Raw genomic sequence first — 50,102 nt, 5'->3', positions numbered from 1 at the left:
CGCGGCGTCGGGTCCTTGGCGACGCGGCGTCTGCTCCGCTGCTCCGCAGACGAGCAGGAGGCTCCCTCTTCTGACGTCATCTCCCTTCTACAGGACCCATCAGATTGCTTATTCCGCGCAACCCTCCTGTCGGACAGGTTTTGAGGCAACCGGGCCCGGGCGGGCGCCTCTGTCCGTGCCCTACCTTGGTGTTCGCTCACGCATATCGTCGCGCCCCTGTCGGTTCGGCGTGGCCTCAAGCCCATGCGGCGAGATCCGTCCGACTGTCGGACAAGCAAACCGTCCTCGTCACCTGCCGGGTCGGCTCGACCTGGGGACTCGTGCGGCGGAAACCGGTCCGACAGTCGGACAGGTTTTGAGGGAACCGGCCCCGGGCAGAGGCTTCAGTCGGTGCGTCAACCTTGGCGTCCGCGAACTCATGACATCGCGGCCCATCGCGGCGCTCCGTTGGGATCGAGAGCTCACGGAAAACTTCGGGTCGCGGGACTCTTTGACGAACTCATGGCGGCCTGGCTGGTGCCTCGATGCAGGACGCGCCTCCCCTCCCTCTGCGAGGATGGGAGACCATGCGACGACCTCCGGCTGGACTCCGGGTGCTGCTGACCGCGCTCTTGCTGGGCGGTGTTTCCCAGGGGGCTCCCCCTCCGAAAGCAGCGTCTCCCACGCAGCCCCTGGTGACGTGGCTCTATCAGGACCGATTGGCCCCGCCCTGGGAGGACCTGACGTGGGCCGGGGCGCACGCGATGAGCGCCACCGTGGCAGGGGCCTCGGGCAGCCACGCCATCACCGTGACGATGGGGCCATGGGAGGCGCTGTACTTCGGCCATCCGGGCTTCGATGTGTCACCGGATGACACGCTGGTGCTGAAGGTGAACGGCGGGAAGGATGGCGCGAACGCGGCGGTGCGCGCGCGCGTCGTCATCGGCTCCGAGCAACCCGTGGGCGTGCCGCTGGGCCCCACTTGCGAGGGCGGCGCCATCCCGGCCCGGAAGTGGACGACCTGCCGCGTGCCCCTGGCGAAGCTGCTGCCTGAAGGCCGCACGCGCATCACGGGCCTGTGGCTCCAGGAGGACAGCGGCAAGACGCTGCCGCCCCTCTCCTTCGACGACATCCGCATCGAGCAGGGCCTCCGGCCAGTGACCCTCACGCTCGAGACGCCTGCGGTCTTCCTGGCTCCGGGCGCCACGCACGCCTTCCGTGCCACCGTGACAAACAGCCCGGACACGGAGGTGGCATGGAGCGTGGAGCCTGGAAACGAACGGGGCTCCATCAGCGCCGCTGGCGTCTACACCGCGCCTCGCAAGCCGGGCACGTACCGGGTGATGGTCCGGAGCAAGGCGGACCCGAGCCAGGTCGCCCAGGCCAGCGTGGTGGTGAGTGCATCCCCAGCCGTGAAGGGTCCGCCGGGCCAGGGTGGCAAGTGGGTGTCGGGCTACTACACGGGCTGGAACGCGGACGACTATCCGCCGGAGAAGGTGGACTTCAGCGCGCTCACGCACATCCTCGTGGGCCGCGTCACTCCGAAGGCGGACGGAACACTGAGCACGAAGTTCGACAACGACCGGGGGCCGGAGATCGCCCGCACGCTGTCGAAGCGCGCGCATGCGGCGGGCCGCAAGGCGCTCATCATGGTGGGCGGATCCGGTGAGCACGACGGCTGGGTGGGCGCCGCGTCCGACGCGAACCGCGCAAAGTTCGTCCGCTCGCTGCTGAAGGCGATGGACGACTTCGGCTACGACGGGCTGGACCTGGACTGGGAGCCCGTGGAGAAGGAGGACCGGCCGAAGCTGCTGGCCCTGGTGAAGGCCCTGCGCGAGGCGCGGCCGAAGATGCTTCTCACCTTCCCCCTCCACTGGATCAACACCAACTTCCCCACTGACGCAGACCCCTGGTTCGCGGAGCTGGCGACGTACTTCGACCAGATGAACCTGATGTCCTACGAGATGATTGGCGCGTGGGACGGCTGGATGTCCTGGCACACGTCCGCGCTGAAGGGCGAACAGGGCCTGCACCCAACGTCCATCGCGTCCAGTCTGGACCTGTGGGTGAAGGCCGGCATCCCCAAGGCGAAGCTGGGCATCGGCATCCCCTTCTATGGCCTCGCGTGGCGCCACATCACCGGGCCCTACCAGCCCTTCACGAACTGGTCCGACTACGTGGGCGGGGACAACTCGTTCACCTACAAGAAGATCCTCCGCTTTTCGAAGCAGGGGAAGTACCAGTGGGACGAGAAGGCCCAGGCCAGTTACGTGACGTTCGCCCCGGACAAGCTCGTGGAGGACGGCACGGTGACGTGGATCTCCTACGACAGCCCGCAAGCCATCGCAGCCAAGGGCGCCTTCGTGAGGCAGGAGGGCTACGGCGGCACCATCATCTGGACGCTCAACCAGGGCTGCACGGACGCGGAGACCGGCGCCAACCCGCTGCTGGACGCGGTGAAGGCGGCCTTCCTCCCGTAGCGGCGAGGAAGGCCCCGTCCCGCGGACGCGTCAGCCCAGGGTGACGCGGGCGTTGCGGAACATGCGCATCCAGGGGCCGTCCTCGCCCCACTCCGCCGGGTGCCAGGAGTGCTGCACGGTGCGGTGCACCCGCTCCGGGTGCGGCATGGTGATGGTGAAGCGCCCGTCCTTCGTGGTGACGCCCGCGATGCCGTGCGGCGAGCCGTTGGGGTTGGCCGGGTACTTCGCCGCCACCTGGCCCCGGTTGTCCACCCAGCGCGTCGTCACCAGGTTGGAGGCGTTGAAGCGCGCGGCGGCCTCCGCGTTGGCGAACTCCGCCCGCCCCTCACCGTGCGACACGACGATGAGCATCCGGCTGCCCTCCATGCCCTTGTAGAAGAGCGACGGCGACGGCGCGATTTCAACAGTGCCCAGGCGGGCCTCGAACTGCTCGGACGCGTTGCGCACGAAGCGTGGCCAGCCTTCCGCGCCGGGGATGAGTTCTCTCAGCTGCGCGAACATCTGGCAGCCGTTGCACGCGCCCAGACCGAAGCTGTCCGGCCGCGCGAAGAACTCCGAGAAGGCGTCGCGCGTGCGCGGGTTGAAGAGGATGGATTTGGCCCACCCGCCGCCCGCGCCCAGCACGTCGCCGTAGCTGAAGCCGCCGCACGCCATCACGCCGTGGAAGTCCTTCAGCGACACGCGGCCCGACAGCAGGTCGCTCATGTGCACGTCCACCGCGGCGAAGCCCGCCCGGGTGAACGCCGCCGCCATCTCCTGCTGGCTGTTGACGCCCTGCTCTCGCAGCACCGCCACGCGCGGCCGGGCCCCCTTGGCGATGTACGCCGCCGCCACGTCCACGACCGGGTCGAACGTGAGCACCGGCGACAGGCCCGGATCCTGCGCGTCGCACTTCGCGGCGTATTCCTCCTCCGCGCAGGTGGGGTTGTCGCGCAGCTTCTGGATTTCGTAGCTCACGCGGGACCAGGTGCGCTTGAGAGCCACCGTCTCCTCCGCGAGCAACTCCCCGCCGCCGTGCCGCACGCGCACCACCTGCTGGGACGTGGGGCGCCCCAGCTCATGGACGTGCGCGCCCAGGCCGTGGCGGGTGAAGGCATCACGCACGCGCGCCACGTCGGACGCGCGCACCTGCACCACCGCGCCCAGTTCCTCGTTGAAGAGGGCCGCCACCGCGTCGCCACCCAGCGGGGCCAGGTCCACGTCCAGGCCGCAGTGGCCCGCGAAGGCCATCTCCGCGAGCGTGGCCCAGAGACCGCCGTCGGAACGGTCGTGGTACGCGAGCAGCACGCCCGCCGCATGGAGCTCCTGCACCGCGGAGAAGAAGCCCTTCAGGGCCGCCGCGTCATCCACGTCCGGGCACTCCGGGCCCACCTGCTGGTGCACCTGCGCCAGCACGGACGCGCCCAGCCGCTGCCGGCCCTTCGCCACGTCCAGCAGCAACAGGCGAGTGTCCCCTGCCACGTCCACCGGCTGCGGCGTCAGCGTGACGCGCGCGTCCAGCACCGGAGCGAACGCGGTGATGATGAGCGACAAGGGCGCCGTCACCGCCTTCTTCTGGCCGTCCTCCTGCCACTGCGTGCGCATGGACATGGAGTCCTTGCCCACCGGGATGGCGATGCCCAGCGCGGGGCACAGCTCCATGCCCACCGCGTGCACGGCGGCGTAGAGGTTCGCGTCCTCGCCGGGGCTGCCCGCCGCCGCCATCCAGTTCGCGGAGAGCTTCACGTCCGACAGCTTCCCGATGCGCGCCGCCGCCAGGTTGGTGAGCGCCTCGCCCACCGCCATGCGCGCGGAGGCCGCCGCGTCCACCAGCGCCACCGGCGTGCGCTCGCCGAGCGCCATCGCCTCGCCCGTGTTGGACATCAGCGACGACAGCGTCACCGCGCAGTCCGCCACCGGCACCTGCCACGGCCCCACCATCTGGTCACGCGCGGTGTGTCCGCCCACGGAGCGGTCGCCAATGGTGATGAGGAACGACTTGTCCGCCACCGTCGGGTGCGACAGCACCGCGTGCGCCGCGGCTTTCAAATCGGACGGGGTGCTCAGCGGAGCGTGCCTCAGGGGGCGCGACGCGAACTCGCGGTGCATGCGCGGCGCCTTGCCGAAGAGGACGTCCATGGGCAGCGCGATGGGCGTGTCCCCCAGCTCGCGGTCCGTGAGCGTGAGCACCTGCTCCGCCGTGGCTTCGCCCAGCACGGCGAAGGGGGCGCGCTCGCGCTCGCACAGCGCGGCGAAGCGCGCCAGGTCCTCTGGCGCAACGCCCAGCACGTAGCGCTCCTGCGCCTCGTTGCACCAGATTTCCACCGGGGACATGCCCGGCTCGTCGTTGGGCACTTCCCGCAGCTCCAGCCGGCCGCCCAGGTCGTTGTCGTGCGCCAGCTCCGGCAGCGCGTTGGACAGGCCGCCCGCGCCCACGTCGTGGATGGAGCGCAGGGGGTTCTGGTCGCCCAGCATCCAGCACTGGTCGATGACCTCCTGGCAGCGGCGCTCCATCTCCGCGTTGTCCCGCTGCACGGAGGCGAAATCGAGGTCCGCCGCGCTCGCGCCCTGCGCCATGGAGGACGCCGCACCGCCGCCCAGACCGATGAGCATCGCCGGGCCGCCCAGCACGATGAGCTTGTCGCCCGCGCGCAGCAGGGCCTTCTTCACGTGGCCCGCGCGGATGTTGCCCAGGCCGCCCGCCAGCATGATGGGCTTGTGGTAGCCGCGCACCTCCACTCCCTCCGGCGTGGGCACGTGCTGCTCGAAGCTGCGGAAGTAGCCGGTGAGGTTGGGCCGGCCGAACTCGTTGTTGAACGCGGCGCCGCCCAGCGGGCCGTCCACCATGATGTCCAGCGCGGACACGATGCGGTCCGGCTTGCCGTAGGCCAGCTCCCACGGCCGCGCGTAGTCCGGCAGGCGCAGGTGGCTGACGGAGAAGCCGGTGAGCCCCGCCTTGGGCTTCGCGCCGCGCCCGGTGGCGCCCTCGTCGCGGATTTCACCGCCCGCGCCCGTGGCCGCGCCCGGGTACGGCGAGATGGCGGTGGGATGGTTGTGCGTCTCCACCTTCATCATGATGTGGGCCGGCTCGCGCACGGTGCCCCACTCGCGCGCTTCGCCCTGGGGGAAGAAGCGCTCCACCTCGAAGCCCTCGATGACGGCGGCGTTGTCCTTGTACGCGGACAGCACGCCGCCCGGGCTCTGGGCGTAGGTGTTCTTGATGGCCTGGAACAGCGAACGCTCGCGCGGCTCGCCATCCACCGTCCACGACGCGTTGAAGATTTTGTGGCGGCAGTGCTCGCTGTTCGCCTGCGCGAACATCATCAACTCCACGTCGGTGGGGTTGCGCTGGAGCTCCGTGAAGCGCGCCACCAGGTAGTCGATTTCGTCCTCCGCCAGCGCCAGGCCCAGCTCGCCGTTGGCCTTCGCCAGCGCCGCGCGGCCTCCGCCCAGCACGTCCACGCGCGTGAGCGGCCGGGGCGAGTCCGTGCGGAACAGCACCTCCGCGTCCTCCAGCCGGGGCAGCACCGCCTGCGTCATCCGGTCGTGCAGCACCGCCTGCACGCCCTCCGCCTCATTCGCGTCCAGCTCCCGGCCACCGGGGCCGGTGAGGAAGAACGCGATGCCGCGCTCCATGCGGCGCACCTGCGTGAGGCCACAGTGGTGTGCGATGTCCGTCGCCTTGGAGGCCCAGGGAGACACCGTGCCCGGACGCGGCACCACCAGGAGCAGCGTGCCCATGCGCTCGCGCTTCGCCGTGTGGGGGCCGTACTCCAGCAGGCGCCCCAGCCGCTCCGCCTCGTCCTGCGTCAGCGCCGCCGACGTGTCCGCGAAGTGCACGAACTCCGAGTAGAGGGTGGCCACCGACGGCACCCGCTCCCGGCAACGGACGAGCAGCTTGGCGAGCCTGAATTCGGAGAGGGCCGGAGCCCCGCGCAGCGTGAGCATGAAGGTCCTTGCGAACGGGTGACGGGAGGTAACAGCGGGGCCGTCCTTATCACCGCGCCTCGCGTCACAACGTCCGGAGTTCGTGCCAGGACGCCCGCACAGCACCCAGGTGGGTGAACCACCGCCGACGTGGGCGCCCCTCCGTCTTGGGACTCCTTTCCAACACTCCCAGTCTTCATGGAATTCACCTGACAGTCGGTGCTCCATGCTTTGTTCGCGAGGCTTCACAGACTCGTTTCGTCACACTGGGGGCATGTCATGACGCGAAAGAACCGCTGGCTCCTCGCCGGCCTGACGTTCACGCTGTCCGCATGTAGTTCGGGAGGTCCTGACGCCGAGGCGCCTGCCGCTCCTTCTGAAACCCGCCTGGGAGACCTGAAGTCGGCGCTGGGAGCGCTGCCCAGCGCGGAGGTGCGGGGGGTGCATGCGGACGGCGTGCCCCAGTTCATCCAGGGCGCGCTGGGCACGACGGGACGGCCCCTCTCCGGCGCCAGCGCCTGGCAGGCACACGCGCTCCTGGAGCCCACCCTGCTGCGCGTGCTGCCCGCCTTCCGGCTGACGGCGAAGGACGTGGTGCCCAAGCGCATCCACACGGACGAACTTGGCAATACGCACCTGCGCTACGCGCAGACCAAGGGCGGGCTCCCGGTGGAGAATGAAGAGCTCATCGTCCACGTGGATGCACGGGGCCAGGTGTACGCGGTGAACGGCACCGCGCGTGACGGCGAGCCCCTGCCAGCCCCTGCTCGCATCGCGCCGGAGACCGCGAGCGCGGCGGCGCTGGCGGCGTCCCCAGCGGGCAGCAGCGCGGGAGCGCCTCGCGAGGTCTTCATCCGGCCGACCCCGGAGGCGTCCCTGGTCCGCGCCTTCGAGGTGGTGGTGTCCGGACAGGACGCGGACGGCATGTCCCTGCGCGACCGCGTCTACGTGAGCGCGGCGGACGGCCAGGAGGTGCTGCGCGCGCCGGAGATCCACGCCGCGCGCAACCGCACGGTGTGCTCGGTGGGCGGCACCAACAACGGCACGTGCAGGATTGAAGGACAGGTGGCCACCGGCGACACGGCCATCGACACGACGTACGAAAACCTGGGCCTCTTCTACGACTGCTTCCAGGCGAACTTCGGCCGTGACTCGTACAATGGCATGGGCGCCCCGCTGCTGGCGCAGGTGCACTACGGCACCAGCTACGTGAACGCGTACTTCGACGGCACGAAGCTGGTCTGCGGTGATGGCAGCCTGCCCCAGTTCGGGCAGCCGTGCGAGGACCCGGACATCGTCGTGCACGAGTTCATGCACGGCGTCACCGAGACCACGTCCGACCTCATCTACAGCGGCGAGTCCGGCGCGCTCAGCGAGTCGCTGTCGGACATCTACGCCGCCACCTGCGGCAGCTGGGCCTCGGGCACCTGGAGCACCGCGACGTCCGTGTGGCACATCGCGGAGACGGCCTGGACTCCCGGCACGTCCGGGGATGCCCTGCGCTACATGAACGACCCCGCGGCCGATGGCTCCTCCGTGGACTACGCCCCGGACCTGAACGGTGGCACGGACGTGCACTACGGCTCCGGCGTGGCCAACCTGGCGTTCAAGCTGATGGCCACCGGCGGCATGCACCCGCGAGGCAAGACGCTGGTGAACGTGCCAGCCATTGGCGTGGAGGCCGCGGCCCACATCTTCTGGTACGCCAACATGAACCTTTTCACCCGCACCACCAACCTCTACTCGGCCAGGTTGGCGACGCGGGTGGCGGCGCAGAGCCTGGGCTACAACACCGCCGTCCAGGACGCGGTGGATGCCGCGTGGAGCGCGGTGGGCGTGGGCGTCACGACGACGCCCTCCTGCATTCCGCTGCCCAACAACACCACGGTGTCCCTCATCTCCGGCAACGCCTCGTCGCAGAAGTACTACTGCTTCGACGTGCCGGCGAACACGCCCTCCACGGTGAGCATCTCCGGCGGCACCGGGGACGTGGACCTCTACACGCGCTTCGACTTCGCGCCCACGACCCAGATTTACGATTGCCGTCCCTACCTGACGGGCAACAACGAGACGTGCAACCTGGCGGCGCGGCCCATCGCCGGCCGGCAGTACCTCCTGCTCCGGGGCTTCACCGCCTACAGCGGCGTGAGCCTCTCCGTGGCCTGGTGACGCACCGGGCGCTTCCCCCCTCACCGCGTACCCGCGGTGAGGGGGGGCGCCAGGGGGCTGGCCTCCTCCCGGGCCCTGGGCGAAGAATGCGCGCCCGGGGCCTGTTCAGGTCCCGGCAAGGACAGAAGGGCCATGAGGGACGAGCGCGTCATCTTCAGCAGCAGCGTGGACAGCCTGTACCGCAAGGTGCTGGCCCCCTCCCTGACGCCCGAGCTGGTGGACCGGCTGCGCGCGCGGGGGTTGAACCTGCACGCCCCGCTGCTCGCCGCGTACCCCCTGGCCGTCTGGGTGGACTGCCTGGAGGACACGGCCCGCACGCTCCACCCCGACCAGCCGGTGGAGCAGGGCCGGCGCCTGATGGGCCGGCGGATGGTGGAGGGCTACGCGCAGACGCTGGTGGGCGGCGCGGTCCTCACGCTGGCCCGCGTGGTGGGGCCCATGCGCTCGCTGGAGCGCATGCAGCACAACTTCCGCAGCGGCAACAACTACACGGAGACGCGCCTCACCGTGCTGGGCCCCGCCCAGGCGGACCTCTGGTTCAACGAACCGGAGGCCCTGGAGGGCTTCGTGGACGGCGTGCTGGAAGAAGGGATGTTGCGCGTGGGAGTCCAGGGCTTCACCCTGCACCGCACCCGCCACTCGCCCGATTCCGCCACCTATCACCTGGAGTGGGCCGACCGGTCCTCCTGACACCCTGCCTTCATGTCTTCCATCCTCTCGACGCTGCCCGCCCTCTACCAGGACCTCCTGCCGGCCTTCTTCCGCAAGGACGCGCCCACGGAAGAGAAGGCCACCTGCTCCAACTGCGCCATGAGCCGCGCCTCCGCGCAGGCCACGGTGGAGTCCGTGGACGGGGCGGAGCACCTGTTCCGGCCGGACACCAAGTGCTGCACGTATCAGCCGCGGCTGCCCAACTACCTCGTGGGCGCGCTGCTGTCGGATGACTCGCCGCAGATGGCGGAGGGGCGCCGGCGCATCGAGGCGAAAATCGACAGCCGCATCGGCGTGAGCCCGCAGTGGGTGAAGCCGCCCGCGAAGTTCAACCACCTGTACAAGAACGCGCACCAGTTCTTCGGCCGCGCGTCGTCGCTGCGCTGCCCCTACTACGCGCTGGAGTCCGGCGGCTGCACCATCTGGGCGTACCGCGAGTCCGTCTGCTCCACGTTCTTCTGCAAGTACGTGGCGGGCCGGGACGGCCAGCGCTTCTGGATGTCGCTCAAGACGTACCTGACGCTGGCGGAGTTCCAGCTGTCACGCCACGCGCTGCTCCAGCTGATGCCGGAGTTCCTCCTGGACGGCCGCGACAAGGCGGAGGTGGCCACCGGCCCGCTGTCCGTGGAGGACCTGGACGACGCGGCGCCCCCGGCGAAGGTGTACGCCGCGCTCTGGAAGGGGTACGCCGGGATGGAGAAGGACTTCTACCGCGCCTGCTACGACGCCGTGCGCGCCGTGTCCCGGGACGGGCTGGAGCGGATGCTGGGCCTGGACGGCACCATCGAACAGAAGGTGCTGGAGAAGCTGTACACCCAGGCCACCGCGCCCGCGCTGCCGCGCGTGCTGCGCTTCAACCCGGAGGCGACGGTGAAGTGGCTGCCGGACGGGAGCGTCGCGCTGGGCTTCTACAGCGAATACGACGCGGTGGCGCTGCCCGGTGAGGCCTACTCGCTGCTGGTGGAGTTCACCGGCCAGAAGCCCGTGGAGGCCGTCCGCCAGCACCTGCGCGACCACAAGCAGGCGGACCTGGATCCAGACATCCTCCTGGAGCTGCACCGGCACCGCATCCTCATCGAGCCTTGAGAGGGCCGCGCTTCAGGGCTGGCCCGCGAAGGCGCCCACGTCGTGAAGCCAGCGAGCGACCTTCTGGGTGCGCTCCCACGCGGGCTCTGCGGCGACCAGGTGCTCCGCCAGCCACGCGCTGAAGGCCGGGTCTCCCGCGCGCAGCCACGCGGCGGACTCGGCCAGCTCATGGGCGGCGGCCTCCCAGGCGCGGCGCACGGCGCTGGCCACGGCCATCAGCTCCGCGATGCAGCGGGTGAACACCTCCATGCCCACGGTGACTTCGTTGGCGCTGTCGCCGCAGGACAGGGCCAGCGCGCGCAGGTGGCCCAGGTCCTTGAGCAGCCCCTGCTCCAGCGCGGCGGCGGTGCCCAGCCGGGCCTGGGCGGCGCGCTGGAGCAACTCCACGTCCTCGCAGAGCTGGCGCCAGGCCGCGTCGTCCCCCGCGGGGAAGCCACCCCGGCGGCGCAGGCGCACGCCCACGGCCTGCCACAGGTTGCAGAAGACGAGCACCTCCTCGACGCTGCGGCGCACGTGGGGCGGGATGTGGTCCAGGAAGTCCACCACGGACGCGCGGGCCTCGCGGATGAACGCGTCGCCCCGGGGCGTGGCCTCCACCACGCCGCGCGCGAGTTGGAGCACGCGCCAGGCCCACTGCAGGGCGCGCTCGGAGGTGGTGAAGAGCACCTCGATGCCGGTGCCCAGGGCGCCCGCGGCGTAGCTGGTGTCGGCGGTCGTCGGAGAGGGGACGGAGGGCGTCCCCTCGACTTCGGCGCGCACGTCGGGCGAGCGGGAAGCCGGTGTCCCCGCGTCCTCGCTGTCGGTGACGGTCCCGGGCCCGTGCGGCCCCGGCACCGTGTGCTCGCGCGCCATGTGCTTCTTCGCCCTCGTTCGCCGGTGGAAGTGCCCTCCTTCCGAATATCGCACGCCCCCTGAAAGCCTCCAGGCCTGGATGCGGGGACGTGTGATGCACCACAAGGCGCCCACCCCCTCAGTCTGGATGGGCACCTCGGGATGTCCGGCACCGCGCAACCCCTACGCTCAGTGCAGGGTCGGGTTGTGCTTCAAGCGGCTGAGCCGGTCATGCGTCTGCTTCTGGGCCGGCAGCAGCTGCTGACGCGCGAAACTGCGGGCCTCGCCGTGGAGCTTGCCCACGTCGCGGTTGTAGTCCGCCAGGCCGTGGTCCTCGCCCTGCTCCAGGGCGTCGATGGCGGCCTTCTCCCCCAGCAGGTCCGCTCCGCCCTGGACCACCTTGGCGAACACGCCCCAGACGCCGGAGCTCTCCGCCGGATTGCCGCCCAGCTTCTCGATGCGCTCCTTGATGGCGTCGACGCGGGCCTCGTGGTCATGGAGGCAGGCGTCCACCTCCGTGCGAGCCAGGTCGCTCTTGATGTGCTTGCTCGCCTGCCGGTAGGTCTCCACGGCGGAGAGCTCACCGCGCAGGAAGGAGTTCAGCGTCTCGATGTCGGTATTGGCCATGACGTCATCTCCTTGGTTCCGGTGAACGGGAATCGACTGGCGCAAAGGTGGTGCGCCTCACCGGCCCGGCAACGAGCGCCGGCCTCCTCGTCCCCACGGCAGGCGTCCGGAGGAGCGCCACGGGGATGGCGGCCGTGGCAGACTCACCGGCGGCATGTGGAACTGGGTTCACCAGCTGGCGGAGTGGGCACGCGAGGACTCGCCGTTCGCCGTCGTGACGGTGACGGAGTGCAAGGGCAGCACGCCCGCGCCCCCCGGCGCGAAGCTGCTGGTGCGCGCGGACGGCACCTTCCACGGCACCATCGGCGGAGGCCACCTGGAGCAGTTGGTCCTTCAGGACGCCCGCGCGTGTCTGGCCAGGGGCGAGGCGCGCACGTTCCGCTATCCGCTGGGCGCGAAGCTGGGCCAGTGCTGTGGAGGAGTCGTGGACGTCTTCGTCGAGCCCGTCAACCACGGGCCGCAGCTGTACCTCTTCGGCGCCGGCCACGTGGGACAGGCGCTGTGCCGCATCCTGGAGGGAACCCCCTTTCGCGTGCACCTGGTGGATGAGCGCGCCGAGTGGGTCCAGTCCCCGCAGGTGCCCGCAGGCGTGGTGCGTCACGAGGAGGCGTGGGACGAGTTCGCGTCGCGCGCGGTCTGGGACGAGCAGCGCACCTACGTGGCGGTGATGACGCACCGGCACGACGTGGATCAGGACATCATCGCCTTCGCCATCCAGAAGCCGGCCCGTTACATCGGGCTCATCGGCAGTGACACGAAGTGGGCCCGCTTCCGGCAGAGGCTGGATGCGAAGGGGATGCCCGCCCGGCAGGTGGGCCGCGTCCAGTGTCCCATGGGGCTGCCCACCGGGGGAAAGTCACCGCAAGAGGTGGCCGTGAGCATCGCCGCCGGGCTGCTCCAGCTCCATCACGGACTGGCCCAGGAAGCAGGCGCTCAGCCAGCGCCCGCGCCCCTGCTATCCTCGGGGGAATGAGCACCCCCTTCGAATTCCGGCTCAACGGCCAGACGGTCCAGGTCGACGACGCGTCGCCCAACACCACCCTGCTGGATTACCTGCGCGCGCGCGGACTGACGGGCACGAAGCAGGGCTGTGCCGAGGGCGACTGCGGCGCGTGCACCGTGGCCATGGTGGACCGGGACGTGAGCGGCCAGAAGACGCTGCGCGCGTTCAACAGCTGCATCGCGCTGTTGCCCATGGCGGCCGGGCGCGAGCTCGTCACCGTGGAGGGCGTGGGCAGCCGCGCCGCGCCTCACCCCGTGCAGCAGGCCATGGTGAAGCACTACGGCTCGCAGTGCGGCTTCTGCACGCCGGGCTTCGTCGTCTCCATGGTGGAGGCGTACTGTCGCAAGGACGCGAGCTCTCCGGAGGCCATCGCGGATCAGCTCTGCGGCAACATCTGCCGCTGTACCGGCTACCGCCCCATCCGCGACGCGATGGTGGACGCGCTCGCCACCCGCGACGCGAAGGGCGCGGGCCCCGGGCTTCCCGGCGTCTCGCTGGAGGGGCCGCCCTCCCCCACCCCGCCCCTGCGCTACGAGGCGCGCGACGGCCTGTTCCTGCGCCCCACCACGTGGGAGGACCTGCTCGCGCTGCGTGCCCTGCACCCGGAGGCGATGCTCGTGGCCGGAGCCACCGAGCTGGGCGTGGACATCACCAAGAAGTCCCGTCGCTACCCGTTCCTCATCTCGACGGAAGGCGTGGAGGCCCTGCGCGCCATCCGCCGCGAGGAGGACGGCTGGTACGTGGGCGGCGCCGCGTCGCTGGTGGACGTGGAGGACGCGCTGGGCCACGAGGTGCCGGAGCTGGCGAAGATGCTCAACGTCTTCGCCTCGCGGCAGATCCGCCACCGCGCCACGCTCGCGGGCAACCTGGTGACGGCTTCGCCCATCGGGGACACGGCGCCGGTGCTGCTCGCGCTGGACGCCCGGCTGGTGCTCGCGTCCGTGCGCGGCGAGCGGACGGTGGCGCTGTCGGACTTCTTCCTCGCCTACCGCAAGACGGCGCTCCAGCCGGACGAGGTGGTCCGCTTCGTCGTCATTCCCCACGCCCCGGCGAAGGACAGCGGACTGACCCGGCACTCGGACAGCTTCAAGGTGTCCAAGCGCCGCGAGCTGGACATCAGCATCGTCGCGGCGGGCTTCTGCATCGAGACGGACGCGCTGGGCCTCGTGCGCACCGCGCGCCTGGGCTACGGCGGCGTCGCGGCCACCCCGGCGCGGGCGAAGCAGACGGAGGCCCAGCTCGTGGGCCACCCGTGGAACACGGAGGCCGTGGCCCGCGTGCGCGCCACGCTGGAGCGCGAGTTCACGCCCCTCACGGACCTGCGTGGCAGCGCGGAGTACCGGCGCGGGCTGGTGGTGTCCCTGCTGGAGAAGTTCGCGTCCGGCGAGCGCAGCGCCGCGCTGGACGGACGCCCCCGCTTCGCCCCGGGCGCGCCTGTCGCCACCGCGGACGCGGGCCGCGAGCTGCGCCATGAGAGCGCGCTGGGCCACGTGACGGGCAGCGCGCAGTACGTGGATGACCTCGCGCAGCGCCAGCCCATGCTGACGGTGTGGCCGGTGCTGTCGCCGCACGCGCACGCGCGCATCCTCCGCCGCGACGCCAGCGCCGCGCTGAAGGTGCCCGGCGTGGTGAAGGTGCTGCTCGCGGAGGACATCCCGGGCATGAACGACACGGGCCCCATCCGCCATGACGAGCCGCTGCTCGCGAAGGACGAGGTGCTCTTCCACGCGCAGGTGGTGGCGCTCGTCGTCGGCGAGACGCCCGAGGCCTGCCGCGAGGGCGTGCGCCAGGTGGTGGTGGACTACGAGCCCCTGCCCGCGGTGCTCACGCTGACCGAAGCCCTGAAGCAGGGCAGCTTCCACACCGACCCGCACATCATCCGCCGGGGCGACGTGGACAGCGCGCTCGCCTCCAGCCCGAACCGGCTGGCCGGAGAGCTGACGATGGGCGGCCAGGAGCACTTCTACCTGGAGACGCACGCGGCCTTCGCGGAGGTGGGCGACGACGGAGACGTCACGGTGACGTCCTCCACACAGCACCCGTCGGAGGTGCAGGCCATCATCTCGCACGTGCTGCACATGCCGCGCAGCCGCGTGGTGGTGAAGGCGCCGCGCATGGGCGGCGGCTTCGGCGGCAAGGAGACGCAAGGCAACGCGCCCGCCGCGCTGGTGGCGCTGGCGGCGGTGCACACGGGCCGGCCGGTGAAGTGGATGCTGGACCGCGACGTGGACATGGTCGTCACGGGCAAGCGCCATCCGTTCCACGCGGCCTGGGAGGTGGGCTTCGACGCCACGGGCCGGCTGCTCGCGCTCAAGGCGGACCTCACGTCCAACGGCGGCTGGTCCCTGGACCTGTCCGAGTCCATCACCGACCGGGCCCTCTTCCACCTGGACAACGGCTACTACGTGCCGTCGGTGCGCTACACCGGCCGCGTGGCGAAGACGCACCTGGTCTCCAACACGGCATTCCGGGGCTTCGGCGGTCCGCAGGGCATGCTGGTGATGGAGGACATCCTGGCGCGCATCGCGGCCGCCCTGGGCCTGGCCCCGGAGGCCGTGCGCCAGCGCAACCTCTACGACGGCGTGGGCGACACCAACACCACGCACTACGGCCAGGAGCTGGAGGACAACCGGCTGCCGAAGCTGTGGAACGACCTGATGGAGTCGTCCGACTTCGCGAAGCGCCGCGCGGAGTTGGAGGCCTTCAACGCGTCCAGCCCCCGCATCAAGCGCGGACTGGCCATCACGCCGATGAAGTTCGGCATCTCCTTCACCGCCACCTTCCTCAACCAGGCGGGCGCGCTGGTGCACGTGTACCGCGACGGCTCCGTGCTGCTGTCGCACGGCGGCACGGAGATGGGCCAGGGGTTGCACACCAAGATCCAGGGCGTGGCCATGCGCGAACTGGGCCTGCCCGCGGACCTGGTGCGCGTGGCGCACACGGCGACGGACAAGGTGCCCAACACGTCCGCGACGGCGGCCTCCAGCGGCTCCGACCTCAACGGCGCGGCGGTGCGCGAGGCCTGCATCCAGGTGCGCGAGCGGCTGGCTCCGGTGGCCGCCCGCATGCTGGTGCAGTTGCACGGGCAGGCGGTGTCTCCGGACGCGCTGGTGTTCGAGGACGGGCGCATCTCGGCGGCGTCGCGGCCGGACCAGGGGCTGCCCTTCGGGACCGTGGTGGAGGAGGCCTACCGCGACCGCGTGGGCCTGTCCGTCACGGGCTACTACCGCACGCCGGGCATCGGCTACGACCGGACCCTGGGCCGGGGCAAGCCGTTCCTCTACTTCGCCTATGGCGCGGCGGTGAGCGAGGTGGAGGTGGACGGCGACACGGGCATGAAGCGCGTGCTGCGCTCGGACCTGCTGGAGGACGTGGGGGATTCACTCAACCCCGGCCTGGACCGGGGTCAGGTGGAGGGCGCCTTCGTGCAGGGCATGGGGTGGCTCACCGGCGAGGAGCTGAAGTGGGACGCGAACGGGCGGCTGCTCACGCACTCGGCCAGCACCTACGCGGTGCCCGCGTTCAGCGACGCGCCCATCGACCTGCGCGTGGCCTTGATGGAGCGGGCCGAGCAGAAGGGCACCATCCACGGTAGCAAGGCCGTGGGCGAGCCGCCGCTGATGCTGGCCCTGTCCGTGCGGGAGGCGCTGCGCGACGCGGTGGCCGCCTTCGGAGCGCCGGGCGGCGACGTGGACCTGCCCTCGCCCGCCACGCACGAGGCCCTCTTCCTGGCCATCCAGCGGCGCAAGGCGAGGGGCGCGGGGCTCCCGGTTCCGGACGAAACGCGCGAGGTGGCGTGAGCCGGCCGGCGGGTGCGGCAACATGCCACGGCATGCTTTCCCAGCCAGTGCGTTAGACGGGGGCACCTTTCAAGGATGATTGCCATGCGCTCCCTGCTCCGCTCCCGCCTCCTCCTTCCGCTGGCCCTCGTGGGCGCGCTCGGCTGTGGGGACGACGAACCCCAGACGCCCGAGCTGCTGACGGTGAACCTGCCTGTCGTCGCCCGCGTGGGCGCGGAGGCCTTCGAGTGCGGCAAGACGTACGCGAACGTCGGGACGACGGGGACGACGTACGAGCCCATGGACTTCCGCGTGTATGTCCACAACGTGCGGCTGGTGACGCGGGACGGGAAGGAGGTGCCCGTGACGCTGACCGAGGACGGCTCGTGGCAGCACTCGGGCGTGGTGCTGCTGGACTTCGCGAACAAGGACGGGCTGTGCACGCAAGGCACGGCGGCGATGAACGCGTCCATCCAGGGCACGGCGCCCCAGGGTGACTACACGGGCCTGCGCTTCACGGTGGGCGTGCCGGAGGACGTGAACCACGGCGACCCGACGACGCTCGGTGCGCCGATGGATGATACGGGCCTGCACTGGAGCTGGCAGAGCGGCTTCATCTTCACGCGCATCGAGGGCCGCACGCAGGGCCTTCCCCAGCACGTCCTGCACCTGGGCAGCACGGCCTGCGCGCCGCCGCCCGAGGGCCAGACGCAGGGCACCGCCGGGTGCGCGAACAACAACCGTCCGGAGTTCCACCTGGCCGGCTTCGACGTGACGAAGAACAAGGTGGTGATGGACCTGGGCACGCTCTTCGCGGGCGCCAACCTGGACGTGAACGCGCCTGGCACGGCCGCGGGCTGCATGTCGTCCCCCACCGACACGGACTGCGGTGCCCTCTTCCAGCCCCTGGGGCTGGCCTTCGGAGGCCAGGCGGCGAACCCGGCCGCGCAGACCTTCATCCGGGCCGAGTAGCAGGAAGGACGTCCTACGTGGCACGACGACAAGGACAGGCGTGGACGGCCCTGGTGACGGTGGCGTTGCTGGCCGCGGGCTGCGCGGATCCCTCGGGTCCGACCGAGGAGCCCGTGCCCTACGACTGGAAGCTGCCAGCGGGCTTCCCCACGCCGCGCGTGCCGGAGGACAACCCCATGTCGGAGGCGAAGGTCCAGTTGGGCCGGCGCCTCTTCTACGACAAGCGCCTGTCGTTGAACGGCACGCAGTCCTGTGGCTCCTGCCACGAGCAGGCCCGGGCCTTCACGGACGGGCGAGTGCACGCGGTGGGCAGCACGGGACAGGCGCACCGTCGCAACGGACAGGGGCTGGCGAACGTGGCGTACGCGACCAGCCTCACCTGGGCCAACTCCGCGCTCACCACGCTGGAGGCCCAGGCGCTGGTGCCGCTGTTCGGGCGGGATCCGGTGGAGCTGGGCTTCGCGGATCAACAGGACGTGTTGCTGGAGCGGCTGCGCGAGGATCCGGACCTGACGGCCCGTTTCGCGGAGGCATTCCCGAACGAGGCCACGCCGGTGTCGCTGGCCACGCTGACGCGGGCGTTGTCCGCGTTCGAGCGTTCGCTCATCTCCGGCACGTCGGCGTATGACCGCTATCTGTACGGCAAGGAGGTGGACGCGCTGAGTCCCGCGGCGAAGCGGGGCTTGCAGCTGTTCCTGTCCGAGCGCCTGGAGTGCGACCACTGCCACTCCGGCTTCAACTTCCAGGACGCGACCGTGCACGAGGCGACGAAGGAGCCGGTGCTGCCGTACCACAACACCGGGCTCTACAACGAAGACGGCCAGGGCGCGTATCCCGCTGGGGACACAGGCCTCTTCGAAATCACGTTCCGTCCGGATGACATGGGGCGCTTCAAAGCGCCATCGCTGCGCAACGTGGCCGTCACCGGGCCGTACATGCACGACGGCAGCGTGGAGACGCTCTCCGACGTGTTGGACCACTACGCGGCGGGAGGCCGAGCACGGGCGGCGAACGGCGGACAACCGAGCCCCCTGCAGAGCGCCTTCGTGCGCGGCTTCGAGCTGACGCCCGAGGAGAAGGCGGACGTCATCGCGTTCCTGGAGTCGCTCACGGACACGCCGTTCCTGACCGACCCGCGCTTCGCGGATCCCGCCACCGTGCCGTGAGCCGGTATCGTCATCGGCTGTGATTCAGCCATGGCGATTCCTCGTGGGAGCCACCGTGCGGCGGTGGGCGGTGCTGGCCTGCATGGCCCTGCTCATCGCGGGCTGTGCTTCGTCACCGTCACACGGAGGCACCTGGAGCTACGGCACTCCGGCTGCGCGCGCAGCATGGCGCCCCTGGGCTGGAGGGGGCCGGAAGGCTTCCGCTGAGCCTCTTGACGACAAGGGATGGTCCTGTGGCAGTCGGTCCCTGCCGCATGGCTGGCCCGACCTGGACCGAAGCGAACAGCGCCTCGCGCCCTTCCTGGCCTGTGCCTCGCCCGCGGCCTTCGTGGCCATGCAGCGAGGGGTGGACATGCCCTGGCTGGTGGAATCCCTCGACGACTGGGATGCCGTCCGGCTGGGAGCGTTGGGGCCGTTGAATGCGAAGGCCTCCGGCATCCTTCAACGCAAGCGCGCCGCGTTCCTCGTCAGCGCGGTCGAGAAGTATGGCGCGCCACGCGCGGAGGTGTTCGCCCTCTTCATCCTCCACGCCACCTTCGATGACGAACTGCGCGAGCTGGTCCAGCGCCTGGCCCGCGACAAGCAGCTCGGGGAGACCTTGGGCGGCATGCCCACCGTGCGCGAGGAGTTGCTGCGCAGGGGACTGAAGGTCACGACGTATCCAGAGCGGGAAGAGCAGGCCGGTGACGTCCTGCGAGGCCTGGGACGCGCGGGGCGGGATGCGCTGTCCAGCACCGACGTGAGCGCGGGGGCCCGCTACGTGGAGTTCTCCGCGAAGCGTGCGCAACTGCCGCCGCCGTACCAGGAAGCGCTCGACGCGGTGGAGCGGGCCCTGATGGCAGGGCACTTCTCACCGGGCAACGTGGTGAGGGGCGGCTTCGACCACCTGACGTTCGGTGTCCCGACGGGCTTCTTCCACCTGCTCGCGGGAACGGCCCAGGGTGCAACGTCATTGGCGAAGGGCCGGTACGAACAGGCCACACGAGAGCTGGCCCCCGCCGCGTTCATGGTCGCGCTGTACGCGGGAGGCAAGGGCGCACGGGCCCTGCGAGGAGAACGTCCCACCTTCGACCTGGAGGCGCTCAAGGCGGCGGTGGCGCGGCTGGAGGACCAGCTCGGGGTGAACGCCACGCGGGAGCTGCTGCGTCAGCTCCGCGCGAGCCGGGAAGGCGCCCTCCTCGCCGCCGAGTGGGGAGAAGCCGGAGTGCTGGCGCTGTACGAGGCTCGAGGCAATCCAGCGAAGGCCCAGGCCCTGCTGGCGGAGGCAAGCCGCGAACGCCCGGGCGCCGCGCAGAAGAGCACCGGCAGAAGTGGAGACGCCGCAGCGCTGTCGAAGGACTTCGCGGGAGTACCGCCGGAGGTCCTGGAGGCCCGCCTCGCGCAGGTGGAATGGGAGGCCACGGGACCACGGCTGTCCCGCGATGTGTCCTTCCTGAAAGAGCATCCACCGGAGCGGGATGCACCGCAGAGCGCCGAAGGTCATCCACTCTGGACCGAGTACGCGAGCTATCGCGAGGCCCGGCTCGCGGAGCTGGAACAGGGCGTGCCTGCCAAGGGTCCCCTGCGATGGGAGGGCTACCTGGAGCTGCGCGGGCAGTTCATCCGCGGGCTGATGTTCGAGCGAGACATGGTCGCCCAACTCCGAGCGGATGCGGCACTGCCGCGGGCACAGCGTCGGTGGCTCAAGGACTTCGATCAGCCCCGCATCGAAACGCACGTGGGCATGACGAAATCGGACCTGCGCTTCGCGGACGTGCTGGTCGTTGAAACGAAGCCACCGTCAGGCCAACCACCACGAATGGAGACCTTCAGCTTCAAGAGCCGGGACCTGCATCTGCTGAGCTTGGGCGAGCTGACAGCTCAAATGAAGGCGGACGCGCGTGGAGCGGTCCAGTATTACGGCGAGACCGTGAACATCCGTCGGCCAGGACTCGAAGGAACGGTGCGAATCCAGAGGGTTCACCTTGTCTATGAAGGTGGCAGATTGAAACCCGCCAAGGGAAGCACGCTCAAAGGCGCGTTGGAGTCCGTCCTTAGCAACGTCGCTGGCGTGGAGGTCGTAATTCAGTGACAGACGACAACCTGCTGCTCTCGTTCAATGGCGCCTGCAACACACTCGCGGATCACAACGGTGAATTGGCGCCGCTGCTCACCGCGCTTGAGTCAGGTGCAGGTCCATGGATGCCGGACATCACCCAGGGGAAACGGCGGCAGCCTTACACACGCACGGCGGTCGTGAAGGCCCTGACAGAATCACGAGATGAGCGAACTACCTCCGTCGGACTCCACCGCACGACGGGGCCCAAGCTGGACATGGAGATTCTGCTTCGCTTTCCACCTCTTCCTCCGAGCCTTCGCATATGGATCGACGTCAACCCGATTGACCTATTCGCGGAGGAAGCCCGCTGCCAGGCGTTCGTGGAGATGGTCCGTGCATGGGCCATCCACTATCCCGTCATTCACGCCTCGGCCCACAGCCTGGCCGACAAGGAACTGGCGGACTTCCCCTCTTTTGGCCGGGACAACGAGACGACCTTCCGGGACGGCTTCGACAAGGTCTACGAAGTCTGCTGGCTCAACGTCTTCGGCGCGAAGCTCGTGGACACCGTCGGCCGCGAGCGCATGCGCTCCACGCCCGCCCACCGCGTCGAAGAACTCCCGGACGGAGCCATCCTCCTCGTCACCTGGCCCACCGCCGCGGACTTCGCCAGCGAAGCCGCCCGTGTCGCCCAGGCCCGTGCGTGGGTCCACCTTCGGCCGGACCTCGACTTCGATACCGTGATGGCCATCCTCCGCGAACGAAGCGCGACCCTCGCCCCCGTCGAACCCCGCTTCGCTCCGGACGTCGCCGCGATGCTCTCACGCCTCCCCGAATACTCATCCCTGGCCCAGCGCCAGCGGCGCATCGCCGAACTCAACGCCTACGTCCCACCAGAGCCAGACGAGTGGCTCCCCCTGGACGCCGCCCTGCCTTCAGACGTGGCCGACCCGAAGGCCGCCCTTGATCAGTACGCATACTTCGCGGAACGCCTCGTGGCGCTGCTCCACACGCCGGTGCCCTCCGTCTTCAAGGGGTCCCCCGAATCCCTGACGGACATCGACTTCCACTTCTGGAAGGAGACCTTCCCGGACACCTTCGAGCGGCACAACATCGAGGCCATCGCCGTCCCCGCCGTGGGTGCCTACCTGGGCGAAGTGCTGGTCAAACACCTGGGCGGACAATGGCTCCCACGCAAGCAATGGATGGAAGCCCAGGTCCGAGTCGGTAACCGCGTGTGGCTGCCCTTCGCCCGCGCGCACCGCTACATGCGGTCCACGCAGGCGCTGTTGGACCACTCCCTCACCCAGCTCTACCGCGTCGCCGAACGCCACGCCCGCTACTGAGCGGGCGGCTTGAGGTCGTCCGGCAGCCGCTCCAACGGCGGACGCTCTAGAGCGCCCGGCCGCTCGACGCCAGAGGCAGTACCCGCGTCCTCCACGATGGTGCCCCCATCGCTCTGCCCTGTGGGCGGCGGCGAAGGCTTGTCAGAACAGCCGGCGAGAACACCGACGCACAACACGAAGATCCAATGGCGCATGGTCGCTCCTAGTACTTCACCCAGATGACCGTGCCCGGATGGATCTGCGTGAGCGCGGTGACCCCAGACTCCTTCTCGATGAGCGCCTGCGTGACGGGGTTGAAGCTGTACGCCTGCGTGCCAGACCAGACAATGAGCGCGTCCTTGAACACGGTCAGGTCATGCACATGCTCCTCCACCGTGTACTGGTTCCAGCCCGGCAGCCGAGAGGGCATCAGGTAGAGCGACGGCGCAGGGTTCTCCGAAGGCCCCGTGCCCGCGTCCCCATCGTGGTTGTGCTCACCTCCCGCGGTGCCCGTCCACTCCACCACCGTCAGCGCGCCGCCCTGCGTGCTGCACGTCTGCGTCGTGGGGAAGAACAGCGTGGTGAACGGCTTCGAGGGCAGCTTCATGCGCAGCCCCAGGTGGAAGAAGTGCGTGTCCGCCGCCTTCACGTTGCCCGTGGGCCGGGTCCACGTCACCGCCGTCACGTTGCCGGAGGCGTCCTTCTCCACCTCGGCCGTGCCGAACACGGAGTCCACCGGGCGCACGTTCGTGACGCCCTCCGGAATCTGGACCCGCATCTTGTACGTGTCCGCGCCGTCACAGCCGTGGCTCACCGTGATGTCAGCCTCGAAGGTCGCCCCGGCATAGGGAGGCGTGGCACCCGCCACCGCCGCGTGCGCGAAGGCGGATGAGGACAGCAGCGAACCCGCGACAACACACAGCGGCCCCAGGGAAGACTTCATCGGGTGACTCCGGGAAGAAAGGAACATCCCGGATATCAGCCTCCCGTGGCGCGAACGCTGCGGTCATTTGTCGCAGCGCCCGCACCGGGCATCCTCACGGCAGCGCGATGCGCCCCGGAGCGTTCTGGGCGCCCTGCTCGGTGTGACAGCTGTTGCAGTCCCCGTTGCTCTGCGGCGTGGCCATCATCCGCGACGTGCCATCCGGCCCCACCAGCCGCGCCCGGTACGGCATCGGGAAGGACGGCTGGAGCGTGGTGGACATGAAGTTGCCCGCGGAGTTCGGCACCAGCGTGAGCCGCACCTGATCCTCCAGGTCCAGGATCTCCACCTTCACGTTCGACGGCTCCTGCAGCCGCGGATCACACCCGTCCGCCTCGTGGAGCGTCGGGAACACCGTGCCCATGAAGAAGTACGCCACGGAGGGCGCCTGCTCCAGGTGGCAGCTCCGGCAGGCGATGCCGGGCGCCATGTAGGCCCCGGTGCCGCTTGCCTCGGACCAGATGCTCCCGCTCGCGCACGTCGTGGGCGCGGGACCGGCGGGCAGGCTGCCGCAGGTCCCCGCCGGCATCCCCGACTCCAGCCACCCCATGAGCAACGCCCGCTCCGCTTCCGGCATCGGCGGCTCGGAGGCCGGCGGCATCGGAGACTGCGCGTCCTTCATCCGCGTCAGGCTGCGCTGCCCCATGCTGCTCTGGGCGTCCACCATCGAGGCCCGCTGGAAGTCGGAGCGCGCCTGCAGCGCCATGGGCGCATACGCCTTCGCGGGCGTGGTGTGGCAGTACGCACAACGCTCCGCGATCACGGCCTGCACGTCACAGGGCAGGCTGTCGGGGCCTGGATCCACCACGCCCGCGTCCAACACCACCGCCATTTCCGGCTCCGCGGAACACCCCAACGCTCCACACAAGAGCAGCGCCTTCCACGTCCACCGCGTCACGTCCCGACTCCATCCCGGCATGGCTCTCACACTCCCGGGCGGCGTCTACCACGCGCGCAGTGCTCCCCCCGTGCGGCAAAACCGCACAGGGCCATGTCGGACCCACCCCGTATCCTCCTCAAACACTCATCAGACGAATTCAAGGAATCCCATTTTCGCTGGCAATTCCCAGACACAGACAGCCGCCGGGCGATCCCACCGAGGCCAGACGCTCGCGGGGAGGCGGACCCATACACTCCGCGTGTTCCCGTCGCATGATCCGATGTGTCACGTTTACACGGACACCGCGCGCACTATCCCGCGAACAGGGGAGGTCCCCGGGTTTCCGACCTTGGGGGTCATTTGAATGTTCCTCCATTCGCGCGATGAAGTGACGGGCGGCCCAGACGCTCTCCGAATTCCGTCACCATGAAATTCGCACCCTGCTCCGCTCCTGATTCACGAGCTCTCCGCCGTGCCCACCGGCCGGCAAGGCTCCAATGTGGGTGGGGGGGATTGCTCGCGCCCGCGCCAGGCGATACATGCGCGAGACAACGCCCCTTCACGGCGGGTGCTGATTGCGACTGACCTCTTGAATCCCTGTCTTGCCGGGAGACAGCAGCCCCCCGGCCCCTGAATCCGCGTCTCCGTGCTCTCCGTGCACGGAAACACCCCCGCCTCGCAGGAGTCGCGTCAATGCCCACTGGAACCACGCCCGGTTCTTCCCCGGTCCCCGAGTTTGCGTTTTCCACCCTGGTTGAATTGCTTCGCGTTCGCGCAAGCACCCAGGGCGACCGTCGCGGATTTACGTTCCTGCTGGACGGGGAAACGGACGAAGCGCACCTGACGTACGCGGAGCTGGATCAGAAGGCTCGCGCGATCGCGGCGGCGCTCCAGGCTCGCGGAGCCCAGGGACAGCGGGCGCTGCTGCTGTACCCGCCCGGGCTGGACTACATCGCCGGGTTTTTCGGCTGTCTGTACGCGGGCGTGATCGCGGTCCCCATCTATCCGCCGGACCCCATGCGTCTGGCGCGCACGCTGCCGCGCCTATTGGCCATCAGCCAGGACGCGCAGGCCACCATCGCCCTCACCACCGACTTCATCTACGGCATGGGGGAGATGCTCTTCGAGCAGGCGCCGGAGCTGCGGGAGCTGCACTGGATTGCCACGGACACGCTGGACGCGGAGGTCGCCGAAGGGTGGAAGGACCCGGGCGTGGCCACGGACACGCGGGTGTTCCTCCAGTACACGTCCGGCTCCACGTCGTCTCCCAAGGGCGTGGTGCTGACGCACGGCAACCTGCTGCACAACTCGAAGCTGATCCACTCGTGCTTCGGTCACTCGACGCAAAGCCAGGGTGTCATCTGGCTTCCGCCGTACCACGACATGGGCCTCATCGGCGGCATCCTGCAGCCGCTGTACGGCGGCTTCCCGGTGACGCTGTTCTCGCCGGTGGACTTCCTCAAGCGCCCCATGCGCTGGCTGGAGGCCATCTCCCGCTACAAGGCCACCACGAGCGGCGGGCCGAACTTCGCGTTCGACCTGTGCGTGCGCAAGTCCACGCCGGAAGAGCGCGCGAAGCTGGACCTGAGCCACTGGGACCTGGCCTTCAACGGCGCGGAGCCCATCATGCCGGACACGCTCCGGCGCTTCGCGGAGGCGTTCGGTCCGCAGGGGTTCCGCTCGGAGGCCATCTATCCCTGCTACGGCCTGGCGGAGGGCACGCTCATCGCCTCTGGCGGTGACAAGCGCGAGCTACCCGTGCAGCGCACCGTGGACGGGGGCGCGCTGAAGGACAACCGCGTGGTGGCGAAGGAGGCGGCGAGCCCCGGCGCCCAGACGCTGGTGGGCTCCGGCCGCAACCTCACGGATCAGCGCCTGGTCATCGCGCATCCGGAGACGGGCGCGCCGCTGGCCGCGGGCCAGGTGGGCGAGATTCGCGTCGCTGGACCCAGCATCGCGCAGGGCTACTGGGGCCGCGATGAGCAGACGCGGACCACCTTCCAGCAGCCGCTGGCCGGCACGGGTGATCCGACGCCGTTCCTGCGCACGGGCGACCTGGGTTTCCTCGCGGACGGCGAGCTGTTCGTCACCGGCCGGCTGAAGGACCTGATCATCATCCGCGGGCGCAACCACTACCCGCAGGACATCGAGCGCACGGTGGAGTCCGCCCACCCCGCCATCCGCCCCGGTTGCACGGCGGCGTTCTCCATCGAGCAGGACGACGAGGAGCGCCTGATCGTCGTGACGGAGGTGGACCGCCGAGCGGTGGAGCGTGACGGCGTGGACCTGGACGCGCTGGCGCAGGGCATCCGGCAGGCCGTCGCGGCCGGGCATGACCTGCAGGCCCAGGGCGTGGTGCTGCTGGGGCCGGGCGCCATCCCGAAGACGTCCAGCGGCAAGATCCAGCGCTTCGCCACCCGCGCGGAGTACGTCGCGGACACGCTGGAGGCGCTGCACAAGAGCGTCATCGCCGCCGCTCCCACGCAGGTGCCCGAGGCCGTGAAGACCGCCGCTCCGGAAGCCGCCGCCGCGCCCGCGCCGGTGGGCCCGGACACCAGCATGCTGCAGAAGATGCTGGCGGTGGTGACGGACGTCACCGCGCGCCGGGCCATGGTGGCGGTGTTCCTCCAGGAGCAGGCCGCGCAGGTGCTGCGGCTGCCCACCGCGCAGGTGGACCTGCAGAAGCCGCTGCATGCCTACGGCGTGGATTCGCTGATGGCGGTGGACTTCAAGAGCGCGGTGGACGCGGGGCTGGGCATCGACCTGCCGCTGTCGGACGTGCTCCAGGGCGTGTCGCTGTCGAAGCTGGCGGAGGTCGTGGTGACGTTGATGTCGGCGCCCCCGTCCCAGCAGTCCTCCAGCGCGGTGGCCGCCTCGTCCGCCACGGGCGACGCGCCCCTGTCCGGTGGGCAGCAGGCGCTGTGGTTCATGCACCAGCTCGCGCCGGACAGCGCCGCCTACCACGTGCCCGTCGCGGTGCGCGTGCGCGCGGGGCTGGACGCCAACGCGCTGAAGGGCGCCTTCGAGGCGCTGGTGGCCCGCCACCCTGCCCTGCGCACCACGTTCGTCATGGCGGCCACGGGCCCCGTGCAGCGCGTGCACGCGGAACTGCCGCTGGACTTCACCACCACGGACGCGAAGGGCTGGAGCGACGAGCAGGTCGCGGAGCACCTGTCCGCCGAGGCCCGCCGCCCGTTCGACCTGGAGAAGGGCCCGCTCCTGCGCGTGCGGCTGGTGTCGCGGTCCGCGGAGGACCACGCGCTGCTCATTGCAATGCACCACATCGTCACCGACTTCTGGTCGCTGGCGGTGATGGCGGAGGAGCTGGACGCGCTCTACCCGGCGCTCAAGCTGGGCAAGCGGCCCACGCTCGCGCAGCCCGCGCGCACCTACGCGGATTACGCGCGCTGGCAGTCGGAGATGCTCACCGGTGCTCGTGGCCAGGCGCTGGAGAAGTACTGGCGTGAGCAGCTGTCCGGCACGCTGCAGGTGCTGGACCTGCCCACGGACCACCCGCGTCCCCCGGTGCAGACCTTCAACGGGCGCGTCCACACCACCCGGCTGGACGCGAACGTCGCGAGCGCGGTGAAGACGCTGGCGCGAGACAACGGCGCCACGCCGAACATGGTGCTCCAGACGGCGTTCCAGGTGCTGCTGCACCGCTACACCGGCCAGCAGGACTTCACGCTGGGCGTGGTGAGCGCGGGCCGCGGACGCGCGGAGCTGGCGGGCATCACCGGCTACTTCGTCAACCCGCTGGTGGTGCGCACGCGGCCGTCCCCCTCGCTGTCCTTCACGGACTACCTGGCCCAGACGCGCCAGACGATGCTGGGCGCGCTGGAGCACCAGGACTACCCCTTCAGCGCGCTGGTGGACCGGCTGCAGCCGGTGCGTGACCAGAGCCGCTCGCCGCTGTTCCAGGTGATGTTCGTCTACCAGCGCGCCTCCAAGCTGGACGAGCGCGGCCTCACGCCCTTCGCCCTGGACATCCCGGGCGCGAAGTCCACCGTGGCGGGCCTGCCGATTGAATCGCTGCTGCTGTCGCACGGCGGCGCGCAGTTCGACCTCACGCTCACCATGGGCGAGGCGGACGGCGAGCTGGTGGCCTCCTTCGAGTACAACACCGACCTCTTCGAGGCCGGCACCATCGAGCGCATGGCCGGGCACCTGGCCACGCTGCTGTCCGGCATCGCCGCCCAGCCGGGCCGCGCGCTCGCGGGGCTGCCGCTGCTCACGCAGGCCGAACAGCAGCAGTTGCTGGAGACCTGGAAGGGTCCGCGCGTGCCGCTCACGCAGGCGGACATGCTGCCCGCGCTCTTCGCGGCGCAGGTGGCTCGCACGCCGGACAACGTCGCGGTCCTCTTCAAGGACGCGCAGCTCTCCTACCGTGAGCTGGATGCACGCGCGGGGCAGCTCGCCGCGTGGCTGCGCGGCGCGGGCGTGAAGCCGGGCGACATCGTCGGAATCTGCCTGGAGCGCTCGGTGGAGACGCTGGTGTCCGTGCTGGCCGTGATGGCCGCGGGCGCGGCGTACGTGCCCATCGACCCGGCCTACCCGTCCGAGCGCGTGGCCTTCATCCTGGGCGACACGCAGGCGCCGGTCCTCATCACCCAGTCCTGGCTCCAGCGCACGCTGCCCTCAGGCATGTCCGCGCGCACGCTGTTCGTGGACCAGCCGCTGGACGGCGCGCTGTCCTCCGCGCCCGCCGCAACGGTGGCGGCCGGGGACCTGGCGTGCCTCGTCTACACCTCCGGCTCCACTGGCCAGCCCAAGGGCGTGATGCTGGAGCACGGGGGCCTCGCGAACCTGGTGCGCTCGTTCGTGGAGTCCTACGCGCCTGGCGCGACGGACCGGATGCTGCCGCTCACGTCGGTGGCCTCCGCCAGCTTCGTGGGCGAAATCCTCCCGCTCCTGTGCACGGGCGGCGCGCTGGTGCTGCCCACCGAGGATGAGATCCTCGACCAGGAGAAGCTGTACCAGCTCATCACCCGCCACACCGTCACCATCGTGAGCACGGTGCCCGCGGTCATCGCCGGGCTCAACGCGCGCCTGGAGCAACTGCCGCCGCTCAAGCTGGTGCTCTCCGGCGGCGAGGCGCTGGTGGCCAGCGACGTGGAGAAGCTGCTCGCCACGGTGCCGGTGGTGAATGGCTACGGCCTCACGGAGACCACCGTGTGCTCCACCTACCACCGCATGGCGGTGGAGGATCTGCAGGGACACGCGTGGGTGCCCATCGGCCGGCCCGTCATCAACACGGACGTGTACGTGCTGGACGCGGAGCGCAACCTGCTGCCCGTGGGCGTCGCCGGTGAGCTGTACGTAGGCGGCCTGGGCGTGGCGCGCGGGTACTGGAAGCGGCCGGAGCTGACCACGGAGCGCTTCGTCGCGAACCCGTTCGGCTCCGACAAGGGCGAGCGCCTGTACCGCACGGGCGACCGCGCGCGGTGGCTGCCGGACGGCGTGCTCACGTTCCTGTCCCGCGCGGATGATCAGGTGAAGATCCGCGGCTTCCGCATCGAGCTGGGTGAGGTGGAGGCCGCCGTGCGCCGCCACCCGGCCGTGAAGGACGCGTTCCTGATGGCGCGCGAGGACTCGCCCGGCGACAAGCGCCTGGTGGCCTACGTGGTGCTGGGCGAGCCCGCGCCCACGCACTCGGACCTGAACGCCTTCCTCGCGGAAGGGCTGCCGCCGTACATGCTGCCGTCCGCGTACGTGCCACTGTCCGCGCTGCCCCTGTCGCCCAACGGCAAGGTGGACGCGAAGGCGCTGCCCGCGCCGGAAGGGGCGCGCCTCGCTTCCGGCGTCGCCTACGCCCAGCCGCAGAGCGCGGTGGAGCGCAGCGTGGCGGCCATCTGGGCGGCGGTGCTCAAGGTGGAGCGCGTCGGCCTCAACGACAACTTCTTCGAGCTGGGTGGCAACTCGCTGCTCATCGCGCAGGCCCACCGGCGGCTGAAGGAGGAGCTGGGCGCGGAGCTCGCGCTGGTGGACATGTTCAAGTTCACCACGGTGAGCGCGCTGGCCCAGCACCTGGCGAACAAGGGCGAGGACTCGGGCGCGGCCTCCCAGAAGATCAAGGACGAGGCGGAGCGCCGCCGGGCCGCCCAGGCGCGGCGTCAGCAGGCGCGCGGCCGTGGCAAGTAACCAACGACTTTCAGGCACACCCCAAGATTTCGAAGGACGGCTCCATGAGCACTGAAACTCCCGAAGTGGATGGCATCGCGGTCATCGGCCTGGGCGGCCGCCTTCCCGGTGCGAAGACCATCTCCGAGTTCTGGAAGAACCTCACCGGCGGCGTGGAGAGCATCACGTTCTTCACCGATGAGGAGCTCATCGCGGAGGGCGCCGACCCCGCGATGGTCCGCGCGCCCAACTACGTGAAGGCCCGCGGCACGCTGGGCGACACGGATCAGTTCGACGCGGCCTTCTTCGGGATGAACCCCCGCGAGGCCGCGCTGATGGACCCGCAGCACCGCGTCTTCCTGGAGTGCGCGTGGGAGGCGATGGAGGCCGCCGGCTACAGCCCGGAGCGCCAGCCCGGCCGCGTGGGCGTGTTCGGCGGCATGAGCATGAACACGTACCTGCTCTCCAACCTGTACTCGCACCTGGCGCACGTCGCGTCGGTGGAGAGCCTCCAGGCGTCCATCGGCAACGACAAGGACAGCCTCACCACGGAAGTGGCGTACCGGATGGACCTGAAGGGGCCGGCCGTCACGGTCCAGTCCTCGTCCTCCACGTCGCTCACGTGCATCCACTACGCCTGCCAGAGCCTGCTGTCGTTCGAGTGCGACATGGCCCTGGCCGGTGGCGTGTCCATCCACTTCCCGGAGAAGGCGGGCTACCTGTACCACGAGGGTGGCACCACGGCGCCGGACGGCCACTGCCACACCTTCGACGAGGAGGCCGCGGGCTTCGTCGCCGGCCACGGCGCGGCGGTGGTCGCGCTCAAGCGCCTGTCGGACGCGCTCAAGGACGGTGACACCGTCTACGCGGTGGTGCGTGGCTCGGCGGTGAACAACGACGGCTCGCAGAAGGTCAGCTACATGGCGCCGGCCGTCGCGGGTCAGGCGGAGGTCATCGCGCTGGCGCAGGCGGTCGCGGGCGTGGATCCGGACTCCATCGGCTACGTGGAGGCGCACGGCACGGCGACCAAGGTCGGGGATCCGATTGAAGTCGCGGCGCTCACGCAGGCCTTCCGCCAGGGCACGGACAAGAAGAACTTCTGCGCGCTGGGCTCGGTGAAGAGCAACATCGGCCACCTGGACTCGGCGGCGGGCGCGGTGGGCTTCATCAAGGCGGCCCTCACGCTGCACCACAAGGTGATTCCGCCCAGCCTCAATTTCAAGAAGCCCAACCCGGCGTGCGACTTCCCCAACAGCCCATTCTACGTGAACACGGAGCTGCGCGACTTCCCTCGCGGTGAGACGCCGCGCCGCGCGGGCGTCACGTCGCTGGGCATGGGCGGCACCAACGCGCACGCCATCCTGGAGGAGGCGCCGGAGCTGCCCGCCACCGACAAGGCCCGCCTGCCCGCGCAGGTGGTGCTGCTGTCGGCGCGCACGGAGAACTCGCTAGAGGTCGCCACCGACCGGCTGGCCGCGCACCTGCGCGAGAACCCGAATGTGGACCTGGCGGACGTGGCGCACACGCTCCAGCTGGGCCGCAAGCGCTTCGGCAAGCGGCGCGCGGTGGTGGCGCGCACCACGGCGGAGCTGGCCTCCGCGCTGGCGGAGCGCACCCCGGGCCGCGTCTTCTCCGGCAGCGCGGAGAACAGCGGCCGTCCGGTGATGTTCATGTTCTCCGGGCAGGGCTCGCAGTACGTGGACATGGGCCGCGAGCTGTACGAGACGGAGAAGTCCTTCCGCGCCCAGGTGGACACCTGCGCGGAGAAGCTCAAGCCGCACCTGGGCCTGGACCTGCGCACGGTGCTGTACCCGGCCGCGGAGTCGCGCGAACTGGCGTCGGAGCGCCTCAAGCAGACCGGCCTCACCCAGCCCGCGCTGTTCGTCATCGAGTACGCGCTCGCGAAGCTCTGGGAGTCGTGGGGCGTGACGCCGCACGCGATGGTGGGCCACAGCATCGGGGAGTACGTGGCGGCGTGCCTCGCGGGCGTGTTCACCCTGGATGACGCGCTGGCGCTGGTGGCCGCGCGCGGCCGGCTGATGCAGTCGCTGCCCGCGGGCTCCATGCTCGCGGTGTCCCTACCGGAAGAGCACGTCACGCCCATGCTGCCGGAGGGCCTGTCCGTGGCCGCGGTGAACAGCCCGGCCACGTGCGTGGTCGCCGGCCCCACGCCGCTGGTGGACGCGTTCACTGAGACGCTGAAGCTCCAGGGCCTGGCGTCCTCGCGGCTGCACACGTCGCACGCGTTCCACTCCGCGATGATGGACCCCATCCTGGACTCCTTCCGCGAGGCGGTGCGCAAGGTGGCCCGGAAGGCGCCGACGAAGCCCTACCTGTCCAACGTCACCGGCACCTGGGTGACGGCCGAACAGGCCACGAGCCCCGACTACTGGGCGAAGCACCTGCGCGGCGCGGTGCGCTTCGCGGACGGCGTGGGCGAGCTGCTCAAGGAGTCCGACGCCATCCTGCTGGAGGTGGGCCCGGGCAACACGCTCGTCACGCTGGCCCGGCAGCACCCGGACAAGGGCGCGAAGCACGCGCTGATCAACTCGCTGCGCCACCCGAAGGAGCAGGTCGCGGACCTGGACCACGTGCTGGCCACGCTGGGCCGGCTGTGGCTGGAGGGCGTGGAGGCGGACTGGGACGCGTTCCGTGGCGGTGAGAAGCGCCGCCGCATCGCGCTGCCCACGTCCCCCTTCGAGCGTCAGCGCCACTGGGTGGACCCGCGCAAGGAGACCGCCGCCGACGGCGAGCGCGCCGAGTGGGCGTCCGCGGATCAGAAGCAGCCCGTGGCCCGCTGGTTCTACCTGCCGTCGTGGCAGCGCGCGCTGCCGTCGCCGCAGGGCACCTGGAGCGAGAAGAAGGCCACCTGGTGGCTGCTCCTCCCGGACGACGCCAACGAAGGCGTGGGCGCGCGGCTCGCGCTCAAGCTGGGTGAGGCCGGCCAGGACGTGGTGCGCATCACCCCGGCCGCCGTCACCGCGAAGCACGACGAGCACCACTGGTCGCTCGCGCTGGGCGGCGAGGCCACGGTGCTGGAGGCGCTCACCGCGCAGGGCCGCGCCCCGGACCACGTGCTGCACCTGGGCACGCTGGGCCTGGGTGACGCGCACGGCGAAGCGGACTTCGAGTCCGCGCTGGGCAAGGGCTTCCTGGGGCTGTTGTCCCTGGCGCAGGCCCTGGGCCGTCAGCCGGGCACCCGTCCCGTGTCGCTGGTCGCCGTGACGAACCGCATGCAGGCGCTGGGCGACGAGGCGCCGAACCCGGAGCTGGCCACGGTGCTGGGCCCGGTGCGCGTCATCCCGCAGGAGTACGGCCACCTGTCCGCGAAGGCCGTGGACGTGCGCCTGCCGCCGTCCGGCAGCTGGCAGGAGACGGCGCTGGTGGAGGCCCTGCTGTCCGAGGCCGCCACGCCGTCCAAGCTGGAGACCGTCATCGCGTACCGGGGCGGGGCCCGCTGGGTCCAGCACTTCGAGCACGTGCCGGCGGACGCGCCGCGCGCCGCGCAGTTGCCGCTGCGCGACGGGGGCGTGTACCTGATCATCGGCGGCTTCGGCACGCTGGGCTTCTCCCACGCGAAGTCGCTGGCGAAGCGCGCGAAGGTGAAGCTGGTGCTCGCGGGCCGCACGGCGCTGCCGGAGCGCTCGCAGTGGGACGCGCATCTGTCCGCCCATGGCGAGGACGACGCCGTCTCCCGCCGCATCCGTCAGGTGCGGGAGCTGGAGGCGCTGGGCGCTCAAGTGCACACCGTGTCCGTGGACGCGGGCAACAAGGTCCAGGTGAAGGAGACCGTGGACGTGGCGCTGACTCACTTCGGCGCACTGCACGGCGTGGTCTTCGCCGCGGGTGACGTGGGCCAGGCGCTCTTCCGCGCCATCCCGGACACCCGGCCCGAGGACGTGCGCGACACCTTCCACGGCCGCGTGCGCGGGCTATACGCGCTGGAGGAGGCCGTGCGCGGACGCGCGCTGGACTTCTGCGTGCTGTCGTCGTCGCTGGCGGCGGTGCTGGGCGGCCTGGGGCTCGCGTCGTACTCGGCGGCCACGTCCTTCATGGACGCGTTCGCCACGAAGCAGGCGCAGACGTCCCCGGTGCCGTGGATGAGCGTGGGCTGGGACGCGTGGCAGTACGAGTCCCGCGCGGGCGGCGCGCAGAGCCCGTTCGGCGCGCTGGCCATCACTGCGGCGGAAGGCGAGGACGCCTTCGAGCAGCTCTTCCAGTTGGGCGCCGTGTCGCACGTGGCCGTGTCCACGAGCAACCTGCGCGCCCGCGCGCGCAAGTGGGCCCAGCCGGCCGCCGCGCAGGAGCAGGCGGAGGCGAAGCAGGAGGCGGGTTCATCCCTGGGCACCACGCCCCGGCCCGCGCTCCAGAACGCCTACGTGCCGCCTCGCGACGAGCTGGAGGAGAAGATTGCCCGCCTCTGGCAGACGACGCTGGGCATCGACCAGGTCGGCGTGCACGACAACTTCTTCGAGCTGGGTGGCAACTCGCTCGTCGGCGTGAAGCTGATTGCCCGCGTGCGAGAGCAGTTCGGCGTCGCGCTGCCGGCCGTCACCCTCTACGAAGGCCCCACCGTGGGGGCGCTGGCCAGGCTGCTCAAGGCCGCCAGCGGCACCGAGGACACGGAAGCCGCGCCCGAGGAGACCGAGGCGCTCAGCCGCGGGGAGCGCCGCCGTGCGCGCCGCACCAACCGCCGGGGAGACAGCGCCTCCGACGAGGAGTAGCCGTCCCCTCTCCCACCTTTCGCCGCCCGAGCACACCCCATGTCCGCTGAATCGAACATCGACGCGCAGGCCATCGCCATCGTCGGCATGGCCGGACGTTTCCCCGGCGCTCCCGACCTGGACTCCTTCTGGAAGAACCTGCGCGACGGCGTGGAGTCCATCCAGCCCGTCCCCGACGCGGAGCTGGAGAAGCTGGGCGTGGACCCGGTCCTTCGCAAGGACCCGCGCCACGTGAAGGCCAGCGCCGCGCTCGCCGGCATGGAGCTGTTCGACGCGGGCTTCTTCGGCTTCACGCCCCGCGAGGCGGAGCTGATGGACCCGCAGCACCGCGTCTTCCTGGAGTGCGCGTGGGAGGCGATGGAGAAGGCGGGCCACACGCCGGAGGGCTTCGACGGCTCCATCGGCGTGTTCGCTGGCGCGGCCACCAACACGTACCTGGTGTTCCACCTGGTCCCCAACTTCGACCAGTTGAGCGGCATGGACCAGGTGCAGATCGACGTGAACAACGGCGGCGACTTCCTGGCCACCCGCGTCGCGTACAAGCTCAACCTGCGCGGCCCCAGCTACTCCATCACCAGCGCGTGCTCCACGTCGCTCGTCGCCACGCACGCGGCCTGCCAGAGCCTCTTGAATGAGGAGTGCGACCTGGCGCTGGCGGGCGGCGTGTCCGTGCACGTGAAGCACCCGGAGGGCTACCCCTTCGTGCCCGGCGGCATCGTGTCCCCGGACGGCCACTGCCGCGCGTTCGACGCGAAGGCGGAGGGCACGGTGTTCGGCAGCGGCGTGGGCGTGGTGGTGCTCAAGCGGCTGGCGGACGCCATTGAAGACGGCGACCACATCCACGCCATCATCAAGGGCAGCGCCATCAACAACGACGGCGCGCTGAAGGTGGGCTTCACCGCCCCCAGCGTGGAGGGCCAGGCCACCGTCATCACCGAGGCCTTGGGCGCGGCCGGCGTGGCGCCGGAGACCATCGGCTACCTGGAGGCGCACGGCACCGGCACGAAGATGGGTGACCCCATCGAAGTGCGCGCGCTCAACAAGGCGTTCAAGTTCCGCTCGGCGGCGGCGAAGGCGAACCCGCCCAGGATTCCGGTGGGCTCGCTCAAGAGCAACATCGGTCACCTGGCCAACGCGGCCGGCGTGTCCAGCCTCATCAAGGCCGTGCTGACGCTGGAGCAGCGGCAGATTCCGCCCAGCCTCCACGTGACGGAGGTGAACCCGGAGATTCCGTTCGCGGGCGGCCCGTTCTTCGTCAACACGAAGCTCACCGACTGGCAGGCGAACCCCAAGCATCCGCGCCGCGCGGGCGTGAGCTCCTTCGGCGTGGGCGGCACGAACGCGCACATCGTGTTGGAAGAGGCGCCTGTCCTTCCCTCGTCCGGCGCGTCCCGGCCCGCGCAGCTCCTGGTGCTGTCCGCGAAGAGCGACGCGGCGCTGGATGCCGCGACGCAGAACCTGGCCGCGCACCTCAAGGCGCACCCCGCGCAGGCGCTGGCGGACGTGGCCTTCACGCTCCAGACGGGCCGTCAGGCCATGGCGAAGCGGCGCGTGCTGGTGTGCCGTGACAGAGACGACGCGCTCGCCGCGCTGGAGGCGGAGAATAGCCCCCGCCAGTGGACGAACACGCCGGACGTGCACGAGCGGCCGGTTGCGTTCCTGTTCCCCGGCCAGGGCTCGCAGTACGTGGGCATGGCGCGCGACCTGTACGCGTCCGAGCCGACCTTCAAGCGGCACCTGGACGCGTGCGCGGACAAGCTGACGCCGCACCTGGGCCTGGACCTGCGCACGGTCCTCTTCCCGGATGCATCCAAGGCGGAAGCGGCGACGCTGGCGCTGACGCGCACGGAGCTGACGCAGCCCGCGCTCTTCGCCGTGGAGTACGCGCTGGCGAAGCTGTGGATGGCCTGGGGCGTGAAGCCCTCCGCGATGCTGGGGCACAGCATCGGTGAGTACGTGGCAGCATGCCTCGCGGGCGTGTTCAGCCTGGATGACGCGCTGGCGCTGGTGGCCGCGCGCGGCAAGCTGATGCAGGGGCTGCCCTCGGGCGCCATGCTGTCCGCGAAGCTGGACGAGTCCGCGCTCAAGCCGCTGCTCCCCGCGAACGTCAGCGTGGCGGCGGTGAACGCGCCGGGCTTCACCGTCGTGGCCGGTCCCACCGACGCGGTGGACGCGCTCCAGGCGAAGCTGGAGGCGCAGGGCGTGGAGGTGTCGCGGCTGCACACGTCGCACGCGTTCCACTCCGCGATGATGGACCCCATCCTCGCGCCGTTCACCGAGCGCGTGCGCCAGGTGAAGCTCAACGCGCCGACCCTGCCCTTCCTGTCCAACGTGACGGGCACCTGGATTGAAGCCGCGCAGGCGACCGACCCGGGCTACTGGGCCACGCACCTGCGTCAGGCCGTGCGCTTCTCCGTGGGACTCCAGGAGCTGTCCCGCAAGTGGCCGCAGGCGGCCCTGCTGGAGGTGGGCCCCGGCACGGTGCTCACCACGCTGGCGAAGCAGCAGCCGGGCGCGGAAGCGCGCGTACTCATCTCCTCCACGCGTCACCCGCGCGAGCAGGCGCCGGACCTCCAGGTACTCCTGGGCGCACTGGGCCGGCTGTGGCTGGGCGGCGTGACGGTGGACTGGAAGGGCTTCGCGGGCAACGAGCAGCGCCGCCGCGTGCCGCTTCCCACCTACCCCTTCCAGCGCGAGCGCTACTGGATCGACGCGAAGCCGCTGGGCGGTGGTGCCCGCGCGGGCGCGCCCTCGTCGCTGGCGAAGCGCTCGGACGTGGCGGACTGGTTCTACGCGCCGTCGTGGAAGCTGTCCCCGCTGCCCAAGGCGAAGGACGCGGCGGGCGCGGGCTGGCTGGTGCTCGCGGACGACACCGGCGTGGCGGAGGCCCTGGCGCCGAAGCTGGATGGAGACGTCTTCCGCGTCGTCCCCAGCGCGCGCTTCGAGCAGCGCCCGGACGGCACGTTCACGGTGGACCCGGCGCGTCGCGAGGACTTCTGCGCGGTGCTGGAGGCGCTGAAGAAGCAGGGCCGCGCGTTCTCCAACGTGGTGCACCTGTGGAGCCTGTCGCGCGAGCCCCTGTCCCAGGAGAAGTCGATGGACCTGGGCTTCCACAGCCAGCTGTTCCTCGCCCGCGCCCTGGGCGACACGGGCCATATCGAGCCGCTCACCTGGTCCGTGGTGACCAGCCGCTCCGCCCGCGTGGAGCAGGCGGACGCGCAGCTGCCGGAGCAGTCCCTGCTGGTGGGCCCCTCGCGCGTGCTGCCGCAGGAGTACCCGAACCTCGCGTGCCGCTTCGTGGACGTGGTGCCCGGCGACGCAAGCGCGGTGGCGGACCGGCTGACCGCGGAGCTGCGCGCCGAACCGCGTGACGCGGTGGTGGCCCTGCGTGGCCGCCAGCGTTGGGTGCAGACCTTCGAGCCCGTGCGCCTGGAGGCGGCCGGCGCGGAGGTGCTGCGCGACGGCGGCGCGTACCTCATCACCGACGGCCTCACCGGCATCGGACATGCGCTGGCGTCCGAGCTGGCCACGGTGCACCACGCGAAGCTGACGCTGGTGGAGACGGCGGACTTCCCCAGCCGCGGCCAGTGGACGGCGTGGGTGGAGAAGCACGGAGTGCAGGACGCGGTGTCCCGCCGCATCCAGCGCGCGCTGGCCCTGGAGCGCACGGGCGTCGAGATGCTGGTGCTGCCCGCGTCCCTCACCGAGGTGGAGTCCATGCGCGGCGTGGTGGACGCGGCGGTGGCGCGCTTCGGCCGCATCGACGGCGTCATCCACGCGGCGGGCGGCATGCAGGGCGCCACGCTGGGCACCATCGCGGAGACAGGCCCGGACGAGTGCGCCTGGCACTTCCGCCCGCAGGTGCACGGCGTGCGGGTGCTGGAAGCGGTGCTCCCGAAGGAAGGCCCGGCGTTCTGCCTCCTCGTGTCGTCGCTGTCGTCCGTGCTGGGCGGCCTGGGCCAGGTGGCGCAGGCCTCCGCCAGCGCCTTCATGGACGCATTCGCTGAGGCGCGCACGGAGGGCTTCGCCTACCCGTGGCTGAGCGTGGACTGGGACGCATGGCAGTTCGCGGACGCGCAGGCCATGGCGGAGCTGTCCCCCACGCTGGCCCAGTTCGCCATCCAGCCCGCCGAGGGCCTGGAGGCGCTGCGCCGCGCGCTGTCGCATGGAGAGAGCGGCCGGCTGGCTGTCTCCACCGGGGACCTGGCCGCGCGCCGCCGTCAGGGGCCTCGTGCCGCGAAGGCGGAGAAGGGCAAGAAGGACGCGGAGAAGGGCAACAAGCACGCTCGGCCCTCCATCCTCACGCCCTACGCCGCGCCTCGCACGGAGCTGGAGAAGACCGTCGCGGGAATCTGGGAGCAGGTGCTGGGAATCGGCGGCATCGGCATCAACGACAACTTCTTCGAGCTGGGCGGCCACTCGCTGCTGGCCACGCAGCTGCGCAACCACATCCACGCGGTGCTGAAGGTGGACCTGTCGCTGCGCGGCCTCTTCGAGACGCCCACCGTCGCGGGCGTCGCCGGGCGCGTGGAGCAGGAGCTGGGCAAGCGCGCGGCCTCCACGGAGAAGCCCATCGCGGAGCGCCTGCGCACCGCGTTCCCCACCGAGCGCCCCGCCCTGCTCACCGAGTACCTGCGCCACCACATCTCGGAAGGCCTGCGCATCCCGTTGGACAAGCTGCCCGCCGACGGCAGCCTCAAGGGCTACGACCTGCACGCGCTGGGCGCGGAGCTGGAGTACGACCTACGGCAGGACTTCAAGTTCCAGCTCTACCCGCACGAGGTGCAGGCGCACCCGTCCATCCCGGAGCTGTCCAAGTACCTGCTGGTGGAGATGGACCGCCTGCAGGACCCGCAGCGCTTCGCGGAGAACAAGCCGCTGTCCGCGTATCCGCTCAAGCCCTATCGCGCGCAGACGTCCGGCATGCAGCGCACCAACACGGCGAAGAAGAACCCGCCCATGGTGTTCGTGCACTCCAGCCCGCGCGCGGGCTCCACGCTGTTCCGCGTGATGCTCGCGGGACACCCGCGGCTGTTCTGCCCGCCGGAAGTGAACCTGCTCTTCTTCGAGGGCATGCGCGAGTGGCGCGAGAACATCGGCTTCGGCAGCGAGATGGAGTGGACCACGGGCGGCCTGCAGTGGGCGCTCATGGAGCTGGAGAAACTGGACTCGCCCGCTGGCGCCGCGCTGGTGGACCGGCTGGTCGCGGATGACGTGTCCGCGCAGGACGTCTACCGCCGCCTCCAGGAGAAGTCCTCGCCACGGCTGCTCGTGGACAAGACGCCCACGTACGCCATGGACGTGGAGACGCTGGAGCGCGCGGAGCGGATGTTCGAGGGCAACAAGTACATCTACCTCTACCGCCACCCGCTCCCGGTGATGGAGTCCATCCTCCGGATGCGCTTCGACCGCCTCTTCGCCGCCGGCCTCTTCGGCGACGCGGACGTGGACCCCTACGTGGTGGCGGAGACGGTGTGGGCCCTGTCCAACCGGAACCTGCTCAACTTCTTCGACGGCATCGGCCGCGAGCGCTGCCACTGGGTGCGCTACGAGGACCTGGTCGCGGACCCCACGAAGGTCATGACCGGCGTGGCCCAGTTCCTGGGGCTCGAGTTCGACGAGCGCATGGTCCAGCCGTACGACGGCAAGAAGGACCGCATGATGGGCGGCCTGGGCGACCCGAACATCCTCCAGCACCAGGGCATCGAGAAGAAGATGGGCGAGTCCTGGAAGCGGATCAAATGGCCCCGCCCCTTCGACGCCTCCACCCACGCGGTGATTGAGCGGCTGGGCTACTCCGTGGAGGGCGCCACGCCCACGCAGCCCCTGGTGACCGCGCAGCCGGTGGCCACGCCCGCCGCGAAGCAGAAGGTGTCCGCGGCGGAGGCGGAGAAGTTGCTGGAGAACATGGACCAGCTGTCGGACGAACAGGTGGCGGAGCTGCTCGCGGTGCTGGAAGACGCGGGCGGCGGTGACGGTGGTGGTAGCAGCAGCAGCGAGGACGCGGCCTGAACATGACGCCCGAAGAGAAGCGAGCACGCCTGGCGCAGCTCCTGAAGGACAAGTCGCGCCCTGCCTCGAAGCAGGCGCCCCTGTCCTTCGCGCAGGAGCGGATGTGGTTCCTGGACAAGTGGAGCCCCGGCAGCGCGGCGTTCCACATGCCCACCGCGGTGCGATTGACGGGCACCGTGGACACGGACGCGCTGCGCCGCGCCCTGGCCCTGCTGGTGGAGCGGCACGACACGCTGCGCACCACCTTCCAGGAGCGCGAAGGCGGCGGCGCGCAGGTCATCGCGTCCACGGGCGAGGTGCCGCTGGAGGTGATGGACCTCCAGGGACTGCCGGTGACCGAGCGCGAGGCTGAGGCCCAGCGGCGCGTGGTCACGCTCGCGCAGCAGCCGTTCAGCCTGGAGCAGGGGCCGCTGCTGCGCGCGGTGCTGATGCTCCTGGGCAACGGCGAGCAGGTGTTGCTGGTGGATCAGCACCACATCGTCTCCGACGGTTGGTCCATGGGCGTGCTCGTGCACGAGCTGGCGGTGCTGTACCGCGCGTGCCTGGAAGGTCAGCCCTCGCCGCTCAAGCCCCTGCCGCTGCAGTACGCGGACTGGGCGGCGTGGCAGAAGGAATGGCTCCAGGGCGCGGAGCTGGAGCGCCAGCTCACCTACTGGAAGAACCGGCTCAACCCCAACGCGCTGCTGGAGCTGCCCCAGGACAAGCCGCGTCCGGCGCTGATGAGTTCCAAGGGCGAGCGGCAGGTGATGCACCTGTCCCCCGCCCTCACCCAGGCGCTCAAGGCGCTGGGCCAGCGCGAGGGCCGCACGCTCTTCGTCACGCTGCTGTCCGCCTTCAACGTGCTGCTGTCCCGCTACACCGGGCAGGACGACATCGTGGTGGGCACGCCCATCGCGGGCCGTCCGCGCGCGGAGGTGGAGGGGCTCATCGGCCTGTTCGTGAACATGCTGGCGCTGCGCTCGGACCTGTCCGGCAAGCCCACGTTCAAGGAGCTGCTGAACCGCGTGCACGAGTCCACGCTGGACGCGTACGCGCACCAGGACATCCCCTTCGAGCGGCTGGTGGACGCGCTCAAGCCGGAGCGGCACCTCAGCCACTCGCCCATCTTCCAGGTGATGTTCGTCCTGCAGAACGCGCCCATGCCGGCCCTGGAGGCCCCGGGTCTGGTGATGGAGGCGAAGCCGGTGGACACCGGCACGACGAAGTACGACCTGTCGCTCCTGCTGGTGGACCTGCCGCAGGGCCTGCGCGTCATCGCCGAGTACAGCACCGACCTCTTCGAGCGCTCCACCGCGGAGCGGCTCCTGGGCCACTACCTGACGCTGCTCGAAGGCATCGTCGCGCAGCCGGACGTGCCCATCTCCCGCTTGCCGCTGCTGCCCGATGCCGAGCGGCAGCGCGTGATGAAGGACTGGAACGACACCGCCGTCACGCACCCGAAGGACGCGACGCTCACGTCGCTCATCGAGGCGCAGGTGGCGCGCACGCCGGACGCCGTCGCCCTGGAGTTCGAGGGCAGCCGCCTCACCTACCGCGAGCTGGACACCCGCGCGAACCAGCTGGCGCACGCGCTGCGCAAGCACGGCGTGGGACCGGAAGTCCGCGTCGGCCTGTGCGTGGAGCGCTCGCTGGAGATGGTGGTGGGCCTGCTGGGCACGCTGAAGGCGGGCGGCGCCTACGTGCCACTGGATCCGGGCTACCCGCAGGAGCGCCTGGGCTGGATGCTGGAGGACGCGCGTCCGCCGGTGCTGCTGGTGCAGGAGCGGCTTCTCGCGCGGCTTCCGGCGTCGGATGCGAAGGTGGTGAAGCTGGACACGGGCTGGGAGGAGATTGCCCGCGAGCCCACCACCGCGCCCGCGCCGACTGCCACGCCGGACTCGCTGGCGTACATCATCTTCACGTCTGGCAGCACGGGCCGACCCAAGGGCGCGATGAACGCGCACGGCCCGGTGGTGAACCGCCTGTTGTGGATGCAGTCCGCCTACCAGCTCACGCCGCGGGACGTGGTGCTCCAGAAGACGCCGTTCAGCTTCGACGTGTCCGTCTGGGAGTTCTTCTGGCCGCTGATGACGGGCGCGAAGCTGGTGGTCGCGAAGCCCGGCGGGCACCAGGACCCGAGCTACCTCAAGTCGCTGATTGCCTCCGCGTCCGTCACCACGCTGCACTTCGTGCCGTCCATGCTCCAGGCCTTCCTGGACGAGCCGGGCGTGGCCGAGTGCACGTCGCTGAAGCGCGTGGTGTGCAGCGGTGAAGCGCTGCCGCTGGAGCTGAAGGAGCTGTGCCTGTGCACGCTGCCCGGCGCGGGGCTGCACAACCTCTACGGCCCCACCGAGGCCGCGGTGGACGTGACGTTCCACGCGTGCCAGGCGAACGATGGCCGCCGCTCCGTGCCCATTGGCCGGCCGGTGGACAACACGCAGATCCGCATCCTGGACGCGGAGTTCCAGCCGGTGCCCCAGGGCGCGGCGGGCGAGCTGTACATCGGCGGCGTGCAGGTGGGGCGCGGCTACCTGGCGCGGCCCTCGCTGACGGCAGAGCGCTTCATCCCGGATCCGTACGCGACGGTGCCGGGCGCGCGCATGTACCGCACGGGCGACGTGGCGCGGTGGCTGCCGGACGGCGAAATCGAGTACCTGGGCCGCGCGGATTTCCAGGTCAAGATTCGCGGACTGCGCATCGAACTGGGCGAGATTGAGTCCTCGCTGGAGAAGCATTCCACGGTGCGCCAGGCGGTGGTGCTCGCGCGCGAGGACCGGCCGGGCCAGAAGCGGCTGGTGGCCTACGTCACCGGCAAGGACGCGAAGCCAGAGGGCGCGGCGCTGCGCACGTACCTGCTGGAGCGGCTGCCCGAGTACATGGTGCCGTCCAACATCGTGGTGCTGGAGCGCATGCCGCTCAGCCCCAACGGCAAGGCGGACCGCAAGGCGCTGCCCGCGCCAGGGTCCGGTGGCGCGGATCCTTCGCGGCCCTTCGTGGCGCCGGGGACGGCCATCGAGCAGCAGATCGCCCAGGCGTGGAAGGACCTGCTCCACGTGGAGCAGGTGGGCCTGGACGACCCCTTCTTCGAGCTGGGTGGCAACTCGCTGCTCGCCCTCCAGCTCCACCGCCGGTTGACGGCGGAGCTCGGCGTGACGCTGGCGCTCACGGACCTCTTCCAGTACCCCACCGTGCGGGCACTGGCGGCGCGGCTGTCGCGTCGGGAGGACACGCCCTCGGAGGACGCGGCGCAGGCGGGCCGCTCCCGTGCCGAGGCGCGACGCACGGTCAACCGCCGCGCGGGGGCCTCGCGCGGTCGGGTGGAAACGGATGGAGACGCGGATGAGTGACGCAGTGGATGGTGGCGAGGAGCGCATCGCGATCGTCGGCCTGTCGGGCCGCTTCCCGGGTGCGCGGACGCTGGAGGGCTTCTGGGAGATGCTCCGGCGCGGCGGCGATGCGCGTCGCGTGCCCACGGACGCGGAGCTGGACGACGCGGGCGTTCCCCAGGCCCTGCGCGCCCATCCGCAGTGGGTGCGCTCCAGCTACGTGCTGGAGGGCGCGACGGACTTCGACGCGGGCCTCTTCGGCTACAGCCCGCGCGAGGCGGAGCTGATGGACCCTCAGCAGCGCATCTTCATGGAGTGCGCGTGGGAGTCGCTGGACAACGCCGGCTACGACCCGGGCCGCTTCAAGGGCGCGGTGGCCGTCTACGCCAGCGTGAGCCTGAGCTCGTACCTGCTGCGCGCGCTGATGCGGCAGCCGGACCTGATGGACGCGGCCGGTTCGTTCGGCGTGATGCTGGCCAACGACAAGGACTACGTGGCCACGCGTGTGTCCCACCGGCTGGGCCTGCGCGGCCCCTCCGCGACGGTGCAGACGGCGTGCTCCAGCTCGCTGGTGGCGCTCCACCTGGCGTGCCAGAGCCTGTTGTCCGGCGAGAGCGACATGGCGCTCGCGGGCGGCTCGTCCGTGTCCTTCCCGCAGACGGCGGGCTACCTCTACCAGGAGGGGATGATCTTCTCGCCGGACGGCTACTGCCGCGCGTTCGACTCGAAGGCCAACGGCACCGTGCGCGGCGCGGGCGCGGCGGTGGTCGTGCTCAAGCGTCTGTCGGACGCGCTGAAGGACGGCGACACCATCCACGGCGTGCTGCTGGGCACGGCCGTGAACAACGACGGCGCGGGCAAGGTGGGCTTCACCGCGCCCAGCGTGGAGGGCCAGGCCGCGGTCATCGCGGAGGCGCTCGCCATCTCCGGCGTCACGCCGGACGACATCCAGTACGTGGAGGCCCACGCGACAGGCACCCCGCTGGGCGACCCGATTGAAGTGGCCGCGCTCAACCAGGCCTTCGGCGGCAAGGAGACGGGCCAGAAGCGCGTGGCGCTGGGCTCGCTCAAGGCGGCCATCGGACACCTGGACGCGGCGGCCGGCATCGCGGGCGTGGTGAAGACGGTGCTCGCCATGGAGCACGGCGAGATTCCCGCGAGCCCCCACTTCCAACAGGCCAACCCCGTCATCGACTTCGACGCGGGCCCCTTCTTCGTGCCCTCGCAGCCCCGGCCGTGGACGTCCGCGAACGGGCCTCGTCGCGCGGGCGTGAGCGCCTTCGGCATCGGCGGCACCAACACGCACGTCATCCTGGAGGAGGCCCCGAAGACCGCCGCCCCTGCGCCGTCGCGCCGCGCGTGGCACGTGCTGCCCCTGTCCGCCCGGACGCCCGCGGCGCTGGACGCGGCGACGGAGCGGCTGGCCGCGCACCTGGACGCGAATCCGAACGTGTCCCTGGCGGACGTGGCCTACACGCTCCAGGTGGGCCGGCATGCGCACGAGCATCGCCGCGCGGTGGTGGTGAAGGACGTGGCGGATGCGAAGGCGGCGCTGCGGGACGCTCGGCGGCTGCTGGGTGGCTCCGGCACCAATACGCGCCGGCCGGTGGTGTTCCTCTTCTCCGGCCAGGGTTCGCAGTACGTGGACATGGGCCGGGGCCTCTACGAGCAGGAGCCCGCCTTCCGCACGGAGGTGGACGCGTGCGCGGAGAAGCTGAAGCCGCACCTGGGCCTGGACCTGCGCACCGTGCTCTATCCGCCCGCGGACGGGCGCGAGAAGGCCACCGAGCAGCTCAAGCAGACGTCCCTCACGCAGCCCGCGCTGTTCGTCATCGAGTACGCGCTCGCGAAGCTGTGGGCGTCCTGGGGCGTGACACCGCAGGCGATGGTGGGCCACAGCATCGGTGAGTACGTGGCCGCGTGCCTGTCCGGCGTGTTCAGCCTGGACGACGCGCTGGCGCTGGTGGCCACGCGCGGCCGGCTGATGCAGTCACTGCCCTCTGGCTCCATGTTGTCCGTGCGGATGACGCCGGAGGCTCTGGCTCCGCTGATGGACGCGCGCATCTCCGTGGCCGCCGTGAACGCGCCGGGCTTCACCGTCGTGGCGGGCCCCACCGACGCGGTGGACGCGCTCCAGGCGAAGCTGGAGGCGCAGAAGGTGGAGGTGTCGCGGCTGCACACGTCGCACGCGTTCCACTCCCACATGATGGACCCCATCGTGGAGGAGTTCCGCCAGGCGGTGGCGAAGGTCGCGCGCAAGGAGCCGAAGGACCTCTACCTGTCCAACGTCACCGGCACCTGGGTGACGCGCGAGGACGCGGTGAGCCCGGCGTACTGGGCCCGTCACCTGCGCGACGCCGTGCGCTTCCAGGACTCGGCGACGCTGTTGTTGAACGACCCCGAGCACGTCTTCCTGGAGGTCGGTCCCGGCAACGCGCTGGCCACGCTGGTGCGCCGCAACGCCCCCGAAGGCACCTTCCCGGCCATCCTCTCGACGCTGCCCGCGCCGCGCGACGCCCAACAGGACGCGCTCACGCACGCCACGGATGCGTTCGCGAAGCTGTGGCTCGCGGGCGCGAAGTCGACTGCCGGCCGCGCCTACAAGGGCGAGGCCCGCCGCCGCATCCCCCTGCCCGCCTACCCCTTCCAGCGCGAGCGCTACGACCTGCTCAAGGGCCCGCCGCCCGCGCTGCCTCGCGCCGCCGCCGCGCGGACTGTGACGACGCAGGGCGTGGAGTTGACCGTCCCCGCGTGGCCGCGCACGCGCGCCTCGCCGCAAGTGCCGTCGCTTTCCGGCCAGCGCTGGCTGGTGCTGGAAGCGGACACGCCGGTGGCTGCACGCGTGTCGGAGCGGCTGCGCCAGGCGGGCGCGGACGTGGTGTCGCTCGTCGCGGGACAGGGCGCGTCGGATCCAGTGACGAAGCGCTTCGCCGTGGATGTGGCCTCGCCCGACGCGCTGAGCGAGCACCTGGAGCGCCTGCGTGGCGAGGACTGGACGCCCGCGCATATCGCCTACCTGTGGCCGCTGGTGAAGGAGCCGCGCGACCTGGAGTCGGGGCTCGCGACGTCCGTCCACGGACTGCTCGCGCTGGCGAAGGCCGTGGGCCCGGGCGCGGCGAAGACGCCCGTGATGCTGGACGTGGTGACCACCGGCGCCCAGGACGTCACGGGTGAAGAGCCGTTGCTGCCCTGGCAGGCGGCCGCGGTCGGTGCCAGCCGCGTGCTGCCGCAGGAGTACCCCGGCCTCACCGTGCGCGCCGTCGACGTCACCTGGCCCGCGCCGGACGAGTCCGCGTCCGGCCCGTGGCTGGAGCGGATGGTGACGGAGCTGGCCGCCGGCAAGGACCCCGTGGTCGCGCTGCGCGGTCCGTACCGGCACGTCGAGGCGTTCGAGACCATCGACGTCCCGGCCTCCACGGAGCAGGCCGGACTCAAGGACGGTGGGGTCTACGTCATCGTCGGGGGTCTGGGCCGCGTGGGCCTTGCGCTCGCGGAGCAGCTCACGCAGGCGGTGAAGCCGAAGCTCGTGCTGCTGTCTCGCCGCACGCTGCCCGCTCCCGGAGAATGGGACGCGTGGCGCGCGGGCCATGACGCTCAGGACGCGACGTCCAAGGCCATCGACCGCATGCGCGCATTGGAGCGCTCAGGCGCACAGGTCCTGGCGCTGCGCGCGGACGCGGGCATCCCCGGTCAGCTCGACAAGGCGCTCCAGGTCGCGGAGTCGAAGTTCGGCCGCATCGACGGCGTCTTCTACGCGGCCGGCGACGGCGGCATGGCCACCCGCATCTCCGTGGCCGAGGCCACGCCGGAGGCCACCACTCCGCTGCTGTCCGGCCGCTTCGGAGGCCTCACGCAGCTGGCGGAGGCGCTGTCGTCACGGCAGCCGGACTTCGTCATCGTGCAGTCCTCCCTCACCGTGGTGCTGGGCGGCATGGCGGTCAGCGCGGTAGCGGCGGCGCACTCCGGCATGGACGCGGTGGCGACACGGCAGGCCCGGCTGGGCGGCACCCGCTGGTACACCGTGGACTGGGACGTGTGGGGCGTGGGCGAGGGCTTCCGGCCCGACGCCGTCATCTCCCCCACCGAGGGCTTCCGCCTCCTGCGCGCGCTGCTCACCCAGCCCACCGGAGGACGCTTCCTCGCGTCGCTCGGGTCACTGGAGGCGCGGCGTCAGGTGGCTCGCGACGGTGCCTCCACCTCCCGCGCGGGCGGAAGCGCCAGCGGCAAGCACCCGCGTCCCCCGCTCGCCAACGCCTTCGTCGCGCCGCGCGACGAGACCGAGGAGAAGGTCGCCGCGCTCTGGCAGGACCTGCTGGGCTTGGAGTCGGTGGGCATCACCGACAACTTCTTCGAGCTGGGCGGCCACTCGCTGCTGGGCGTGCAGCTGCTGTCGCGCATCCGCGAGGCCTTCCAGGTCGAGCTGTCCATGCGCGCCCTCTTCGAGTCCCCCACCGTGGAGGTGATGACGGTGGCCATCGTGGAGGCGAGCGCCAGTCAGCTCGACCCCGAAGCCCTGGAAGCCATGCTCGCGGAGCTGGAGCAGAGCTGAAATCCCCTTAGCAACGCCGGGCCCGCGCGCACTCCCGTAGTACGGTGCGCGGGCCCTTGACCCTCCTGCCCCCCAGGAGAAAGAGACTTGGAATGAGCCTCGCGCAACGCCTGACCATCACCCAGCCCATGCGGGTCTTCTGGATCACCTGGTTCGGCCAGCTCATCTCGATCCTCGGCTCCGGCCTCACGTCCTTCGGCGTGGGCGCGAAGGTCTTCCTCGACACGCGCTCCACCACGCAGTTCGCGCTGCTGTCCTTCTTCGCGCTCGCCCCCATGGTGGTGCTGTCCCCCATCGCGGGGACGCTCATCGACCGGTGGGATCGCCGCCGCGCCATGCTGCTGGCGGACCTGGGCAACGGCTTCACCACCATGCTCATCTTCGGCATGTTGATGGCCAGCGACCGGGGGATGTTCAAGCTCGAGACCTGGCACTTCTACCTGCCCGTCTCCCTGGGCTCGTGCTTCGGCGCCTTCCGCTGGCCGGCCTTCTTCGCCACCGTGACGCTCATCGTGCCCAAGCAGCACCTGGGCCGCGCCAACGCCATGGCGGAGGTGGCCAGCGGCGCCAGCCAGATCCTCTCCCCCATCATCGCGGGAGCGCTCATCGACAGCGTGGGCCTGGTGGGCGTGCTGACGGTGGACGTCTGCAGCTTCTTCATCGCCGTCACCACCCTGCTGATGGTCCGCTTCCCTCGGCCCACCGTCTCCGCGGAGGGCCAGCAGGGCAAGGGGTCGCTGTTCACGGAGATGAAGCAGGGCTGGAGCTTCATCAGCGCGCGCAAGGGGCTCTTGTCCCTGATGGCCTTCACCGGCGTGGCCGTGCTGTGCATGGACCTGGTGGTGCTGTTGATCACCCCCCTGGTGCTCGCCTTCACGGACATCTCCACGCTGGGCCGCATCGCGTCCATCGCGGGCGTGGGCGCGCTCCTGGGCGGCATCGGCATGGGCGTGTGGGGCGGCCCCAAGAACCCGCTGTACGGCATCCTCGGCTTCCATGCGTTTTCGGGCGTGGTGCTCTTCATGGCCGCGCCGTCGCCCAGCGTGGCGCTGGTCGCCGCCGCCGCCGCGCTCTACCTGTTCACCATGCCGCCCGTGATGGCGGGCATCCAGTCCATCTGGCAGCGCAAGATTCCCTCGGACCTGCAGGGTCGCGCCGCCGCCGTGAAGCGGATGGTCATCCTCTGCGTGTCGCCGTTCGCGAGCCTCATCGCGGGGCCGCTCGCGGATGACATCTTCGAGCCCGCCATGCGCGAGGGGGGCGTGCTCGCCAGCACCATGGGCCGCCTGCTGGGCGTGGGCCCGGGGCGCGGCATCGCCGTCATCTTCATCGTCCTGGGCCTGCTGACGCTCGCGAACGTCACGGTCGGGTGGCTCAACCCGCGCCTGCGCAACCTGGACAAGGAGCTGCCGGACGCGCTCCCGGACACGCCGCCCGCCCCTCCTGACACCACCGCCC

Annotated in this window: 22 protein-coding genes; 16 read left to right on the top strand and 6 right to left on the bottom strand. The window is 70.6% G+C overall.

What is annotated here, in order from left to right; genetic code table 11:
• The first annotated feature begins 566 nt into the window (after positions 1-566).
• Positions 567-2,459, top strand: coding sequence for a glycoside hydrolase family 18 protein (locus D7V77_RS08060; protein WP_120575684.1), 1,893 nt, complete (start codon positions 567-569; stop codon positions 2,457-2,459).
• A gap of 30 nt (positions 2,460-2,489) precedes the next feature.
• On the opposite strand, the gene purL is transcribed toward D7V77_RS08060, so the two are convergent.
• Positions 2,490-6,386, bottom strand: a complete 3,897-nt coding sequence (gene purL / locus D7V77_RS08055; protein WP_120575683.1) for a phosphoribosylformylglycinamidine synthase — start codon at positions 6,384-6,386, stop codon at positions 2,490-2,492.
• A gap of 258 nt (positions 6,387-6,644) precedes the next feature.
• Here purL and D7V77_RS08050 point away from each other — a divergent pair, with 258 nt between their 5' ends.
• From D7V77_RS08050 to D7V77_RS08040, 3 genes are all read left to right on the top strand, one after another.
• Positions 6,645-8,534: a M4 family metallopeptidase gene (locus D7V77_RS08050; RefSeq protein WP_120575682.1), complete on the top strand. Its 1,890-nt coding sequence runs from the start codon at positions 6,645-6,647 to the stop codon at positions 8,532-8,534.
• Between the two features lie 132 nt (positions 8,535-8,666).
• A complete protein-coding gene (locus tag D7V77_RS08045) occupies positions 8,667-9,224 on the top strand; it encodes a DUF2378 family protein (protein WP_120575681.1) in 558 nt (185 codons plus the stop codon).
• A 12-nt stretch (positions 9,225-9,236) separates the two neighbouring features.
• Positions 9,237-10,331: a hypothetical protein gene (locus D7V77_RS08040; protein ID WP_120575680.1), complete on the top strand. Its 1,095-nt coding sequence runs from the start codon at positions 9,237-9,239 to the stop codon at positions 10,329-10,331.
• A 12-nt stretch (positions 10,332-10,343) separates the two neighbouring features.
• On the opposite strand, the gene D7V77_RS08035 is transcribed toward D7V77_RS08040, so the two are convergent.
• Together D7V77_RS08035 and D7V77_RS08030 are read right to left on the bottom strand one after the other, a co-directional pair.
• The gene (locus D7V77_RS08035; protein ID WP_120575679.1) at positions 10,344-11,183 is read right to left on the bottom strand and encodes a hypothetical protein; all 840 of its coding nucleotides are present in this window, start codon (positions 11,181-11,183) and stop codon (positions 10,344-10,346) included.
• Between the two features lie 168 nt (positions 11,184-11,351).
• A complete protein-coding gene (locus tag D7V77_RS08030) occupies positions 11,352-11,789 on the bottom strand; it encodes a DUF2383 domain-containing protein (protein WP_120575678.1) in 438 nt (145 codons plus the stop codon).
• 154 nt (positions 11,790-11,943) lie between these two features.
• Between D7V77_RS08030 and xdhC the strand changes: the two genes are divergently transcribed.
• From xdhC to D7V77_RS08000, 6 genes are all read left to right on the top strand, one after another.
• On the top strand, positions 11,944-12,762 hold the full coding sequence (gene xdhC, locus D7V77_RS08025; RefSeq protein WP_120575677.1) for a xanthine dehydrogenase accessory protein XdhC: 819 nt from the start codon (positions 11,944-11,946) through the stop codon (positions 12,760-12,762).
• A complete protein-coding gene (gene xdhB, locus D7V77_RS08020; RefSeq protein WP_120575676.1) occupies positions 12,759-16,592 on the top strand; it encodes a xanthine dehydrogenase molybdopterin binding subunit in 3,834 nt (1,277 codons plus the stop codon). Before xdhC ends, xdhB begins: the two co-directional genes overlap by 4 nt.
• 84 nt (positions 16,593-16,676) lie before the next feature.
• The gene (locus D7V77_RS08015; RefSeq protein ID WP_120575675.1) at positions 16,677-17,543 is read left to right on the top strand and encodes an MbnP family copper-binding protein; all 867 of its coding nucleotides are present in this window, start codon (positions 16,677-16,679) and stop codon (positions 17,541-17,543) included.
• 17 nt (positions 17,544-17,560) lie between these two features.
• A complete protein-coding gene (locus D7V77_RS08010) occupies positions 17,561-18,709 on the top strand; it encodes a methanobactin export MATE transporter MbnM (protein WP_120575674.1) in 1,149 nt (382 codons plus the stop codon).
• Positions 18,710-19,061: 352 nt separating this feature from the next.
• Positions 19,062-20,780, top strand: coding sequence for a hypothetical protein (locus D7V77_RS08005; protein ID WP_233596756.1), 1,719 nt, complete (start codon positions 19,062-19,064; stop codon positions 20,778-20,780).
• Positions 20,781-21,133: 353 nt separating this feature from the next.
• Positions 21,134-22,093, top strand: coding sequence for a hypothetical protein (locus D7V77_RS08000; protein WP_368666181.1), 960 nt, complete (start codon positions 21,134-21,136; stop codon positions 22,091-22,093).
• Here the strand turns inward: D7V77_RS08000 and D7V77_RS43210 are convergent.
• The 3 genes from D7V77_RS43210 to D7V77_RS07990 all read right to left on the bottom strand — a co-directional run bounded on the left by D7V77_RS43210 (position 22,087) and on the right by D7V77_RS07990 (position 23,952).
• Positions 22,087-22,287 carry a hypothetical protein gene (locus D7V77_RS43210; RefSeq protein WP_126933346.1) on the bottom strand — a complete coding sequence of 67 codons (201 nt, stop codon included), beginning with the start codon at positions 22,285-22,287 and terminating at the stop codon, positions 22,087-22,089. The two genes, D7V77_RS08000 and D7V77_RS43210, sit on opposite strands and share 7 nt — an antisense overlap.
• A gap of 8 nt (positions 22,288-22,295) precedes the next feature.
• The gene (locus tag D7V77_RS07995) at positions 22,296-23,015 is read right to left on the bottom strand and encodes a YcnI family protein (protein ID WP_120575672.1); all 720 of its coding nucleotides are present in this window, start codon (positions 23,013-23,015) and stop codon (positions 22,296-22,298) included.
• A 94-nt stretch (positions 23,016-23,109) separates the two neighbouring features.
• A complete protein-coding gene (locus tag D7V77_RS07990; RefSeq protein ID WP_120575671.1) occupies positions 23,110-23,952 on the bottom strand; it encodes a hypothetical protein in 843 nt (280 codons plus the stop codon).
• Positions 23,953-24,693: 741 nt separating this feature from the next.
• Here D7V77_RS07990 and D7V77_RS07985 point away from each other — a divergent pair.
• The 6 genes from D7V77_RS07985 to D7V77_RS07960 form a co-directional block, all read left to right on the top strand.
• Complete coding sequence (locus D7V77_RS07985) at positions 24,694-30,075, top strand: non-ribosomal peptide synthetase (protein WP_158624356.1); 5,382 nt, start codon at positions 24,694-24,696, stop codon at positions 30,073-30,075.
• A gap of 44 nt (positions 30,076-30,119) precedes the next feature.
• Positions 30,120-34,778 carry a type I polyketide synthase gene (locus tag D7V77_RS07980; RefSeq protein WP_120575669.1) on the top strand — a complete coding sequence of 1,553 codons (4,659 nt, stop codon included), beginning with the start codon at positions 30,120-30,122 and terminating at the stop codon, positions 34,776-34,778.
• A 39-nt stretch (positions 34,779-34,817) separates the two neighbouring features.
• Positions 34,818-40,790 carry a type I polyketide synthase gene (locus D7V77_RS07975; RefSeq protein WP_120575668.1) on the top strand — a complete coding sequence of 1,991 codons (5,973 nt, stop codon included), beginning with the start codon at positions 34,818-34,820 and terminating at the stop codon, positions 40,788-40,790.
• A 2-nt stretch (positions 40,791-40,792) separates the two neighbouring features.
• Positions 40,793-44,116, top strand: coding sequence for a non-ribosomal peptide synthetase (locus tag D7V77_RS07970; protein ID WP_120575667.1), 3,324 nt, complete (start codon positions 40,793-40,795; stop codon positions 44,114-44,116).
• The gene (locus tag D7V77_RS07965) at positions 44,109-48,644 is read left to right on the top strand and encodes a type I polyketide synthase (protein WP_158624355.1); all 4,536 of its coding nucleotides are present in this window, start codon (positions 44,109-44,111) and stop codon (positions 48,642-48,644) included. The genes D7V77_RS07970 and D7V77_RS07965 overlap by 8 nt, the downstream gene beginning before the upstream one ends.
• Before the next feature lie 92 nt (positions 48,645-48,736).
• On the top strand, positions 48,737-50,102 hold a 1,366-nt coding region (locus tag D7V77_RS07960; RefSeq protein WP_120575665.1), incomplete at its 3' end, for an MFS transporter.

Source organism: Corallococcus sp. CA041A (assembly GCF_003612075.1).
Classification (GTDB): Bacteria; Myxococcota; Myxococcia; order Myxococcales; family Myxococcaceae; genus Corallococcus; species Corallococcus exiguus.
The sequence above is the reverse complement of the archived record's forward strand: the minus strand, read 5'-3'. Positions and strand labels throughout refer to the sequence as shown.

Coding starts and splice junctions, on each gene's coding strand:
- D7V77_RS08060 (WP_120575684.1), top strand. CDS start 567: ATGCGACGACCTCCGGCTGGACTCCGGGTGCTGCTGACCGCGCTCTTG.
- purL (WP_120575683.1), bottom strand. CDS start 6,386: ATGCTCACGCTGCGCGGGGCTCCGGCCCTCTCCGAATTCAGGCTCGCC.
- D7V77_RS08050 (WP_120575682.1), top strand. CDS start 6,645: ATGACGCGAAAGAACCGCTGGCTCCTCGCCGGCCTGACGTTCACGCTG.
- D7V77_RS08045 (WP_120575681.1), top strand. CDS start 8,667: ATGAGGGACGAGCGCGTCATCTTCAGCAGCAGCGTGGACAGCCTGTAC.
- D7V77_RS08040 (WP_120575680.1), top strand. CDS start 9,237: ATGTCTTCCATCCTCTCGACGCTGCCCGCCCTCTACCAGGACCTCCTG.
- D7V77_RS08035 (WP_120575679.1), bottom strand. CDS start 11,183: ATGGCGCGCGAGCACACGGTGCCGGGGCCGCACGGGCCCGGGACCGTC.
- D7V77_RS08030 (WP_120575678.1), bottom strand. CDS start 11,789: ATGGCCAATACCGACATCGAGACGCTGAACTCCTTCCTGCGCGGTGAG.
- xdhC (WP_120575677.1), top strand. CDS start 11,944: ATGTGGAACTGGGTTCACCAGCTGGCGGAGTGGGCACGCGAGGACTCG.
- xdhB (WP_120575676.1), top strand. CDS start 12,759: ATGAGCACCCCCTTCGAATTCCGGCTCAACGGCCAGACGGTCCAGGTC.
- D7V77_RS08015 (WP_120575675.1), top strand. CDS start 16,677: ATGCGCTCCCTGCTCCGCTCCCGCCTCCTCCTTCCGCTGGCCCTCGTG.
- D7V77_RS08005 (WP_233596756.1), top strand. CDS start 19,062: ATGCCCTGGCTGGTGGAATCCCTCGACGACTGGGATGCCGTCCGGCTG.
- D7V77_RS08000 (WP_368666181.1), top strand. CDS start 21,134: ATGGTCCGTGCATGGGCCATCCACTATCCCGTCATTCACGCCTCGGCC.
- D7V77_RS43210 (WP_126933346.1), bottom strand. CDS start 22,287: ATGCGCCATTGGATCTTCGTGTTGTGCGTCGGTGTTCTCGCCGGCTGT.
- D7V77_RS07995 (WP_120575672.1), bottom strand. CDS start 23,015: ATGAAGTCTTCCCTGGGGCCGCTGTGTGTTGTCGCGGGTTCGCTGCTG.
- D7V77_RS07980 (WP_120575669.1), top strand. CDS start 30,120: ATGAGCACTGAAACTCCCGAAGTGGATGGCATCGCGGTCATCGGCCTG.
- D7V77_RS07975 (WP_120575668.1), top strand. CDS start 34,818: ATGTCCGCTGAATCGAACATCGACGCGCAGGCCATCGCCATCGTCGGC.
- D7V77_RS07970 (WP_120575667.1), top strand. CDS start 40,793: ATGACGCCCGAAGAGAAGCGAGCACGCCTGGCGCAGCTCCTGAAGGAC.
- D7V77_RS07965 (WP_158624355.1), top strand. CDS start 44,109: ATGAGTGACGCAGTGGATGGTGGCGAGGAGCGCATCGCGATCGTCGGC.